The following is a 57,551-nucleotide window of genomic DNA, read 5'->3' as shown; positions in this document are numbered from 1 at the left end:
AGCACGTTGCCGCCGGCGATCAGCGTCTTGGCCAGGTGCAGACGGCCACGTTCGCCGCCGGACAGGTTGCCGACGATCTTCTGCTGGTCGCCGCCCTTGAAGTTGAAGCGGCCGATGTAGGCACGGCTCGGCATTTCGAACTTGCCCACGGTCAGGATGTCGGCGCCTTCGGCGATGGCCTCGAACACCGTCTTGTCATCGGGCAGGCCTTCACGCGACTGGTCGACCGAGGCGAGCTGCACCGTCGAGCCGATGTCGATGGCGCCGGAGTCGGGCTTGTCCAGGCCGCGGATCATCTTGATCAGCGTGGATTTACCCGCGCCGTTCGGGCCGATGATGCCGACGATGGCGCCCGGCGGAATGCTGAACGACACATCGTCCATCAGCAGCTTGTCGCCAAAGGCCTTGCTGACGCCGTTGAAGTCGATGACCTTGTCGCCGAGCCGTTCGCCCAGCGGAATGAAGATTTCCTGCGTCTCGTTGCGGCGCTGGTATTCCACCGAGGACATTTCCTCGTAGCGCGACAGACGCGCCTTGCTCTTGGCCTGGCGCGCCTTGGGGTTGGAGCGCACCCAGTCCAGTTCCTGCTTCATGGCCTTCATGTGGGCCGCTTCCTGCTTGGATTCCTGCTCCAGGCGCGCGCCTTTCTGCTCCAGCCAGGACGAATAGTTGCCCTTCCACGGAATGCCGTGGCCGCGGTCGAGTTCGAGAATCCACTCGGCGGCGTTGTCGAGGAAGTAGCGGTCGTGGGTGACGGCCACCACGGTGCCGGGGAAGCGCGTCAGGAACTGCTCCAGCCACTCCACCGATTCGGCGTCGAGGTGGTTGGTGGGCTCGTCCAGCAGCAGCATGTCGGGCTTGGAGAGCAGCAGCTTGCACAGCGCCACGCGGCGCTTCTCGCCACCGGACAGGTTGCCGACAACGGCGTCCCAGGCGGGCAGGCGCAGCGCGTCGGCGGCAATTTCCATCTGCGTTTCGGTGTCGCTGCCGGCGGCGGCGAGCACGTTCTCGTACTTCGCCTGCTCTTCGGCCAGCTTGTCGAAATCGGCGTCGGGTTCGGCGTAGGCGGCGTAGATCTCTTCGAGCTTCTGCTTGGCCTCCATGATCTCGCCCAGGCCGGCTTCGACCTCTTCTTTCACCGTCTTGGCGGGATCGAGTTCCGGTTCCTGCGGCAGATAGCCGATACGCGTGCCGGCCAGATGCTGCACCTCGCCGTCGTATTCCTTGTCTACGCCGGCCATGATGCGCAGCACGGTCGATTTGCCCGAGCCGTTCAGGCCGAGCAGGCCGATCTTGGCGCCTGGAAAGAAAGAGAGGGAAATATCCTTGATGATCGTCCGCTTGGGCGGGACAACCTTGCTCACGCGGAGCATCGACATCACGTACTGGGCCATGGAAAACGCTCGATCCTGCAGATTGCTAAGGCCCGGAGTCTACCACTGCAACTGCGGCTACGGCCCGCCCCCGGCGCTGCACCCAGTTCGCCGGGTTTGCGCCGGTTTTGAGCCGCATGCGCGCCTCAGCAACCGAAGTCGCTCGCCGTGCCGCGCTGAGCGATGGCCTCGGCGATGCGGCCAATGCCTTGCAGATAGGCCGCCGTACGGTAGTCCACGTCGTCCTTGTCGGCACGGTCCATCACGCGCTCGGCTTCACGCGCAATGCGTTCGGCCATGCGCGCGTTGACGGTGTCTTCGTCCCATTGTTCGCCGATGCGGTTTTGCATCCATTCGAGGTGGCTGACGATCACGCCACCGGTATTGGCCAGCACATCAGGCAGCACGGGAATGCCACGCTTGGCGAGGCTTGCATCTGCGTCGCTGGTGACCGGGCCATTGGCGATTTCCAGAATCAGACCGGCACGCACCTTGTCTGCGTTGTCGGCGTGGATCTGGTCTTCCAGCGCGGCGAGCACCAGCACGTCCACGTCCAGCGCGAGCAGCTCGTCCTGGCTCATCGGCGTGGCGCGCTCGCACTCGCACATCACGGATTCCTCGCAATAGACCATGCCCTTGAGCTCGCGTGATTCGTTCTTGTGACGCCAGATCGGCTCCGGGCTGAGGCCTTCGGCGTCGAAGATCGCGCCCTTGGAATCCGATACCGCGACGATGCGGTAGCCGCATGCATGCGCAAGCCGCGCAAAGTGCGCGCCTGCATTGCCAAAACCCTGCACGGCCACCGTGGTGTCTGCCGGCTTGCGGCCCTGGCGTTTCAGCCACATGTCGAGCACCTGCAACGCGCCGCGGCCGGTGGCTTCCACGCGGCCTGGCGAGCCGCCCAACGCCAGCGGTTTGCCGGTGATCACGCCGGGCTGCTGACGCCGCGTAATGGTCTGGTATTCGTCGGCCATCCAGCCCATCACTGTGGGGTTGGTGTTCACGTCGGGCGCGGGGATGTCGCGGTCCGGCCCGACCACGTCGGCCACCGAGCGCATGTAGGCGCGCGACAGGCGTTCCAGCTCCAGGCGCGAGAGCTTCTTCGGATCAACCGCCACGCCGCCCTTGCCGCCGCCGAAGGGCAGGTCGACCACCGCGCACTTGATCGCCATCCAGAACGCCAGCGTCGTGACTTCTTCGCGATTCACCGCCGGATGAAAGCGCACACCGCCCTTGGCCGGCCCGCGCGTGGTGTCGTAGTGCACACGCCAGCCGGTGAATACCTCCAGCCGCCCGTCATCCATGCGCACCGGGATGCCCACCTGCAGCGCAAGCGTCGGCTGGGCGAGGCGAGTGCGCACGTCGTCGGCCACGTTCAGTCGCGAGAAGATGTTCTCCAGGCGCGACAAGGCATCGTCGAGCAGGCTGTGCTCGGGTTCGTGTTTGCGGCTCATGGGCGTCCTCCGTCGGGTTGTTGCCCTGTCCGACATTGGCGGGCACGAAGGTTCCCGCGCAAATGCAGCCGAATGTCACAGGAGTGGAGCGCAGTAGCGTAGTGCGCAATAACCGAAGGGCATTGCGCCGCATGTGGCTATGCCGTGAATTGCAGCCGTGCCAGATGCGCGTACAGCCCGTCCTGCGCCATCAACTCGGCGTGCGTGCCGGTCTCGACAATGCGTCCGGCGTCGAGCACCACGATGCGGTCGGCGCGCTGCACGGTGGCCAGCCGATGGGCAATCACCAGCGTCGTGCGGCTCTGCATCAGGCCGTCGAGCGCGGCCTGCACCAGGCGCTCGCTCTCGGCGTCCAGCGCCGAGGTGGCTTCGTCCAGCAACAACACCGGCCGGTCGGCCAGTATTGCGCGGGCAATCGCAATGCGCTGGCGCTGCCCGCCCGAGAGCTTCACGCCGCGCTCGCCCAGATCGGTGTCGTAGCCTTGCGGCAGGCGCTGCACGAATTCGTCCGCGTGGGCGGCCTTGCAGGCGGCCAGCACCTCGGCCTGGGTGGCGTCGGGGCGGGCATAGCGCACGTTGTCGGTCACGCTGCCCGAGAAGATCACCGCTTCCTGCGGCACCAGCGCAATGTGGCCGCGCACTTCCTGCGGGTCGGCATGGTTCAGTGGCACACCATCGAGCAGGATGCGTCCTGCGTCCGGGTCATAGAAGCGCAGCAAAAGCTGGAACACCGTGGTCTTGCCGGCGCCCGACGGGCCGACCAGCGCTACCGTCTCACCCGGCGCAACGTCCAGCGTGAAATCGTCCAGCGCCGGTGTATCGGGCCGTGACGGGTAGTGGAAACCAGCGCCTTCAAAGCGCAGCTCGCCGCGCGGCGGCTGCGGCAAGGCCACTGGGTTGGCCGGCGCGCGAATGGCCGGCGTGGCGTCGAGAATTTCCATCAGCCGCTCGGTCGCGCCCGAAGCGCGCTGCAACTCGCCCCATACCTCCGACAGCGCCGCCACGCTGCCGGCCACCAGCGCCGCGTAGAACACGAAGGCCGAGAGTTCGCCGGCCGTGATGCGGCCAGCCAGCACGTCGTGCCCGCCAATCCACAGAATGAAGGCAATCGCCCCGAACACCAGCAGCATCACCGCGGCCACCAGAATGGAGCGGGTCTTCACGCGCCGCCGCGCGGTCGCAAAGCTTGCCCCGATCAACCGGCCGAATTCGTCGCGGTCATGCGGCTCGTGGCCGTAGGCCTGCACGATGCGGATCTCGTGAATCGTTTCGTCAATGCGGTTGCCCAGATCCGCAATGCGGTCCTGCGACTCACGTGCGAGTTTGCGAACCTTTCGCCCGTAAAACAGGATCGGCACGATCACCAGCGGCACGCCGATCAACGTCAGCAGCGTGAGCTTGAGGCTGGTCGTGAACAACATGATCAGCCCGCCCACCAGCATCAGCAGATTGCGCAGCGCAATCGACAGGCTGGAACCCACCACACTCTCGATCTGCGCTGTATCGGCCGTCAGCCGCGAAATCACTTCGCCCGTACGCCCGGCCTCGAACCACGACGGCGGCAAGCTCAGCAGATGGTCGAACACCTTCCGCCGCAGATCCGCCGTAATCCGCTCACCCAGCCACGACACGTTGTAAAAGCGCGTGAAGGTCGCCGCCGTCAGCACCACGATCACCCCAAACATCGCCGCCAACGTGCGATCCAGCCACTCCGGGTTGCCGGCCGAAAAGCCTTGGTCGATGACTGCGCGCAGGCCCTGGCCAACTGCGAGCATGGCCGCCGCTGCGACTATCAACGCGAGCGCTGCAACGCTGACGCGCGCCTTGTAGGGGCGCAGCATTGCAGCGAAGAAGGGAAGGGCGGAGAGGGGTTTGGACATGGTGGCCTAGGTGAGGTGAGCGGGCATTCTACGACCGGAGTGGCCGCACTCGGTTCGGAAAGCCGGAGTGGTAATTTCCGCAGGAAATTGCGCCGGATGTTAGGTCGTCTGAATTGAAGATAGACTGCAGACTGATATGTTCTGGGATAAACGTGGTCTGCCACTGCTTTTCGAAAGTTTCAGGGAGCTGGGGTAAATCGTCATGGGCAGAGTGGATTCGGAGGCGGAGATGGCTGGAAGTAAGCGTGCCGAGAAACTGGTTTCTGCTGGAGAAGTTCTTGGTCGGAAGCTGTTGAAGGCTGTGCGGGAGATGAAGACCGGTCAGTCAGCGCGGGGCAGGAAAGGCACAAGTTTTTGCGCTGAAGCGGATGAGACTCGCCGCGGCGGGAAATGCAGCAAAAGCCGGAAGGAAATGCCATGACGGATGACCCTCAGAAGATTTCGAGAGACGATAGCGTTGACTCGAAAGTCGAGAAGTTTCTTGCGGGCCTCGAAAAAAAAGGAATGAATATTCCGTCTAGAATCTCTGAAATTTCGGGGCTCCCTGTAAACGATTTCCACAATCTTAGGCAAGAATTAGATGGACGGAAGTTGGTATTGCAAAGATTTACCATCCACCGTGAAGTTTTGGTCGAAGAAGTGGTGACGGATCCGAGCGAGAAGGTGGGTTTTCTTAATTCGATTCCAATAGTGGCCATTTTGACAGCTATAGGGGTGTTATGGCTGTCATTCAGTGTGTCGGCGTGGTTCTTCTTGGGGATTATCTTCCTTCCTATTCAATTTATGGCATTCGTCAGAAAGGCCAGCGGGAAGTATGATAGAAAGGTCCTCAAAGCAGCTCTCACATCGGAGAAAGCGTTCTGCTTGCTCTATCGCTTGGGACAGATCAGTTTAGCTAATCCACAAACGAACGAGGTTTGGTACTGGAGTTCAGACAATCGATAAATTGATTCGCGGTTTGGGTGCTTTCGCGATTCGTAATCTATCCGCGGTAATAGAAAAAATACGGAACAGACCACGTTTTTCTTTGGTGAAAAAGGCGAACGAATTCTGACATTTTCAGTTCAAATGCCTCATTCAAGCCCAACAATATCCACCACCAACGCCCTCACCACCTCCCCCGAAACATTCTCCCACCAGTGCGCCACCCCCGATTTCTCAATGGCCACATCCCCCTTGTTGCGCACCACCGGCTCGGCCTGATCATTGCGATGCTCGACAATGCTGCCGCTGAGAATCAGCGCGTAACCGGGGCGTTGCTCGTGTGCGTGAATGGCAATGACGCCGCCGGGCTCGATGGTGAACACCCGTGCGCGCATCTGGCGGCCCTGCATGGCGGGGAATTCTTCGCCCAATTCGATGACGCCCAGCGTTTCGATTGACGTGACGCCGCGGGTCTTGATCGCGCCGGTGAGGCCGCCGACGGTGGCCGTGAGCGGACTGGCTGCGGCCAGTGCCGAGTCCGTTTTCGCAACCAGTTCAGCTGCCTGCGGCGGATGCGTTTCGTGACCGGGGTGGGCGAGGGCGCCATTGCCGGCGAGCAGTGAAACGAATGCAAATAGCGCGGTGAAGTTTGCGGACGCAGCGACTTGGCGCATTGGCGGAGCTCCGGCGTGGTCAGGAATGTGCAGAGGGCATTGTGCATTCTTGCTGAAGCAGGTGAAACCGCGACCCGGTGGCCTGGCGGGTACGCGTGGGGCGCAATGTGCTGCGCTATAGTCCTACGCCATGCGCATCCTCCATCTCTTCATCGCCGCCTTCATCTATTTCGCCCTCGGCACCATGTTCGAGGCGCACATCGGCCCGGCCGGCGCGGGGCTCGCGATCATGCTGGCGATTGCGTGGTTGTGGATCAGCGAGGCGCTGCATGTGAGCGTCACGGCGCTGCTGGTGCCGCTGCTGGCGGGTACCAGCGGGATTCTGGCTTTCGATCAGGCGCTGCTGCAGTTTGCCGATCCGGTGATCTTTCTCTTTCTCGGTGGTTTTGCGCTTGCGGCCGGCCTGCGGCAGCAGGGGCTGGATCGCTGGATGGCGGCGTGGGTGATCGGCAAGGCGGGCAACCGGCTGGACCGGGCGGCGCGCTATCTGTTCTGGGTCACGGCGCTGCTGTCGATGTGGATCAGCAATACGGCCACGGCAGCGATGATGTTGCCGCTGGCGCTCGGGCTGCTGTCGCCACTCGACCCGCAACGGCATCGCTCGACGTGGATTTACGTGCTGCTGGGTGTGGCCTTCTCGGCCAACATCGGCGGGTTGGGCACGATGGTGGGCAGCCCGCCGAACATTCTCGCGGCGACGTACGCCAACATTTCCTTTGCGCAGTGGATGAGCTGGGGCGTGCCGCTGGTACTGGTGATGATGCCGGCGATGGAGTGGGCGCTGCGTGCGAGCCTGCAGCCGCAACTCGATGTGGAGGTGCAGCCGCCGGAGCAGGCCGTGCAGTGGCGCCGGGCGCACTTTCTGATGCTGGGCGTGTTCGTGCTGACCGTGCTGCTGTGGATTGTCGGCGCGCCGGTTTCCAACCTGATCGGGATGCCGCGCGGTTACGAGGCGGCGGTGGCGCTGTTGGCGCTGGTGTTGCTGCACGCGCTCGGGCTCGCAAGCTGGAAGAACATCGAGAAGAGCGCCGACTGGGGCGTGCTGCTGCTGTTTGGCGGTGGCCTGACGCTGAGCCGCGTGATTGCCGAAAGCGGGGCGGGCATGTGGATGGCGGGCGAGTTGAGCATGCTGTTCGCGGCCATGCCGGTGATCGTGGTGCTGACGCTGATGATTGTCTTTGCGCTGGCGCTGACCGAGGTAACCAGCAACACGGCCAGTGCGGCGCTGTTGATTCCGGTGTTTTTCGCGCTTGCGCCGACCATCGACGTCTTGCCGATTGCGGTGAGTGTGGCGGTAGCCACGTCATGCGCCTTTCTGCTGCCGGTGGCGACGCCACCGAACGCCATTGTGTTCGGCAGTGGCCATGTGCCACAGCGAAGCATGATTGTCGCCGGGCTGTGGGTCAGTGCCGCGGTCTTGCCGGTGCTGATCGTGCTGGCCGCGGTACTGGTCTGAAGCTGCGCTGCCGGCCAAGTGCTGGCATGAATGAAAACGGCAGAGGCTTTTGCCTCTGCCGTCTGTCGCTTTATTGCAGCCTGACCGGCCGCGGATCAATCACGCAATGCAAATTCCGGAGCCGCTTCCAAGGCTTCTCGCGTCGCCTTGACGCGCAGATCCCGCTTGTCGGAGTTTTTGGGTTTCGTGATCTCGGTCCAGCCAATGGCTACGTTCTTCTCGCCGATCCCCAGGAAGCCGCCGACGCCGACGACAACCGCGACGACGTGGCCGTTTGAGTCGATGATGAGATCACTCACCGCGCCGATCTCTTCGTCGCCCAGCGTTGTGACCGTAGCGCCGATCAGTGCGCTGGCATGCGTGCCATCCTTGGGCGCAGCGCCCAGATAACCCGGATGCTTGGTATCGAGGTCACCGCGCGGGCTGACGCGATCGGTGCTTGTCGGCGGCTGCTTGCGATCCGATGCAGCGGGTGTTGAGGGCGAGCTGGAACGCTGCTTGTTCATCTCCGGTGCGGGCTTTGTCTCGCTCGGCCCTTGGCGCTCTTCGGGAGGCATGGCAACCCGCGCGTCCTGATCCTCTGAAGTGACGGTTTGCTCTTGATTGGGCGGCGGCGATTTTTCGAGTTGGGCGAACACAGGGCTTGCACCAATAGCCATCACTGACACGGCCAATACGGAATAGGCGAACGAATGCATCTTCTTCATATGGATCTCCTTTTAGCTGGCGCGTTGATCGGAAAAGTTCTTTCTGAACGGGCGCTTCACCACAGTTCATCTGCCACGGAATCATTGAGGGGAGGCGAATTGGATCGCCATGAAACGTGGGACCCAGAATGAACTGACAAGGTCCACAGTAGCAGTTGCGCATTCCATTTTCAGACACGCAAAGACGGGAATGCGCAGAGTCAGAAGTGCGCAGAAGATTGGCCGAAAAATGACGCAAGGCCGCGTCTGCAAAGGAACAGGGCGAGTTAGGCGCGTACCCGCCACTTGGAGAAAATGGCGGTAATTCGCTTTGAGATGGAGATGAAACTCTTTGTTTTCAGCAGCCGCCTGAGATCGCGTGCACTCAAACAACGTTTGCTTGAAAGCAGTGGGTTTGCGAGGCGGGTGCTACCGAAAAATGCAGAGAGCGACACATCCGCGGCGCACTTGGCGCGGACATGTCCAGCGCCGACCGCGTCGGCGGCCGGCGTGGGTGGAACGTCAGCCGATTTCCTTTTGGTAGGCGGCGGCGTCGAGCAAGCCGGACAGGTCCATTGCGTCCGGACGGATGCGGAACAGCCAGGCCTCGTACGGAGCATCGTTGACGCCTTCCGGTGCATTCGTGATGTCGTCGTTGACGGCAACTACTTCGCCCGTGAGCGGCGCGTGGATGTCCGAAGCCGTCTTGACCGACTCGACCACCGCACAGGCTTCGCCCGCTTCGACCCGGCGCCCGACCTTGGGCAGCTCCAGGAAGACGATATCGCCGAGTGCTTCCTGCGCGTGATCGGTGATGCCGACGGTAACCGTGCCGTCGGATTCCTCACGCACCCATTCATGAGTGATGGCGTAGCGCAGGTCGGTGGGGAGCTTGCTCATGGGGTTCTCCGGGTGCTCTGTTCGGGTAAAGGGGAATTGTCAGACCAGTGGTTTGCCGTCGCGCACGAAGGGCGGTTCGACGACACGCGCGGCAATGCGTTCGCCGCGCAGGGCGATTTCGACTGTTTCGCCGGCTTGCGTGCCTTGCGGCAGATGCGCAAAGGCGATGCCCGTGGCCAGCGTGGGCGACCACACCGCGCTGGTCGTGACGCCGGTGCCACGCGTGGTGATGACGGGCATTTGCGCTTCGGGCTCGGGTGCATCGAACATCAGCCCCATGGTGCAGGCGATCCAGGGCTTGTCTTCCAGCGCCTGGCGACCGACGAAATCACGTTCGGGGTCGGAGAAGTCGATGGTGCGTACCAGCCCTACATCAAGCGGCGTGTTGCGTTCGTTCATGTCCTGTCCGTACTGGCGGAAGCCGGCTTCCAGCCGCAGCGTATTGCGGGCAGTCAGGCCGCAGGGCCGCGCGCCGGCTTTGAGCAGACCTTCCCACATGGCTTCGGCACGGTAGATCGGCACGCCGATCTCCAGTCCATCCTCGCCGGTGAAGCCGGTGCGGGCAATGAACAGGTCCGAGAGGCGCACGGCCAGAAAGGGCGCGGGAATGCCGCGCGAGGTGTTCAACTCGGGAATGGCGCGCATCGCGCGATCGATGGCCTGCGGCCCCTGAATGGCGAACAGCGCAAGGTCGTTGCGCGTGCCGAGCGAGACATTGGAGCCGCTCTGCGCAATGCGCTTGCGCATCCAGCGCACGTCGCGCTCGGCATTGCCGGCGTTGGCGACGAGGCGGAATTCGCCGTCCGAGATGCGATGCACGATGAGGTCATCGAGAATCTGGCCGTCGTCGTCGAGCAGGCACGAATACAGCGTGCTGCCGGGGCGCTTGAGCGCGGCCACGTCGTTGGCCAGCAGTTCGCGCAGAAAGGGCGTGGCGCCGGCGCCGGAGATTTCCAGCGTGACCAGATGCGATACGTCGAACACGCCGGCGGCCTGGCGCACCGCGTGGTGCTCGGCAATGGCGTCACCGTAATCGGCCGGCATCTCCCAGCCCGCGAGGGCAGTCATGCGCGCGCCGACGGCGAGGTGGGCGGCATGCAGCGGAGAGGTTCTGAGCGGGACGGTCATCGGGCGTTCTCGGGTGTCTGCGTGGCGGAAACGGCCCGCCGGCAGGGCGGCGGCACGATAGCACCGGCTACGTTGCACCGCAACGTAGGGGCCGGCTCACACGGTATCATCCTTCTCATGAAGCCATTCGAGTGCCATTTTTACGAGCTGCGCGGCATTCGCGTTCATGTGCGCGAGTGGGGTCGTCGCGGCGCGCCGATGCTGGTCATGCTGCATGGCTGGTCAGACGTCGGCGCGACTTTTCAGTTCGTTATCGACGCCTTCAAGAACGACTGGCATGTGGTTGCGCCCGACTGGCGCGGCCACGGCCTGAGCGGGCGCGGGGACGACGCTTACTGGTTTGCCAATTACCTGGGCGATCTGGACGCGTTGCTGAATCTCTACAGCCCGGACGCCCCGGTGCGCATGGTCGGCCACAGCATGGGCGGCAACGTGGCGCACATCTACGCCGGTGTGCGGCCCGAGCGGGTGAGGGCGCTGGCCACGCTGGAATCGCTGGCGCGGGCGGACCGTCCCGCCGACGAAGCGCCCGAGCGTTGCGCCACCTGGCTGGATCAGCTCGCGACGCGCAAGGCGCCGCGCACCTACGACAGCGTGGAAGCACTGGCTGTGCGTCTGCGCCGCGCCAACCCGCGCCTGACCGAGGCGCGCGCGCACTTCATGGCACAGCACTACACCGAGACGGATGCAGCCGGTGGCGTGCACATTGCCGTCGAGCCGGCGCACCGCAACGTGCAGCCGGTGATGCACCGCCGTGCCGAAGCGGAAGCCTGCTGGCGCCAGATCACCGCGCCGGTGCTGTGGCTGATGCAGCCGGGCACGCACTGGCGCGAGATCCGCGGCATTGACGCAGCCGCCTATGAACACACCCGAAGCTGCTTTGCGAACCTGCGCGAAACGCCGATTGCCGATTGCGGGCACAATATGCAGCATGACCAGCCCGAACGCGTGGCGGCCGCGATCGAAGCCTTTCTGGCCGAAGTCGCGCCTTACCAGGCCGGATGAAATGAACGCATTCCCCCAAAACCCTGATCTGCACTGCCATTCCACCGCATCCGACGGTTGGCTTCCGCCCACCGATGTGGTGCGTCGTGCGCACGCCAACGGCGTGGACATGCTGGCGCTGACCGACCACGACACGCTGGGCGGGCTGGACGAAGCCGGTGCCGAAGCCGCGTTGCTGGGCCTCACGCTGGTCGCCGGCGTCGAGATTTCGGTGAGCTTTGCGACCGAAACCGTGCACATCGTCGGACTTGGCGTCGATCCGCAGGATGCGGCGCTCAAGGCCGGGCTCGCCACCCTGCGCGAAGGGCGCCAGGAGCGCGCGCGCCGCATGGGGCAGGCGCTGGCCGACATCGGCCTGCCCGGCGTGTACGAAGGCGCGCTGAAGTTCTCGAAGAATCCCGAGATGGTCGGGCGTGCCCACCTTGCGCGTCAGATCGTGGCCTGCGGACGCATGCCCGACGTCGGTACGGTGTTCCGCCACTATCTGGCCAAGGGCAAGCCGGGCTACGTCGAGCACCAGTGGGCAAAGCTGGAAGACGCCGTGAGCTGGATTCGTGGCGCGGGCGGTGTGGCGGTGATCGCCCACCCGGCGCGTTATCGGCTGGACGACATCGGCATGGAGCATCTGTTCGATCGGTTCCTCGCGTGCGGCGGGGAGGCGGTGGAGGTTGTGACGGGATCGCACTCCGACGACGAAGTGCGTCTGTACGCCGACATCGCCCGCCGTCGCGGCATGCTGGCGTCGCGCGCGTCGGATTTTCACGGTGTCGAGGAAAGTCGCATTGATCTCGGGCAGTGCCCGCCGCTGCCGGACGGGCTTGAGCCCGTGTGGTCACGTTTCTGAGTTCGCCATGTCCCAGTTTTTCAGCGTCCATCCCGAACACCCGCAAGCCCGCCTGATGAAGCAGGCAGCGGATATCGTGCGCGGCGGCGGGTTGATCGTGTTCCCGACCGATTCCGCTTACGCGCTGGGCGGGCAGATGGGCAACGCCGATCTGCTGGCGCGCATCCGCCGTGTCCGAGATGTCGATGAACGCCACCATTTCACGTTGATGTGCCGCGATCTTTCCGAGATCGGCACCTACGCCCGCGTCGACAACACGCAATACCGCCTGCTCAAGGCGACCACGCCGGGCACCTACACCTTCATTCTCGAAGGCACGCGTGAGTTGCCGCGCCGGCTGATGCATCCCAAGCGCAAGACCATCGGCCTGCGCGTGCCGGATCACCCGGTGGTGGCTGCACTGCTGGCCGAACTGGGCGAGCCCTTGCTCACCAGCACGCTGCTGTTGCCGGGTGACGACCTCCCGTTGACCGACGCCGAGGACATCCGCGACCGTCTCGGAAAGCAGGTCGATCTGGTCATCGAGGCCGGTTTCTGTGGCCCCGAGGCGACCAGCGTGATCGACCTGACCTCAGGTTCGCCCGAGCTGATTCGTGCCGGCAAGGGCGATCTCACGCCGTTCGGCCTGGACGCCGCCTGATGCCCGATGCCGGGCCGAAACCCCTCTCTCTGCTAGAATCCGGCGTTTTCAAGCCGCAGGGCTTATGGAAACGCTGATATCCACCCTCGCGATCTGGGCCTTGCCCGTGCTGCTGGCGATCACGCTGCACGAAGCGGCGCATGGCTACGTCGCTCGGTATTTTGGTGACCCGACCGCGGCGGAGGCCGGGCGCATCACGCTCAATCCGTTTCGCCACATCGATCTGGTCGGCACCATTCTCGTGCCGGCGGGCATTCTTGGCATTTCCATCCTGTTCGGCAGTTCCGGCATGTTGTTCGGCTGGGCCAAGCCGGTGCCGGTGAATTTCTCGCGCTTGCGCAACCCCAAGGCCGACATGCTGTGGGTGGCCGCAGCCGGCCCCTTCGTGAATCTGGTGATGGCCTTTGGCTGGGCGATCGTACTCAAGCTGGTGGTCAGCGCCGAGCCGGGTATGTACACCGATGCGCTGGCGCATATGTCGATCGCCGGCATCACCATCAACGCCATTCTGATGTTCCTCAATCTGCTGCCGCTGCCGCCGCTCGATGGCGGGCGCATTGCAGTGAGCCTTTTGCCGAACCGATTGGCGTGGAATTTCGCGCGCATCGAGCCCTACGGCTTCCCGATCCTGTTGATTGCATTGTTCTCGGGTATCCTCGGAGCCATTCTCTGGCCGATGATTTCCGCATTCCGCAGCCTGATTTCGACCATTTTCAGTTTCTAGACCAAGCAAAAAAGCCATGTACGCAGAACGCGTTCTCTCCGGCATGCGACCGACCGGTCGTCTGCATCTCGGCCACTATCACGGCGTGCTCAAGAACTGGGTGAAGCTGCAGGAGGAATATCCCTGTCTGTTCTTCGTTGCCGACTGGCACGCCCTGACCACCAATTACGATTCACCGCAGGTGATCGAGGAAAGCGTGTGGGACATGGTGGTGGACTGGCTTGCTGCCGGTGTCGATCCGGCGCAGGCCACGCTGTTTATCCAGTCGCGTGTGCCCGAACACGCCGAGCTGCATCTGCTGCTGTCGATGATGACCCCGCTGGGCTGGCTGGAACGCGTGCCGACCTACAAGGATCAGCAGGAAAAGCTCAGCAACAAGGACCTGTCGACCTACGGCTTCCTCGGCTATCCGCTGCTGCAATCGTCCGACATCCTGATCTATCGCGCTGACAAGGTGCCGGTGGGCGAGGACCAGGTGCCGCACGTCGAGATCACGCGCGAAGTCGCGCGCCGCTTCAACCATCTGTATGGCCGCGAACCCGGTTTTGAAGAGAAGGCGCGCGAAGCGGCACGCAAGCTCGGCACCAAGCGCTCGCGCCTGTATTTCGAGCTGCGCACGCGTTTCCAGCAGGAAGGTGATGAGGCCGCGCTGGAGCAGGCACATGCCGTGCTGGACGAAGCGCAGAACCTCAGCATGACGGACCGCGAACGCCTGTACGGCTATCTCGAAGGCAGCAGCAAGATGATCCTTGTCGAGCCCGAAGCGCTGCTGACCGAGGCCGCGCGCATGCCGGGGCTGGACGGACAGAAGATGTCCAAGAGCTACAACAACACCATCTTCCTGCGCGAAGACCCGGATTCGGTCACCAAGAAGATTCGCACCATGCAGACCGACCCGGCGCGTGTGCGCCGCACCGATCCGGGTGATCCGGCCAAGTGCCCGGTGTGGCAGTTCCACGTGGTGTATTCGGACGATCCGACTCGCGAGTGGGTGCAGCAGGGCTGCCGCAGCGCCGGCATCGGTTGCATCGAATGCAAGCAACCGGTGATCGACGCCATCGTCGCCGAGCAAAACGTGATGCGCGAACGCGCCCAGCCTTACATCGAAGATCCGAGCATGGTGCGCAACGTCATTGCCGACGGTTGTGAGCGCGCGCGCAAGCTGGCGCAAGAGACCATGCGCGACGTGCGCGAGAGCATGGGGTTGTCGTACTCGTGATCGCCCGAGCCGCATCCGGCGCTTGCGGTGGCAACGCGCGTTCGGGATAGAATGGAGCGCCCGCTCGATCTGGCGCCGGTAGAAACCGGCGCACAACTTGATGCGGTGGCGCGGCTGTATGGCGCGCCGATGCTCGAACTGCCGAAGGACCTCTACATCCCGCCCGATGCGCTGGAGGTGTTTCTCGAGGCCTTTGAAGGTCCACTGGACCTGCTGCTGTACCTGATACGCAAGGCGAATCTCGACATCCTCGACATTCCGATGGCGCCGCTGACGCGCCAGTATCTGGGCTATGTCGAGGCCATGCGGCGTCACAATCTCGAGCTTGCGGCCGACTATCTGCTGATGGCGGCGACGCTGCTGGAGATCAAGTCGCGCATGCTGTTGCCGCGCCCCAAGCGCGTCGACGACGATGACGAGCACGATCCGCGCGAAGAGCTGGTGCGCCGGCTGCTCGAGTACGAACAGACGAAACTCGCTGCATTGCGGCTGGAGGCGCTGCCGCGCATCGGGCGTGATTTCGACGCCGTCGGCGTGATGGTCGTCGAACGTATCGTCGAACGCCTGCCGGAAGTGAGCCTGCACGATCTGCAGCTTGCCTGGCTGACGCTGATGAAGAAGGCAAAGCTGACCCAGCACCACACGGTGCGGCAGGATGAACTGTCGGTGCGCGAGCACATGAGCCTGATGCTGCGCCGGCTGGCAAGCGGCGACTTTGTGGCCTTCGAGGCGGTATTCGATCTGACGCACGGTCGCGCCGGGCTGGTGGTCGGGTTTCTGGCCATGCTGGAACTGGTCAAGGAGCGGCTCGTGGTCGTAACCCAGATGGAGCCGATGGCGCCGATCTACGTGAAGCTTGCCGATGCTGCTGAACACGCCTGAGGACTACAAGCGGGTCATCGAGACCGCCTTGCTGGCAGCCAGCAACCCGCTGGCCACGAGTGATCTGCGTCGCATGTTCGAGCCCGACCCGGGGCCGGAACTGGTGCGCAAGCTGCTCGACGAATTGCGAGCCGACTGGGATGGACGCGGCGTGGAGCTGGTGCAAGCCGCTTCGGGCTGGCGTTTTCAGACGCGCATCGAGTTCCAGGTGTATCTGGACAGACTCAAGGACGAACGCGCGCCGAAGTATTCGCGTGCCGTGCTGGAAACACTGGCGATCATCGCCTACCGCCAACCGGTAACGCGCGGCGACATTGAGGATATTCGCGGCGTCGCGGTATCCCCGAACGTAATCAAGACACTGGAGTCGCGTGGCTGGGTCGATGTGGTCGGCCACCGCGATACTCCGGGCCGGCCGGCGTTGCTTGCAACCACCCGGCGTTTTCTCGACGACCTTGGCTTGCGCAGCCTCTCCGAGCTGCCGCCACTCGTCGAAATAGAAAGGATGATGGACCTTGTCGAAACCCAGGAAATCGCGCAGCCCGCTGCGCCCGTCGACCAAGAACAAGTCTGAAGACGCCCCGCAGGGCGGCAACCCCGCCATGCGGCCGGATGCCCACAAGTCGGCTCTTGGCGCCTTCAAGCGCGAAGGCCCGCCGCGTGCCCGTCCGCCGCGTCCGGGTGCTGAGCCGCAGCTCAAGCCGGCCTCGTTCGCCGAACCTGAACGCCTGCAGAAAGTGCTGGCGCAGATCGGCATCGGTTCGCGTCGTGAAATCGAGGAGTGGGTGATTGCCGGGCGCATTTCGGTCAATGGCCTGCCGGCTGCGCTGGGCCAGAAGATCGGTCCGGGCGACATCGTCAAGCACAACGGCAAGGTGATTCCGCTCAAGTTCGCCGAGCAGCGCGACTCGCGCGTGCTGATCTACCACAAGCCCGAAGGCGAAATCGTCTCGCGCGACGACCCCGAAGGCCGCCCGTCGGTGTTCGAGCGTCTGCCGATGCTCAGGCGCGGACGCTGGATCGCGATCGGTCGCTTGGACTTCAACACCTCGGGCCTGCTGCTGTTCACCAACGACGGCACGCTGGCCAACAAGATGATGCACCCGCGCTACGAGATGGAGCGCGAATACGCCGTGCGCCTGCTAGGCACGCTGACCGACGAGCAGATCACCTCGTTGACCACCGGTATCGAACTGGAAGACGGTCCGGCGCGCTTTTCTTCACTGCGCGACGAAGGTGGTGAAGGCGTTAACCACTGGTATCGCGTGGTGCTCTCCGAAGGTCGTAACCGCGAGGTGCGGCGCATGTTCGAGTCGGTCGGGCTGACCGTCAGCCGGCTGATGCGCGTGCGCTACGGCCCGGTGGAATTGCCGACGCGTATCAAGCGCGGCATGTGGATGGATATGCCGCAGGAAGAGGTGCGGGCGCTCTCCGGCGACACCACCCCGCAGCGCCAGCAGCGCCCGGAAGAGAAGACCCGGCAGCGTCGCAACGAGGGCAAGGTGCACCGCACTACCGCGCCACAGGGCACGGGCGGGCCGCGCAAGCCGAGAAGCCAGAATGCAGGCGCTCCGCGCAGCCCGAACTCACGGCAGCCAAGTGACAACGCGGCAGCGCCGGCCAGAGAGGGTGCGCCCAAGGACGGCAATCGTGCGCCGCGTAGTGCGAACGGTGGGCCGCAACGCAGCAGAAAGCCGCGCAAAATTGCCTGATTGCCGCGCTGGCGTTATACTTCCGCGCATTCGGCGCAGCCCACACCCGGGATTGCGCTGATCTTCCAGTTGAAATCAACAGGGATGGGCGTTTCGCCCATTTTTTATTTGCGGGCGCGGAAATGAACATCGAAGGTGTCGTCGAGCAGATCGTGAGCGGGCTCGGCTATGAGCTGGTGGACTTCGAAAGCACGCCGAAGGGCCGGCTGCTGCGCATCTTCATCGACATCGAGCGTGGCATCACGGTGGACGATTGCGCGACGGTAAGCAACCAGATCACGCGGGTCTTCGAAGTCGAGAATATCGATTACGACCGGCTCGAGGTTTCCTCGCCGGGGCTGGATCGCCCGCTCAAGAAAGCTGCTGATTTCGAACGCTTTGCCGGGCAGGAAGTGCAGTTGCGGCTGCGCATGCCCATGAACAATCAACGCAATTACATCGGTGTGCTGGCTGGCTTGCAGGATGGCCAGGTACGCCTGACGACGGGGAAGGGCGAAATCGCCATTCCGCTTGAAGAAATTGAAAAAGCACGCCTGGTTCCCAGGTTCTGAGTTTTCGGATGTGGAGGTTTGTTAGATGAGCCGCGAAATACTGCTGCTTGTAGATGCGCTGGCACGTGAAAAGAACGTCGATAAGGACATCGTGTTCGCCGCGCTCGAATCGGCGCTCGCATCCGCGACGAAGAAGCGTATTCACGACGATGCCGACGTGCGTGTCACGATCGACCGCGAAACGGGCGACTACGAGTCCTTCCGTCGTTGGGTGGTCATGCCCGACGAGGAAGTCACCAATGACGAAGCCGAGATGGGCATCATCGACGCACGCGACGAAGATGCCGAGATCGAGCTGGGCGACTACATCGAAGAGGCGCTTGAGCCGATCGAATTCGGTCGCGTCGGTGCCCAGGCTGCCAAACAGGTCATCCTGCAGAAGATCCGCGATGCCGAGCGTGAGCAAGTGCTCAACGACTTCCTCGAGCGCAAGGAGCACATGGTCTCCGGCACGATCAAGCGCATGGAACGTGGCAACGCGATCATCGAGATCGGCCGTCTGGAAGCCGTGATTCCGCGCGATCAGATGGTGCCGCGTGAAAACCTGCGCGTGGGCGACCGCGTCAAGGCTTTCCTGCTGCGCATCGACCGCAATGCGCGTGGCCCGCAACTGATCCTGTCGCGCACCGCGCCGGATTTCCTGGCCAAGCTGTTTGAACTGGAAGTGCCGGAAATCGAGGAAGAGCTGCTGGAGATCAAGGGCTGCGCCCGTGACCCCGGCCTGCGCGCCAAGATCGCCGTGCATTCGCACGATCCGCGCATTGATCCGATCGGCACCTGCGTGGGCCTGCGTGGCTCGCGTGTGACTGCCGTGCGTAACGAGATTGCCGGCGAGCAGATCGACATCATCGTGTGGTCTGCCGACCCGGCCCAATTCGTCATTGCTGCGCTGCAGCCTGCCGAAGTGGTGTCCATCGTGGTCGACGAAGAGAACCACAGCATGGACGTGGTGGTGGACGAGAACAACCTCGCCATCGCCATTGGTCGCAGCGGCCAGAACGTCAAGCTTGCTTCTGAGCTGACTGGCTGGACGATCAACCTGATGAGCGAAGAGGAATCGGCGCAGAAAGCCGATGCCGAGCGTGGCGAACTGCGCGACCTGTTCATCAGCAAGCTCGATGTGGACGAAGAACTGGCCGACATCCTGATCGACGAGGGTTTTGCGTCGCTCGAGGAAATCGCCTATGTGCCGCTGGCCGAAATGCTCGAGATCGAAGCCTTCGACGAAGCAACCGTGAATGAACTGCGCGATCGCGCACGCAACGTGTTGCTGACCGAAGCCATCGTCACCGAAGAGCAGCTCGAGCACGTTGCCGAAGACATGCTTTCACTCGAAGGCATGGATAAATCACTGGCCGCAAAACTGGCTCAGAACGACGTGCGAACGCGCGACGATCTGGCTGATCTGGCCGTCGACGAACTGGTGGAATTGGCCGGCATTCCGGCCGACCGCGCCGCCGCACTGATCTCGGTTGCGCGCGCGCACTGGTTCGAAGAATGAGGGGAGGGATTCAATGGATGAAATGAGCGTTACCCAGTTTGCCGGCGAGCTGAAGATGCCGGCCAACGTGCTGCTCGAGCAATTGCAGAAGGCTGGCGTCGCCAAGGGCGGGGTTGAGGATCTGCTGACCGAGCATGACAAGGCACGTCTGCTGGATTATCTGCGTCGTTCGCACGGTGAAACCCAACCCAAGGGCAAGATCACGCTGACGCGCAAGCAGACCTCCGAGATTCGCGCCACGGATTCGTCCGGTCGTGCGCGCACGGTTCAGGTCGAAGTCCGCAAGAAGCGCGTGTTCGTCAAGCGTGACGAGCTGGCCGGCGATGCTCCGGCCGTGCCCGAACCCGAGCTGGAAGTCGAAGACCTGCCCATGGTTGCGGAAGCGCCCGAGCCGATTCCGGCGCCGGTCGAAATTCCGGAACCTGTCGCGGTGGAGCCGGAAGTTGAGCCGGTTCAGGAAGCAGCTCCGGAAGAGCCTGCGCCTGCTCCCGCCCCCGCACCGGTCGAAGCTGAAGCCCCCGCGGCTGAAGAGCCTGAGGTGGTTGCCGAAGCGCCGGAAGAGGCCGCTGCGGCTCCGGCAGTACGCAAGAAGACGCGTATTTCCACCAAGGCCATTCTGTCCGCTGAAGAAATCGCCTCGCGTGAAGCCGAAGAGCAGCGCATGCGCGCCCTGCGTTCGCGCCAGGAAGCCGACATCAAGGCTCGTCAGGAGCGTGACAGCGCTGCTGCTGCCGCCCGCGCTGCAGCTGCTGCTGCGGCCGTGCTGGCCGAGCAGACGCCAGCCCCGACGGAAGAAGAACGTCGTGCGGCCAAGGGCCCCAGCGGCACCTTGCATCGCCCGGCCAAGACCGAAGAGCGCGGCGATGCCAGCAAGGATCGTCGTGGTCGTGCAGCGCCGGCCGAAGATGCGCCGAAGTCACGTCGTGGTCTGAAAACCCGTGGCGATCTCGCCGGTGGTGGTAACTGGAAGGGCGCCCGTGGTGGCGGCCGAGGTGGTCGTGGCAGCAGCAACCGCAACGACCAGACCAACTTCCAGGCACCGACCGAGCCGATGGTGCGTGAAGTGCACGTGCCGGAAACCATCACCGTGGCCGATCTGGCCCACAAGATGGCGCTCAAGGCGACCGAGCTGATCAAGGCGCTGATGAAGATGGGATCCATGGTCACCATCAACCAAGTGCTGGATCAGGAAACCGCGATGATCCTGGTCGAAGAGATGGGCCACAAGGCCTTTGCCGCAAAGCTCGACGATCCGGACGCTTTCCTCGAAGGCTCGGAAGACCTGCATGCCGATGCCGCGCTGATTGCGCGTGCGCCGGTGGTCACCGTCATGGGTCACGTCGACCACGGCAAGACCTCGCTGCTCGACTACATCCGTACCGCCAAGGTTGCGGCGGGTGAGGCCGGCGGCATCACGCAGCACATCGGCGCCTATCACGTCGAAACGCCGCGTGGCATGGTCACCTTCCTCGATACCCCGGGTCACGAGGCCTTTACGGCCATGCGTGCTCGCGGTGCCAAGGCGACCGACATCGTCATTCTGGTGGTTGCAGCCGACGACGGCGTGATGCCGCAGACGCGCGAAGCCATCCACCACGCCAAGGCAGCAGGTGTGCCGCTGGTGGTGGCGGTGAACAAGGTCGACAAGCCGGATGCAAACCCCGAGCGCGTCAAGCAGGAACTGGTCTCGGAAGGCGTTGTGCCGGAAGAGTACGGCGGCGACGCGATGTTCGTCAGCGTCTCGGCCAAGACCGGCCAGGGCATCGACGAGCTGCTCGAAGGCATTCTGCTGCAAGCCGAAGTGCTGGAACTGACCGCGGCAATCGAAACCCCGGCCAAGGGCCTGATCATCGAAGCGCGCCTCGACAAGGGCCGTGGCCCGGTCGCTTCGCTGCTGGTGCAGTCCGGCACGCTGCGTAAAGGCGACGTGTTGCTGGTCGGCGCGACCTTCGGCCGCGTACGTGCCATGCTCGATGAGAACGGCAAGCCGATCGATTCGGCGGGTCCGTCGATTCCGGTCGAAATTCTGGGTCTGTCGGATGTGCCGGCTGCCGGTGACGAAGCCATTGCGCTGGCCGACGAGAAGAAGGCGCGTGAAATCGCGCTGTTCCGTCAAGGCAAGTTCCGTGACGTCAAGCTGGCCAAGCAGCAGGCCGCCAAGCTCGAGAACATCTTTGACCAGATGGGCGAGTCCGAGGTCAAGGCACTGCCGCTGATCGTCAAGGCCGACGTGCAGGGTTCGCAGGAAGCGCTGGTGCAGTCGCTCAACAAGCTCTCGACCGACGAAGTACGTGTCAACGTCATCCACGGCGCGGTCGGCGGTATCACCGAGTCGGACGTCAACCTGGCTCAGGCCTCGGGCGCCGTCATCATCGGCTTCAACACCCGGGCCGATTCCGGTGCGCGTCGTCTGGCCGAGACTTTCGGTGTCGACATCCGCTACTACAACATCATCTACGACGCCGTCGATGACGTGAAAGCAGCGCTGTCGGGCATGCTCTCGCCGGAAAAGCGCGAGAACATCATCGGTATGGTCGAAGTGCGTCAGGTTTTCCGCGTGCCGAAGATCGGCGCGGTGGCCGGTTGTTACGTCACCGAGGGCATGGTCAAGCGTGGTTCGCTGGTGCGGGTGTTGCGCGACAACACTGTCATCCACAGCGGCGCGCTCGAATCGCTCAAGCGCTTCAAGGAAGACGCCAAGGAAGTGCGCTCGGGTTTCGAGTGCGGCCTGTCGGTTCGCAACTACAACGACATCGCGGAAGGCGACCAGCTGGAGATCTACGAGATCCAGGAAATCGCCCGTACGCTGTAATCGATGCCGAAGGACTTTTCCCGCAGTCAGCGTGTCGTCGAGCAGATCCAGCGCGAGCTGGCCGAGCTGATCCGGACCGAGGTGAAGGACCCCCGCGTGGGGTTCATCACCTTGACCGGTGTCGAGATCACGCCCGATTACGCGCACGCCAAGGTGTTCTTCACGTCGATGACGGGCGAGGACAGCGTGCCCGGAATCCTCGTCGGCTTGCGCCGTGCGAGTGGTTTCCTGCGCCGTGAGCTGGGCCGTCGCGTGCGCATCCACACCACGCCGGAGCTGCACTTCGTTTACGACAGATCGGTCGAGGAGGGCAGCCGCATGTCCCGCCTCATCGACGAAGTCGTGCGCGAAGATGAAGAGCGTTCCGGCAAGGATCCGGCCGACTGATCGTGTCTGCTCCACAACGCAGGATTCCACGCCGTCGAATTGACGGCGTGTTGTTGCTCGACAAGCCGATCGGCATGAGCTCGAACGCCGCCTTGCAGCGGGCAAAGCGCCTGCTCAATGCGGCCAAGGCGGGTCATACGGGCACGCTTGATCCGCTGGCCACCGGGCTTTTGCCGCTGACCTTCGGCGAAGCCACCAAGTTTTCGCAGATGCTTCTCGACGCCGACAAGGTGTACGAGGCGACCGTGCGTTTCGGCAGCGAAACCGATACCGGTGATGCGGAGGGGCAGGTCATTGCCACGGCACCGGTGTCGTTTTCGCCTGAAGCGCTTGAGCTTGCGCTGGACGCTCTGCGGGGCGAAATCGAGCAGATTCCGCCCATGTATTCGGCGCTCAAGCGTGACGGCAAGCCGCTGTATGAATACGCCCGCGCCGGCATCGAGATCGAACGGGCAGCGCGTCGCGTGACCATTCATGCACTGGAACTGCTGGCGCTCGACGCCGAAGAGGCAAAGCTGCGCGTGCATTGCAGCAAGGGCACCTACATTCGCACCCTGGCCATCGATCTCGGACGCGCGCTAGGTTGTGGCGCCCACCTGACGGCACTTCGACGTACGGCCATCGGCACATTCGACATTGAGCAGGCCGTCACGCCCGCTTCACTTGAGGCTGCGAGCGAGCCCGATCAGATGCTGGAGCCCGTCGACGCCTTGATCGCGGTCTATCCGCGACTGGAGCTGGACGAAGCCAGCGGAGTGGCATTGATGCTCGGGCGCGAAGTCGCCGGCGAAGGTGAGCCGGGTCTGGTGCGTCTGTACAGCGCAGAGCGTTTCATTGGCCTTGGCGAGCGACGCGCAGACGGACGCATCGTGTCCAGACGCCTGATCGCGACCGGGCAGGGCGAGTGACGGCGAGCGTCGCTGATTTCACGCAGAATGATTGAGTTTTACCCGCGGCGCGGGCTATAATCGCGCACTTGAATTTAGAAGATCGACAAGAGTAAACAACACATGGCTCTCGAAACCGCAAACAAGTCCCAGATCGTTTCCGAATACCAGCGCGCGCCGGGCGACACCGGTTCGCCGGAAGTGCAGGTCGCTCTGCTGACCGCCCGCATCAACGGCCTGACCGGCCACTTCAAGGCCAACGCGAAGGATCACCACTCGCGTCGTGGTCTGCTGAAGATGGTCAGCCAGCGTCGCAAGCTGCTCGACTACCTGAAAGGCAACAATGCCGACAGCTATCGCAGCCTGATCGAGCGTCTGGGCCTGCGCAAGTAATCTGCTCGCCTGCCGAGCCGGACTACGCCCATCGTTGTACCCGTGCGAAAAGCCGGTACGGTTTCATACACCGTTCCGGCTTTTTCGTTCTTGCGGTCCAGTCATCCCGTTTTGCGGTTGTCGTTTGCCGCGGAACACTATTGAAAGGAATTTCACAGTGCCCCAATCCATCAAGAAAACATTTACCTACGGCGCGCATACCGTCACCCTGGAAACGGGTGAAGTTGCCCGCCAGGCCGGTGGTGCCGTCATCGTCAACATGGACGACACCGTCGTCCTCGTGACCGTTGTTGCCCAGCGTGAAGCCAAGGCCGGTCAGGACTTTTTCCCGCTCACCGTTGATTACGTCGAGAAGTTCTACGCCGCGGGCCGTGTTCCCGGCGGCTTCTTCAAGCGCGAAGGTCGCCCGACCGAGAAGGAAACGCTGACCTGCCGCCTGATCGACCGCCCGATCCGTCCGCTGTTTCCGGAAGGCTTCTACAACGAAGTCCAGGTCATCGCGATGGTCATGTCGCTGAACCCGGAAGTGGATGCCGACATCCCGGCCATGCTCGGCGCCTCGGCTGCCCTGGCGATCTCCGGCGTGCCCTTCGACGGCCCGATCGGCGCTGCCCGCGTCGGTTATGTGGATGGTCAGTACATCCTCAACCCGACCCAGAGCCAGCTCAAGGAAAGCCAGCTTGACCTCGTCGTGGCCGGCACGGAAACCGCCGTGCTGATGGTCGAGTCCGAAGCCAAAGAGCTGCCGGAAGACGTCATGCTCGGTTCGGTCGTATTCGGCCACGAGCAACTGCAGGCCGCCATCACCGCCATCAACGAACTCGTTGAAGTCGCAGGCAAGCCGGAATGGGACTGGCAGCCGCCGGCCGCCAATGAGCCGCTCATCGCCCGCATTCGCCAACTGGCCGAGACCGACCTGAACCAGGCCTACAACCTGACCAACAAGCAGCAGCGCACGGTCAGCGTGAATGAAGCTCGCGCCAAGGTCATGGCCGCCATTGCCGAAGATGGCGAGAGCGCCCCGTCCTCGAACGAAGTGAAAGACATTTTCCACAATCTCGAAGCCGAGATCGTGCGTAACCGCATCCTCGGTGGCGAGCCGCGCATCGACGGTCGTGACACGCGCACCGTTCGTCCGATCGAGATCCGCGTTGGCGTGCTGCCGCGCACCCACGGTTCGGCGCTGTTCACGCGTGGCGAGACGCAAGCCATCGTGGTGGCCACGCTGGGTACCGGTCGTGACGAGCAGATCATTGACGCGATCGCCGGTGAATACCGCGAAAACTTCATGCTGCACTACAACTTCCCGCCGTTCTGCACCGGCGAGACCGGCCGTTTCGGTGGCACCAAGCGTCGCGAGATCGGCCACGGGCGTCTGGCCAAGCGCGCACTGATCGCAGCGCTGCCGAAAGCCGAAGATTTCGGCTACACGGTGCGTCTGGTGTCGGAAATCACCGAATCCAACGGTTCCAGCTCGATGGCCTCCGTGTGTGGCGGTTCGCTCGCACTGATGGATGCCGGCGTGCCGATGACCAACCACGTGGCTGGTATCGCCATGGGCCTCATCAAGGAAGGCAACCGTTTCGCCGTGCTGACCGACATCCTGGGTGACGAAGATCACCTCGGCGACATGGACTTCAAGGTGGCCGGTACCGACCAGGGCGTGACCGCGCTGCAGATGGACATCAAGATCCAGGGCATCACCAAGGAAATCATGCAGGTCGCGCTGAGCCAGGCCAAGGAAGGCCGTCTGCACATCCTCGGCATCATGAAAGAGGCGCTGTCCTCCAACCGTGGTGAAGTTTCGGCCTACGCACCGCGCATGATCTCGATGAAGATCAACCCCGAGAAAATCCGCGACGTCATCGGCAAGGGCGGTGCAGTCATCCGCGGTCTGCAGGACGAAACCGGCGCCATCATCGAGATCAATGACGACGGCACGATCACCATCTCGTGCGTCAGCTCCGAGGGCGCCGATCTGGCCAAGAGCAAGATCGAGGCGATCACGGCTGAAGCTGAAGTGGGCCGCATCTACGAAGGCACCGTCGTGCGTCTGCTCGACTTCGGCGCCATCGTGAACATCCTGCCGGGCAAGGACGGTCTGCTGCACATCTCGCAGATCGCCAACGAGCGCGTCAATGCCGTGACCGACTTCCTGTCCGAAGGCCAGGCTGTTCGCGTCAAGGTGCTCGAGACCGACGAGCGCGGCAAGATCCGTCTGAGCATGAAGGCGCTGCTGGAAGAGCAGGCAGCGACCAGCGAAGAGTGATCTCTTCGCCGCAATGAAGAAAGGGACGCCGAAAGGCGTCCCTTTTTATTTGTGCTGCAGCCGCAATCAGGTCATTTGGCGACCTGACGTTCGCGGATCTCCTCCAGGGTCTTGCAGTCAATGCACAGCGTGGCGGTAGGGCGCGCCTCCAGGCGTTTGAGCCCGATCTCCACCCCGCAGCTGTCGCAGTAGCCGTAGTCCCCGTCACGGATGCGTGAGAGGGCTTCATTGACCTTCTTGATCAGTCGGCGTTCGCGGTCGCGGTTGCGTAACTCGAGCGCAATGTCCGATTCCTGGCTGGCACGATCATTCGGGTCGGCATACGAGGTAGCTTCATCCTGCATGGTGTGCACAGTGCGGTCGATGTCTTCCATCATCGTCTTCCTGGCACTTTCGAGCATCACCCTGAAATGGGCGAGCTGGGCTTCGTTCATGTAGTCCTCGCCGTCCGCAGGAAGGTACGGCGTGAAGCCTTTGTTCAACGATTCTTCCGACATGCGCTGGATCCGGTAATCGAAGGAAGCGCACTAATAGCAGAATCGCCAGCGCCAGACAAGCGCAAATCGCGCTGAATTCCGCTCTGGACGCGGCTTGGCCAATGTTCGATTGTGGTTTGACGCCCCCCGTGCCGGTGTGTAGAATGCGCGGCTCTCGGGGTGTAGCGCAGTCCGGTAGCGCGCTTGCTTTGGGAGCAAGATGTCGGGGGTTCGAATCCCTCCACCCCGACCAGCTCACCCCGGAAAGCCCGGCCGGATCTGCCCGTAGCTCAACTGGATAGAGCACCGGCCTTCTAAGCCGGGGGTTGCAGGTTCGATTCCTGCCGGGCAGGCCAGAAAACAGGTTTCCGGCGTAGCGGTCAATGATCGATGCGCATGAAAGTGGCGGCATTAGCTCAGTTGGTAGAGCACTGGATTGTGGCTCCAGTTGTCACGGGTTCGATTCCCGTATGTCGCCCCAGCAACAAAGAAAAACGGCACCCCTCGGGGTGCCGTTTTTCGTTCCGCCCGCCAATACTTCAATCGAGAATCGGGTAGGCGCCGGTAGCGTCGTGCTGCTCGCGGCCGGTGAGCGGCGGATTGAACACGCACACCATGCGCATGTGGGTGCCACGATTGGCGCGCAGGATGTGATGGTCATGCTTGTTCAGGGCGTACAGCGTGCCAGCGCGAATGGCATGGACTTCTCCGGTGCCGAGATCTTCGATCTCGCCTTCGCCCTCGATGCAATACACGGTCTCGAGGTGGTTGCGGTACTCCATGTCCAGTTCGGCGCCGGACTTGATGATGGTGTCGTTCACCGAATAGCCCATGCCGTCACTCTTGAGGATGAAGCGGCGGCTGTTCCAGCCCTCGGAATCGACATCGGCATCGGTTCCGATGATGTTGTCCAGATGTTTGACGATCATGAAATCTCCAGATGGGTGCGTGGGTAAGCCGCCCGAAGGCGGCTCAGGATTCAGGCCGCGTCTTTGGCCGGTGTGTCGCGATTCGACTTGAGCACGGCAACCAGGCTGCGCTCGATGGTGTCCAGGCCGCGCACCAGCTCTTCTTCGCTGATCGTGAGGCTGGGCAGCAGCTTGAGCACTTCGTCGCTGATCCCGGCGGTCTCGATGATCATGCCGTTGTCGAAACACTCGGCCGACACCTTGCCGGCAATCTCGACGTCCTCGAATGCCACGCCCCAGATCATGCCGCGACCGCGCACGGTGGCGGTGACGCCTGTGTTGTCGACGATGCGCTGCAGACGCTCCGAAATGAGCCGCTCCTTAGTCGCGATCGATTTGACCAGCCAGCCATCCTCCCAGAAGCCCAAGGCCGCAGAGGCGGTCACGAAGGCCGGGCAGTGGCCGCGGAAGGTGCCGTTGTGCTCACCGGGTGCCCACAGATCGTGTTCCGGCTTCATCAGCACGAGTGCAAGCGGCAGGCCATAGCCCGAGAGCGACTTGGACAGCGTAATGATGTCCGGCTGGATGCCGGCTTCCTCAAAGCTGAAGAAGCCGCCGGCACGACCGCAGCCGACCTGGATGTCGTCGATGATCATCAGCACGCCATGGCGCTCGGTGACTTCGCGCAGGCGCTTGAGCCATTCCATGCTGGCCACATTGACGCCGCCTTCGGCCTGCACGGTTTCGAGAATCACCGCCGCCGGCGTATCCAGCCCGCTGCCGTCGTCGGCCAGCATGCGGTCGAGGTAGTCCAGGGTGTCGATGTCGTCGCCCAGATAACCCTCGAACGGCACGGACAGCGTGTTGTTCAGCGGCACGCCAGCACCGGCACGCTTGAAGCCATTGCCGGTCACCGCCAGGGCACCCAGCGTCATGCCGTGAAAGGCGTTGGTGAAGTTGACGATGCGCTCACGCCCGGTGACCTTGCGCGCCAGCTTCAGTGCGGATTCCACTGCATTGGTGCCGGTGGGGCCGGGGAACTGCATCTTGTAGTTCATGCCGCGCGGCTTGAGGATGATGTCCTGGAAGCGCTCGATGAAGCGCTGCTTGGCCACCGTGTACATGTCCAGCGAGTGCGTAATGCCGTCTTCGCTCAGGTATTCGATCAGGGCCGTCTTGATGCGGTCGGGGTTGTGTCCGTAGTTCAGCACGCCGGCGCCGGCAAAGAAGTCGAGATAGCTCTTGCCGTCCACGTCGGTCATCCAGGCGCCCTTGGCGCTCTTGAAGACGGTCGGGAAATTGCGGCAGTAGCTGCGGACTTCGGATTCGTACTGTTCAAAGATATTCATGGCGTTTTCTCCTCTGGATTTTCTTGTCGGTCTGGAAATCAGGCCGCGTCGGCTTGCACCTCGTCGCGGAATCCGGACAGCGGGCCGATGCGATAGATCGGTTCTGCCGGGTGATCAATGGGAAACAGGTCTTCCGTGAAATGCGGTACGACGTTGCAGCCAACCTCAAGGTCGCGCGCCGTGGCCTGGAAAAGGCGTCGCGAGGCTTCGTTGTCGTCGCTGATGGTGGCGGTCATCCAGTGCGCATCACGCACTGCCGGCAGTTCCAGCCAGCGCTTGAGCAAGGTTCTGCCCAGCCCCTGACCGCGCATCGAAGGCGCGACGCCGATCTGCCACACAAAAGCCGCTTCGGGCTCGCGTGGCGGGCGATAGCCGACCACGGCGCCCACGACTTCGGCGTTGTGTTCGGCGATCAGGCAGGTGCCACCAAAGTCACTGGCGAACACCAGATAGAAGTACGCAGAGTTCAGCTCCAGCGTGCCTGCGTCGCGCACCAGCTTCCAGATGGCGGCGCCGTCCTGTGCCGTGGCACTGCGGAAGCGGATGTCGGTAGTTTGTCGGGCGGATTCGGTCATGGTCGTTCCTGTAATGAAGGTGTCATTTTCTCGGGCGAACTGAAACCCGATGCGCAATCTGCGCGAAACCATCGATGGATCAGGGAGGCGGCCAGCCGTGGATGCAGCTGAAAGGGGAGCCGTGGGGTGCGTGGGGTACCGTCGTCGGGATCGGAAACTTCCGATGCATCGACGATCTGGAAATGCGGTGAATGAAGAGGCGGGTGGTGGTTTCGGTACGGGTTCCGTGCATTGATCCGCAAACTGCATTCCGCACCAGGCGAAATCGTTTGCTGCTGTAAACGTGGCGGGCATTTTAACATGTTTGCACGAACACATCCCGCCGAGAGGCATGGACGTACAGCGCGGGCGCCAGGGCTTACAATCCGGAGCGCAGTCAACAGGAGAACAGCAATGTCCCGAGGCAGGATCATCGTCGCGCAGGTGAGCGAAGCAGAAATGCATGCAGCAGATCGTATTCTGGGCGCGCTTGCCTCGTCATCCGGTCTGGATCGGGAATGCACTGGTGTCGCCGAAATCAGCCCGGCCGGCACCGCCGACAACGACGACGAAACGCTCCGTTCCGATGACATTCTGCTGCTGGTCTGCGGAACAGACTGGGCAGAACGCTCGATCGAGCAGCCAAGCGCGGCGCTGCTCTCCACGGCCCGCCACCACGGTTGCAGCGTTCATCTCGTTTTGCTGGACGATGCGCCTGAGCCCGACGCCGTCACGCTGCAGCCCGACTTGCAGTGGCTGGAAACAGCACAGTGGCACGTCGTGCGCCACACACATTGGACGGACGACATCGCCGATCTGGCCCAGGCGCTGGCGCCTCCCGCGCCAATGGAAGCCGGCCCCTTGCGTGTCCCGCCGACCCGCCAGATGCTGCTGGCCGCTGGCCTGGTCGGGACGCTGGTGCTACTCGGCGCAATCCTGATGATGAGCCGGATGTGGACGGAGACGCCCGAGGCGGTCGGAAGCTGGGTCGCGCAAGTCGATTACGGTCGCTCGGTCGTGCATACGGAAAAGTTCGCATTCCGAGTAGCCGGCGGGCAGATCACGGGCACTGCAACCTGGCAGGGTTCGCGTCGCATCATCGAGGCTGCGGTGCAGGACGGCGAGCGCCTGAGCTTCCATACCCGCAGTCACGTCAATCGCAGCACGGAACAGCGCGAGCTGCGTCACGACTATGTCGGCATCGTCTCCGGCGACACCATGCGCTTCAGCCTGCGCACCAGTGGCGGCTTCGAAGAGCGTGACGTAGTCGAGTTCGAGGCGCGCCGCGTCCCCTGAACGGAAGCCCCGCTTGAATCCCGCGAATCGTCCCCGCGCATGGGCCACGCTGTTCCTGCCGTTTGCGCTGGGCTACTTCCTGTCCTACCTGCTGCGCACCGTCAACGCGGTCATCTCGCCTGACCTGACGCAGGAGCTTGCGCTGTCGGCGTCCGATCTCGGACTGCTCACCAGCGCCTATTTCCTGGCCTTCGGGCTGGCCCAGATTCCGCTCGGTATCGCGCTGGACCGTTATGGTCCGCGGCGCATCAATGCGTTTCTGTTGCTGCTCGCCGGCGCAGGTGCCGTGGTCTTCGCCTTGGGTGAGAGCATGCTCGAGCTGAGCCTCGGGCGCGGCCTGATCGGCCTTGGCGTGTCGGCCTGCCTGATGTCCGGCCTGAAGGCGTTTTCCATGTGGTATCCGGCCGAGCGACAAAGCTCGATGACCGGCTTCATCATGGCAGCCGGCGCACTCGGCGCGCTGACGGCGGCAACGCCGGTCGAACTCATGCTGCCTGTGATCGGCTGGCGCGGCGTGTTCTGGATACTGGCGGTGGTGGCGGTGGTGGCGGCGGCCCACGTCTGGCTGTGCATTCCCGATACGCCCACCAACAATGCCGGCCAGAGCCTGCGCGAGGCGGTCGGTTCGCTAGGCCACATTTTCCGTTCGCTCGATTTCCTGCGTTTTGCGGGCGCCGCGATGTTCTTCACCGGCGGCTTCATGGCCTTGCAGAGCCTGTGGGCCGTACCGTGGCTGATGACCGTCGATGCGCTCTCACGCAGCCAGGCCGCCGGCTATCTGGTGCTGCTGAACCTCGGCATGTTCTGCGGTCAGATGTCGATCGGTTTTTTCGGCACGCGGCTCACGCGCCGTGGCGTGCGCCCGGTCAATCTGCTGCAGACGGGTTATTGCTGTGTGCTCGCGGTCGAGGTCTTGATCATCAGCGGGGCGTTTCCGTCTGCGCCGCTGTGGTTCCTGCTGGGGCTGCTCGCGGCGGTCAATGCCCAGGCCTATGTCGCCGCCGCATCGTGCTTCCCGCGTGAAGCCTTTGGTCGTGTCAGCACCGCCATCAACCTGATGGCCTTCGCCGGCGCTTTCGTCGTGCAATGGGGCATGGGCATCGTGCTCGACGCGCTGGACGTGGCCGGACATGCCGGCGCCACCGCGCTGACTGCCGCATTTGCGATGCTCATCGGGGTACAGGCGCTGGTCATCGTCCCGCTGTTCTGGGGGCGAAACCGCTCTCAGACGAACTGAGCCGCAGCGTGGCCTGATGACCACGCCCACTGGAAGTTGAAGCCGCCCAGATGGCCGGTGACGTCCATCACCTCGCCCACAAAGTACAAACCCGGCACCTCGCGCGCCTCCATGGTCTTGGACGACAGCGCCGCAGTATCAACACCGCCCAGTGTGACCTCAGCCTTGGCATAGCCTTGCGTGCCGGAGGGCACGATGTGCCAGTTCGTCAGCGCCTCGGCAATGTCGCCCAGTTCGCGGCTGGAAAACTGATTGAGCGGGCGCTCGTAGCCATTGAGCGCGCACCAGGCTTGGGCGAAGCGGCGCGGCAGATGCTCGGCCAGCAGATTGGCAAGCAGGCTGCGGCTGGATGCGTGCTCGCCAAGCCAGGCCGCGGCGTCGATGCCCGGCAGCAGATCCACCGCGACGGGCTCCCACGCATCATCCTCGTACGCCTGCTGCTGCCAGTAGCTCGAAACCTGCAGGACGACCGGGCCGGACAGCCCCCGGTGCGTGATCAGCATGGCTTCGCGGAAGCGGCCGCCATCGCAGCGCGCCATGACATCGAGCGATGCGCCCGACAGCGGCGCGAACAGTTCCAGGGTTTCCGGCGGCAGCGTCAGCGGCACCAGCGCAGGGCGGGGCGGCACGACAGCGATGCCGAACTGCTCGGCGATGCGGTAACCGAAGGGCGTCGCTCCGATCTTGGGGATCGACAGCCCGCCGGTCGCGATTACCAGACTCTCGCAGCGCAGCGTGCCGCGTGCGCTAACCAGTTCGAAGCGCGCGCCGGCCTCGTCGATGCGGCGCACCGCTTCCACCGCGCACGGCATGGCCCATTCGACATTGCCCCATTCGCACTCGGTGCGCAGCATCGCGATGATGTCCTGCGCCGATTCGTCGCAGAACAGCTGGCCGTGCTCGCGTTCGTGGAAATCGATGGCGTGGCGCTCGACCATTTCGATGAAGTCAGTCGAGCTGAATCGCGCCAGCGCAGAGCGCGCGAAATGCGGGTTGCGCGACAGGAAGTTGGCGGGCTCGACGCGGCGATTGGTGAAGTTGCAGCGTCCGCCGCCCGAGATACGAATCTTCTCGGCAAGCTTGGTGGCGTGGTCGAGCAGCAGCACGCGGCGGCCACGCAGGCCGGCCTGGGCGGCACACATCATGCCGGCCGCGCCAGCGCCGATCACGATCACATCGAAAGTTTGGATCTCGGGCAAGGCGTTGGCCACAATTCGGGGAACGGCGCAGGATACGCGCTCACCCCTTACCCGGCAAACGGAGGCCCCATGACCATCAAGCTCGATGCCACTGCCCGCCGCGAGGCGCTTTCCAGCCTGCCTGACTGGCGCGAAGCCGAAGGCCGCGACGCAATCACGCGCAGTCTGCGCTTCGACGATTTCAACGCTGCATTCGGCTTCATGGCGAGGGTTGCGCTGAAAGCCGAGCAGATGAATCACCACCCGGAGTGGTTCAACGTCTACAACCGCGTAGAGGTCACGCTGTCCACGCACGACGCGGGCGGCTTGAGCGCACTGGACGTGGAGCTGGCACGCTTCATCGACAAGCTTGCATAGAAAAAAACGGCGCCCGCGGGCGCCGTTTTCTCGTCAGGCCTGGGCCAATGCCTGATCCAGATCTGTAATCAGGTCATCGACATGCTCGATGCCGATCGACAGCCGGATCATGTCTTCCGATACACCGGCTTTTTTCAGTTCGTCCGGGCCGAGCTGACGGTGTGTGGTCGAAGCCGGATGGCAGGCCAGGGTCTTGCAGTCGCCAATGTTCACCAGGCGCGTGACGAGCTGCAGCGCATCCTGGAAGCGCGCACCAGCTGCCGCGCCGCCCTTGACGCCGAAGTTGAGAATGCCCGAGGCGCGGCCACCCATGTACTTCTGCACCAGCGCATGGTCTGCGTGGTCGAGCAGTCCAGCGTAGTTCACCCAGCTCACCCTGGCATGCGACTGCAGATACTGCGCGATCTTCAGCGCGTTGTCGCAGATGCGGTCCATGCGCAGCGCCAGCGTCTCGATGCCCTGCAGAATCAGGAAAGAGTTGAACGGTGAAATTGCCGCGCCCATGTTGCGCAGCGGCACCACGCGCGCACGGCCGATGTAGGCCGCCGGCCCCAGCGCTTCGGTGTAGACCACGCCGTGATAGGACACGTCGGGCTCGTTCAAGCGCTTGAACTTCTGCTTGTGCTCGGCCCACGGAAACTTGCCCGAATCAACGATGACGCCACCGATGGAATTGCCGTGGCCGCCCAGATATTTGGTGAGCGCATGCACAACGATATCCGCACCATGTTCGAAGGGGCGGCACAGGTAGGGCGATGGCACCGTGTTGTCGACAATCACCGGCACACCGTGGCGATGCGCGATTTCGGCAAGCGCCGCGAAGTCGGTAATGTTGCCCAGCGGGTTGCCGACCGACTCGCAGAACACCGCCTTGGTGTTGGCGTCGATCAGGCGTTCGAAGCTGGCCGGATCGCGATAATCGGCAAAGCGCGCCTCGATGCCGTATTGCGGCAGCGTGTGGGCGAACAGGTTGTAGGTGCCACCGTACAAGGTGCTTGAGGTGATGATGTTGTCGCCGGCTTCCGCAATGGTCTGGATTGCTGCGGTGATCGCCGCCATGCCGGAGGCCATCGCCAGGCCCGCTATGCCGCCTTCAAGCTCGGCCACGCGCTTTTCGAGCACATCGGTGGTCGGATTCATGATGCGGGTGTAGATGTTGCCCTGCACCTTGAGGTCGAACAGATCGGCGCCGTGTTGCGTGTCGTCGAAGGCGTAGGACGTCGTCTGGTAGATCGGCACCGCAACGGCGCGAGTGGTTGGATCGGGCGAGTAGCCGCCGTGCACGGCAATGGTTTCAAGCTTCATTGGGGGTCTCCTCGGGTACTTGCAGCTGCTGCGGCGAGTATAGACGCGGCGCTCAGGGCGCGCGCAACACCGCCGGCAGCAAGCCGCGCAGGGCGTTGCCGACATACAGCGCGCTGGCGGATTCGAGGGTTTCAAGCGTGAGGACGGCTTCACGGGCGCGCCCTGCGGCGAGCAGTTCGCGTCGCAGCACGCCGTCGAGCGCACCACAAGCGAGCGGGGGCGTCAGCAGCACGCCGTTGCCAACATCGACAAACACCGTGCTGCGCGCGCCTTCCGCCACCTCGTCGCGTTCGTTGAGGAAGATCAGGTCGAACAGTCCGGCCGCCTCGGCCGTGCGCGCGGCTTCGTCGTACAGCGCGCGGGCGGTGGTCTTGTGGCGCAACAGCGGGTCGCACGAGCTCACGCGTTGCGCCGCGAGGGCAACCTGCATCGGCCCGCTGTGGTCGCTGAGCGCGCCGCCGGAAATCTCGAACCGGCCGTCGCCGCGCAGTTCCAGCCGCACGCGATGCAGGCCGGACAATGTGCCGGCGTGCTGCAGCAGCGCGGCACGTACCGCCTGCGTGTCGCAGCGCAGCCCCAACTCGGCCGCGGAGGCGGACAGCCGCGCCAGATGGCGTTCAAGCCGGGGGTAGGGGAGGGGCGTGCCGGCTTCACAACGCAGCGTCTCGATCAGGCCGAAGGGCGGCTCCATGCCGGTCAGGAAGCGGCCCTTGAGCAGGCATTCCTCCCATTCCTGCGTGGGGTCGGAATCGGCCACGATGCCACTGCCGATTCCGCAGCGGAACTGGCCGTCCGTTTCGATCTCCAGCGTGCGGATCGGTACGCTGAAACGGAAATCGCCATCCGGCGCAATCCAGCCCAGCGCACCGCAATACAGGCCGCGCCGGACGCCTTCGAGTTCGTCGATGATCTGCATCGCACGGATCTTCGGCGCACCGGTGATCGAGCCGCAGGGGAACAGCGCGCGGAAGATGGTCTGCAGGTCGGCGTCCACCGGCTCGGCCGACACCGACGAGGTCATCTGCCACAGGCTGGGGTAGGCCTCGATGTCGAACAGGCTGTCCACGCGAACGCCGCCGGGTGCAGCGAGGCGGCCCAGATCGTTGCGGATGAGGTCGACGATCATGACGTTTTCGGCGCGGTTCTTGTCCGAGCCCAGAACCAGCTCGGGGTCGGCCTCGCGAGGTGCCGTGCCTTTCATCGGGCGGCAGTTCAGGCGCTGGCCCTCGCGCTCTACAAACAGTTCCGGCGAACGCGACAGGATGGCGCCGTGGGTGTGCTGCACGAACGCGCCGTACCGCACCGGCTGACGTTCGCGCAAGGCGGCGTAGAGCGCCAGCGGGTCGCCCAGGACCTGGCCGTGCAGCGGAAAAGTGAAATTGACCTGGTAACAGTCGCCTGCCGCGATCCACCCCCGGATGCGCTCGACCTGCGCGAGGTAGTCGGCCTGCTCGATATCGATGCGTGCGCTGCCGACTGCGGCAAGCGAGCGATGCTCGCTCAGGCACGCAAGTCGGGCGGCAATGCATTCGTCGGTGTCCGCCGGCTGCATCCGCCGGGCGCGTTCGAATACCCACGCCGTCAGCAGCGGCCCGGCCGTTGGCGGAAGGTGCTGCTCCAGCGCCGCGCCCAGTTCATAGGTCGCGGCCAACGCAACCCAGTGCCCGTCACGGCGCGCCTGTTCGATCTGCTCGAAGGCCTGCTCGACGTCCGCTGCACAGTCGCAATGGATAACCCGCTGCAGCGTGTCGAGCAACAGATCACCGTTCCCGGCAAGGTTGTCGTCAAACAGCGCGAACGGATCTGAGACTGCCGGCATGTGTGGAAAGGAAACAACGGTTGGCGGACGCGCATGTTAGCTGATCGCCCCGAGGCCGGCACAACGCTGGACAGCCGTGGCGACCGCAAACACAATGCCACGGCGATATCCCGACCGAATGCCGTTTTTGCGGAGACCCGATGGATCGGACTCAAGGCGTCAGACCTCCTGGTGTGCCGACCCTGCTCATCAACATCCTGGCGGTAGCGGCGCTATGCGCCCTGATCGCTTTTCAGGCCGTGGTGGATCGCCGGCACGTCGTGGAGCACGCCTTTGAAGAAGCCACCAATCTGAGCGACGCGCTTGCAGCGCACGTCGGGCAGACCTTGGCTGCGCTAGACCCCAGCCTGGTCGCCCTGGTCAGTGAAGTGGGGCAAAGGGGAGGCCTTGAGCAGATCTCGCCGCAGGCCCTGAATGATCTGCTGGTGCAGCGTCAGGCTGCGTCGGCTGCAATCCAGACCCTCTACGTGCTGGATGCGCAGGGGAAGCTGGTAACCACTTCTGGCCCCACCGATGTCGACCCGACCGCGTTGGGGGACATGGCCAGCCACCATCATCACCGCGATCGCCCCGACACGCTTCTGTTGGCTTCAGCGCCGCATACCGGCTGGCCCGGTGGGATCGAGGGCGACTGGATCATCAGCGTGTCGCGGCGCGTCGAGTCGCCCGAGGGGCGCTTCGAGGGCACGGTCGGAGCCGCGATTTCACTCAATGAACTGTTTGAGTTCTACCACTCCCTGCGCATTGGAGAAGACGCCTTCTTCGGGCTGCTCTCCGGTGACGGCAGGCTGGTTGCCAGCAGCCCCGTGATCGAAGACCGGGCAGGGCACGCGCTGCTGGCCGGCGACGATTTCAAGCGAATCACTCAAGCCACGCACGGTCAGGGCCTGATCGCCTTTCCCCATGACGGTCTGGCACGCCTGGCCGGCCATCGTTTCGTCGGAGATCGCCAGGCTTTGGTGCTGGTCGGCCTCGGGCTGGATGAAGTGCTCGCGCCGTGGCGTCAGCGACTGGTGTTGAATCTCATCATTGCCGGCTTGGTAATTGGGTTGTTCCTGACGGCCAGCGCCATGCTCTCGCGACATCTTGCCCGCCGACGCATGTGGGAAGACGAGCGGGTGCGCCGCTTGGGCACGCTGGCCGCAGCTTCCTCCGAACTTGCGCGGGCGCGCGACGAACATCAACTGCTCGACCGTGCCACAACGCTGGCCCGGGAACTGATACAGGCCCATCAGGCCGTCACCAGCATCACCGTGGGCGAGGAACTTGCCCAGAGCCTGCACTCGATCTCGCTGTCCGATCGCTACGCCGCCTGGCGCAACTATGACGAGGCGCCTGACGGAAGTGGCATTTACAAGCTGGTGTGCGCACACAATCAGCCGATGTGCCTGACGCAGGCCGAACTTGAAGCGCATCCCGCATGGCGCGGCTTTGGCGCGTCCAGCGGGCGTCATCCGCCCCTGCGCGGTTGGCTGGCCGTGCCCATTGTTGGCCAGAGCGGCCACAACCTCGGCATGATCCAGCTCTCCGACAAGGAGGAGGGTGATTTTGCTGCGGCCGATCAGGCGGAACTGACCCAACTCGCCAATTTCACCGCCGTCGCGCTGGAAAACCTGCGTTCCATGCAAGGGCGCGAAGAAGCGCTGGCGCAGATCGAAACCATCTTCAACTCGATTTCCGACGGCGTGGCAGCGGTTGATACCGAGTGGCGCTTCACCTATCTGAATGCCGAGGCTGAGCGGCTGCTGCAGCGACCGCGTTCGGAATTGCTCGGGCGCAACATGTGGGAGGCTTTTCCCGAAGGAACCGACTCACCGGCCTTCGAGGCCTACCGCAAGGCGCGTGAGGAGAACCGGCTGGTCACGGCCGAGTTCTTCTATCCGCCGCTCAAGACCTGGTTTGCCGTGCGCGCATTCCCGCACGAAAGCGGCTTGACAATATACTTTCAAGATGTGTCTCAACGCATTGAAACAGAAGAAAAACTACGCCAGTCTCAAAAGATGGATGCGATCGGCAAGCTGACCGGCGGCGTGGCCCATGATTTCAATAATCTGCTCACCGTGATCCTTGGCAACGCAGACGCGATTCTCGACATGACCGACCCGCAAAGCCTGCCCGCTCACGTCAGAAAGCAGGTCGATCTGATCCGCGTCGCGGGTGAGCGGGCGGCGGAACTGACCCACCGACTGCTCGCCTTTGCCCGCAGACAGCCTCTTGATCCGGTCGAGACGGACATCAACGCGCTGCTCGCAGGGGTAGATGAGTTGCTGCGTCGTACGCTTGGTGACGGCATCGACGTGAGGCTGCAAACCCATGCCGCTCTGTGGACGGCGGTGGTCGACCCGAGCGAGCTGAACAACGCGATCCTGAATCTGGCCATCAATGCACGCGATGCCATGCCCGGCGGCGGGCTGCTGACGATCACCACCGACAACGCCCAACTGGATGCCCGTCAGGCCAGCTCGCTCGAACTGGATGCGGGTGACTATGTCGTGGTAGCCGTGTCGGATACCGGCGAAGGCATGACGGACGAAGTCGCTGAACGAGCCTTTGAACCCTTTTTCACAACCAAGCCCGCCGGAAAAGGGTCCGGGCTCGGCCTCTCGATGGTCTTCGGCTTTGCCAAGCAATCGGGCGGGCAGGTCCGCATCCTCAGCGAACGCGGGGTCGGCACCTGCGTGCGCATCTATCTGCCGCGGGCAGGCCAGGCAGAAACGGGGCCCGAGGCAGAGACCCCGGCAATCGCAAGGGTCAGCGCGCGCGGCGGCGACGAACGCATCCTGCTCGTCGAGGATGAGGATCTGGTGCGCGAGCACACCATGACCTGCCTTCAGCAACTCGGCTACGTAGTGACCGCCTGTGCCGACGGGCCCGCGGCGCTGGCACGCCTCGACGACGGTTGCTTCTACGATTTGCTGCTGACCGATGTGAAGCTGGCTGGCGGCATGAGCGGGCGTGAGGTGGCTGAACAGGCCCTGCGCCGGTGCTCACACATGAAGGTGCTGTATGTTTCGGGATATACCGACGAGGCCTTCAGCGTGAGTGGTGGCGTAGACCCCGGGGTTTGCCTGCTGGGAAAACCCTTCCGCATTGAAGAGCTTGCGCACAAGTTGCGCGAAATGCTCGATCACTGACCGATCCAGGAGAGCACGGGAACAGGATGTCCGAACCCAGACTCATCATTCTCGACGACGAACCCATGGTCGGTCACACCATGGAAGGGATCGCCGAGACAGCCGGTTACCGCGTGCGTCTCACGGTTGATGCGGATGAATTTTTCCGCGCACTCCGCGAGTTCAGCCCCGACTGCATTGCCATTGATCTGGTCATGCCAGGCATGGACGGCGTGCAGGTCATGGAATCGCTGGCCAAAACCGGTTGCCGCGCCGGCATCATCATCACCAGCGGTTCCGGTCAGCGCGTGCTGGATGCAGCCAGCCGGGCCGCCAGCGAGAACGGTCTGCGTATTCTCGGCGTGCTCCACAAGCCGTTTCGTCCGGCGCAGATGCGTTCGCTGCTGTTGCGGCAGATCGGGGACGTCACCCCGCCGGTTGCACAAACCGGACCTGGCCGCGAAGTGCCGCTGGGAGCCGGTGATCTGATTGAGGCCTTGCACCTTCACCAGTTCTTTCCGGTCTATCAGCCACGCATCGATTGTCGCTCCGGCGCGATCGCCGGCTTTGAGGCTCTGGCGCGGTGGCAGCATCCCTGCCACGGGCTGGTGCTTCCCGACGAGTTCATCGCGCTGGCCGAATCCAACCACTACATCGACGCCCTGACCGAGCAGATATCGCACAAGGCGCTCAACTGGTTTGCCAGCCTGCTCGCCGGCCGGGGGTTGACGCCTGAGGCCGTGGTGTCGCGCCACTGGCTTGAGCGCCTGCGTCTGTCGATCAACATTTCTCCCTTGTCGCTGACCAACGAAGGGTTGTTCGAACGCATGCTCGAGCACATGCGCGCGCTCGATGTGTCGCCCGAACGCATCGTGCTGGAACTGACTGAGTCCAGCGCCATGGCCAACCAGGCTGCTTCGCTGGGTTTCCTGACGCGTCTGCGCATCAAGGGTTTCCAGCTCGCCATCGACGATTTCGGCACTGGCTACTCGTCGATGCTGCAACTCGTGCGTCTGCCGTTTTCCGAGATCAAGGTAGACAAGTCTTTCGTGATGACCTGCGGTACCTCGCAGGAGTCTCGCTCCGTGACGCGATCCGTCGTCGACCTCGGGCGCAGCCTGGGGCTGGAATCGACCGCCGAAGGCGTGGAAACCGAAGACACGCTGCGCTTTCTGGGTGAGATCGGCTGCGATCTGGTGCAGGGCTTCCTGATCAGCCCACCGCTGGACGGCGAGGGCATGCTGAACTGGGTGGCCGAACGCTGTCGCATGGATGAGCAGGCCAGGCTGCGCAGCCTGCACGGTCTGGGTGTGCTGGACACACCGGCGGAAGAACGTTTCGACCGCATCACCCGGCTGGCGCGGCGTCTGCTCGATATGCCGATGGCGCTGGTCGGCCTGATCGACTCCGAGCGCGAATGGATCAAATCGGCGCAGGGCTTGGAGCTGTCGGAGGTGCCGCGTGAGCACACCTTCTGCACCCACGCCATCCAGGACGATGCGGTGTTCTTGGTGTCCGATGCGCGTGAAGACGAGGTGTTCCGCGACAACCCGCTGGTCGCGAAGGAAGACGGTTTGCGCTTTTATGCCGGCTGCCCGCTGGTCATGCCGGACGGCGCCAGGGTGGGTACGCTGTGCGTGATGGACCGCATGCGGCGGAGCTTTGGCGAGCGCGATGAAGAAATCCTGCGCGACCTCGCGAGCATGGTCGAGGGCGAACTGCAGGTGGACGCCCGCAGCGTCACCGATCCGCTTACCGGCTTGCTCAATCGTGATGCTTTCGAGTCGCGCGCCGGCGAGTTGCTGGCGCTTTGCGGCAAGTACCGGCGCAACGCGACGCTGATGCTGTTCGATCTTGACGGCTTCTGGGACATCGACAACATCGCGGGGGAAGGCGAGCGCATGTTGCTGGCGTTTGCACAGATCCTGCGCGATGCCCTGCGCGGCTCCGATCTGGTCGGGCGTTTCGGCGGTGACGAGTTTGTAGCCCTGCTCAGCGATACCGATGCAGCGGGCGGCGAGGCCCTGTTGGCCCGCCTGCGCACTCGCGTGGGGGATCACGCACGCGCCCATCCCGATGGCTTCACGCTGAGTTTCAGCTGCGGCATTACGGCCTGTGCAGCCGGAGACCATTACAGTTACCCGCGCATGCTGAGTCGCGCCGACGAGATCATCTATGAGGTGCGCAAGCAGCGCAGCTGAAGCGTATCAGTGGAAGTTCCGGCTGCGTGCCGCCAGATTGCCGAGCAGGGCAGAGTGGTCAAGCACCCGCCCGGCAATCAGATGCACGACCTTGCCCTCACGCCGGATCTGGCCATACACCCCCAGCAAGCGCGCTCCGAGCAGTTCGCGGCGCTGCCGCTCCAGCAGTTCGACGCTGACGATCACGTTCACCACCCCGGTTTCATCTTCCAGCGTGACGAACATCGTGCCCTTTGCGGTGCCGGGGCGCTGCCGGCAGGTCACGATGCCGGCGGCCCGGGCAAGCTGCCGGTCAGCGCAGTTCATGATGTCGGTGGCCGTCACGAAACGCATCGCGGCCAGCCGTTCGCGCAGCAGCGCCAGCGGATGCCGCCCGAGCGTGAAACCGAGCCGGGCGTAATCGGCAATCAGCGCTTCGCCTTCGCTCGGCGGCGCCAGCTCGGCGCTCTGTTCATGCACCGGCGCTTGCGCCAGCACCCCTTCGCCGTGCTGCAGGGCGGCGGCCTGCCACAGCGCCTGACGGCGATGGCCGGCGAGCGAAGCCAGCGCACCGGCACTCGCCAGCTTGCCAAGTTCGGCGGGTTCCAGCCTGGCGCGCACGGCCAGATCGTCCACCGAAGCGAAGGGCCGCTCGCTGCGTGCGGCAAGCAGGCGCTTCACCGCTGCGTGCGACAGCCCTTTTACCAGCCGCAAGCCTAGTCGCGATGCGGGATCGGGGCGGACGGGCAGGGCATGTGTCGGGACGGTGTTATCCACCGCTTCGAGCATGCAATCCCAGGCGCTGACGCAGACATCCGGCCCGCGCACCACCACGCCGTGGCGCTGCGCGTCCTGGATCAGCTGCGAAGGCGCATAGAAACCCATCGGCTGGCTGTTGAGCAGGCCGCACAGAAAGGCGGCGGGGTGGAAGCGCTTGAGCCACGAAGAGAAATACACCAGCAGCGCAAAGCTCGCGGCGTGCGACTCGGGAAAACCGTAGCTGCCGAAACCCTCGATCTGGTCGCACAGGCGCTGTGCGAATTCCGGCGCGAAGCCGCGCTCGGCCATGCCGTCGAGCAACTGAGCGCGATAGCGCTCCAGTTCGCCCTTGCGCCGCCAGGCGCCCATCGAACGGCGCAGGTTGTCGGCGTCGCCGGGCGTGAAGCCGGCCGCCACCACCGCCAGCTGCATCACCTGCTCCTGGAAGATCGGAATGCCGAGCGTGCGCTCCAGCACTTTGCGCACGTCTGCATCCACGCGGGGATCGGCGGAGTTGGGGTAGTCGATCGGCTGCTTCCGGACTTCACGCTCGCGCGCCTTCAGATACGGATGCACCATGCCGCCCTGGATGGGGCCGGGCCGCACGATGGCCACTTCCACCACCAGATCGTAGAAACGCCGGGGCTTGAGGCGCGGCAACATGGTCATCTGCGCACGTGACTCGACCTGGAAGACGCCAACCGAATCGGCGTCCGACAGCATTTCGTACACGCCTGCCACCTCGCGCGGAATGGTGCCCAGATCAAGCTGCCAGCCGCGCCAGTCCGACACCAGCGCCATCGTGCGGCGCAGACAACTGAGCATGCCCAGCGCCAGCACGTCGATCTTGAGCAGGCCGACCGCGTCCAGATCGTCCTTGTCCCACTGGATCACGGTGCGGTCGACCATCGCCGCGTTCTCGACCGGCACCAGTTCGTCGAGCCGCCCACGCGCGATCACGAAACCGCCGACGTGCTGTGACAGATGGCGTGGGAATCCGATCAGCTCGGAGGTGAGTTCGAGCAGCAGGCGCACGTTGGGCGCGTCCGGATCGAGACCGGCGGCGCGGATGCGCTCCGGGTTGGCCTGTCGACCGTCGAACCACTGGTGTTCGCTCGACAGGCGGTCGAGCAGATGCAGCGGAAAGCCCAGCGCACGCCCGACATCACGCAGCGCGCCGCGCACCTGATAGCGGATCACGGTGGCGGCCAGCGCCGCACGTTCGCGGCCGTATTTTCCGTAGATGTACTGGATGACTTCTTCGCGCCGCTCGTGCTCGAAATCCACATCGATGTCCGGCGGCTCGCCACGCTCGCGCGAGATGAAGCGCTCGAACAGCATGATGCCCAGCTCCGGATCGACCTCGGTGATGCCCAGCGCCCAGCACACCGCCGAATTCGCCGCCGAACCGCGGCCTTGGCACAGGATTTTCTGCTCGCGTGCGCAGCGCACGATGTCGTGCACGGTGAGGAAATAGGCCTCGTAGCGAAGCTCGATGATCAGCGCCAATTCGTACTCGATCAGGCCGCGGATGCGCGCCTGCGCCGCCTCGGAGCGCGGAGCAATGCCATAACGCCAGCCGAGGCCGTCTTCGACCAGCTTGCGCAGCCAGCTCGCAGTCGTGTAGCCCTGTGGTGCAAGCCCGTCGGGGTATTCGTAGCGCAGCTCGTCGAGGCTGAAGCTGCAGCACGCCGCAACGGCGCAGGCCCCGTCGAGCAGCGCCTGTGGATAGCGCCGACGCAGGGCTTCCGCGCTGTGCAGATGGCGACTGGCGTTCGGCGCCAGCGCCAGCCCGGCTTCGTCGAGCGGGCAGCGCAGCCGTGTGGCGGTGAGCACGTCGGCCAGCCGGCGGCGCGCGGGGTCGTGCATCAGCGTGCCGGTCGCAGCCAATGCCGGTACACCGGCAGCGTCCGCGGCGTGAAGCAGGGCGTGCAGCCGCGCGGCGTCATTCGGCCCGTCGGCCAGTTCAATGGCCAGTCGTGCGTCAGTGCCGAATGCGCTGCGCAGCCAGATCGCGTCGGCTTCGGCGGAGGCTGCATCCTCCGCCACAAGCAGCGCAAAGCAACCGGGCAGGCCGTGGGTCAGGTCTTCGCGGGCCAGCCGGTATTCGCCCTTGGCGGCGGCACGTCGGGCCTGAGTGATGAGCCGTGAGAGCGCGGCATAACCGCTGCGGTCGCGTACCAGCAGCACCAGCAGAGGCCCGTCGACGAGCCGCATCTCGGCGCCGACAATGAGCCGGGTTGGCAGCTCCAGCCGTTTGATTTCGCGATGCGCCCGCACGATGCCGGCAAACGAGCACTCGTCGGTCAGCGCCAGCGCCGCATAACCCAGCTGTGCCGCGCATTGCACCAGCTCCTCGGGGTGCGAGGCACCGCGCAGGAAGCTGAAATTGCTCAGACAGTGGAGTTCGACAGGACGGGACATGAACAATGTTTCGATAACTGTTTTTATATACAGTATATCGAACGAACCCAGGCACGCGCCAACGTGGCGAGGTTCCTTGCCGGAGCCAAAATTCAGGCGGAATACAGCACTGCTGCCGCTATGCTTCCTCTTCGGGCATCTCCAGCAACACCACCAGAAGCCTCTTCCGGGAATTCTTCATGTCGGGATCGCACACCGCAGCGTCAAGCGTGACTGCCTCGCAGTCGCTGCGCCGCGCCGTGGTCGAAGACCCCGCCATGCAGGCTGCGCTGCAGCCGTGGATTCCGATGGAGTGCTATCAGCTCGGCCACGGGCGCCAGCTGGCCCAGGTCGACACGCTCGATTTCGGCGCGCAGCAGATTGTGCGAGAGCGTCAGGCCACGGCGGTGCAGAAGCTTGGCGTCACACCGGCCGACATATGCACGCTGTCGTATTGCACGCCGGACCCACGCTTCCGCTTCTCCGAACTGCGCGCTGAAAGCGCTGGCACGGTGTTCTTCATGCCGGCCGACACCGAGTTCGATCTGTATGTGCCCGCGGGCGCCGAAACGGCCTACATCAGCTTCAGCCAGCAGGACTTCCTCGCGGCCGCGCGCACGCTCGATCCGGCGGCGTGGGAAAAGGCGCCACAACACATCCAGCCACTGCAGGGCGCACAGCAGTCCGCGTTGCGGGAAGCAGTCGAGCATCAACTGCATAGGCCCGATTCACCCCTTGCCACGGATCTGATGCATGTCGTGCTGCAAGCGGCCGAGGGCAGCAGCGCCGAAGTTTCGCCGGTCGAGCGCGAGCGCGCCTTTCACGTCTGTCGCAAGGCGCGGGAGTGGGTCGATGAGTGTCTGGCGGGCGATGTGATTCCCGGCGTCGTCGAGTTGTGCGCCGCGCTGGGCGTATCCGAGCGCGCCCTGCAGTACGCCTTCAGGGCCTATGTGGACATGTCGCCGCTGACCTATCTGCGCCTGTGCCGGCTGAACCGCGTGCGCGCCGCGCTGCGCGCGGCCGATCCAGCCACCACGCGCGTCACAGAGGTTGCGATGCGCTTCGGCTTCCTGCACCTCGGGCGCTTTGCGCAGGAATACCGTCGCCTGTTCGCCGAAAGCCCGTCGGCTACGCTCGCAGCCTGATGTTCAGAAGCGGTACTGCAGGCTCAGCTGGCCGCTGAAGGCGTTTTCATCGCCGCTCAGACGGGCGTGCTCGACATCGAGAACCAGCTCCAGGCTTTCGTTCAGTTCAATTCTCGCTCCTACGCCCACAAAGCCTCCGCTCACGCGGCTGTCCGACGCCGCGCCGTAGCGGAAGTTGCTGCCAGCCAGACTGGCCTTCACGTCGCCGGCGTTGCCGCGGCGGGAGAGGGCGCCTGCACGGGCGGTGAGTTCGCCACTGTCGATCTGCCATGCGCCTTCGACTTGCACGCGGGTAGCCAGCGTCTGCAGGCTGCGGCGGCGCACGTCGAGGTTGGCGTTGGTGGTGCCGCGCTCAGAGTACGCGTCGTAGCGTGCGGCGGTGTAGCTGAGCGTGGCCGACGGGCGCAGTTCGAAACCAGGCCGCACGACAAAAGCGCTGCCGACCGTCAGCGACGGGCTGATGAAGTAGCTGTCGGTGTTGCTGCGGGCGGTCTCCAGCCCTTCGATATTGTCGAGCACGGCACGCTTGCCGTCGTGCTCCTCGCGCCCGGCCAGCAGCGATGCCGTCAGCTGCACCGCGCCCAGATCGAAGTGGCCATACACGCCGACAAACAGGCTGTCGCTGTCGCGCTTGTGCGCATCACTGTCGGTCTTGCTGCGCGCCACGCCACCCACGAAACCGACGCGGGTGTCGCCAAAGCTTTGCTCATGGCCGGCCATGAAGCCGCGGTAGTCATGGTCGTAGCCCTGAACCTGCGCTTCCGCACCACGCTCGCCGCTATAGCCGAACACCTGGCCCCACACGCTCGGCCCCTGTTCCTGATGCAGCGCACCCGGCGCGAGTTCCGTGGCTGCGACCTGCACCGGCTTGAAGGCGGGCGTGCGTCCGCTGCGCTGGCTGATGCTGCGGTGGGCTCCGCTGGTCAAGGCCGAGAGGGTATGGCCCAGCACGGATTCACCTGTCGGATCAACCACCACCACGCTGTCACCGATGCGCACGGCGTTGTCCATGTGCAGATTGATGTTCTCTGTGTTGGCAAAGGTGAGCACTGCCGAGCCAGCACCGCCATGGATATTGGCCGTATCCACGCCGTCGCCCAGATCAATCGCACCCTCGATTCGAGAGCCCGCCAGAACGTTCACGGTCTGGGTGCCGAAGCCGCCCAGAATGGCGAAGGACCCGCTGCCGCCAGCCGAGATCAGGCCCGCGTTGTCGAGCGTGGCATCGTCGCCATCCAGAAAAGCGGCATGGGCTTCATTGCCTGAGGTACGCACGCTGCCGCGGTTGCTGATCATGGCGTTGGTATTCAGCACGTTGATGGCGTGCGACTCGTCGCCGGTGGTAGCGATGTGCCCGTTGTTGTCGATGACGACGTTGATGTTGCCCGAGCGAATGCCGTCTGCCTCGTCGCCCGAGGTGATGATGCTGCCGCTGTTGGTGATCCGGGAGTTGGCCCCTTCGGAGCGGATGCCATAGGCCTGCGCTCCGAAGGTGCGAATGCTGCCGCTCGTGTTGATCGTGGCGTCATCGCCCGAGGAGTTGATTGCGTGGGCCGCGCCGCCAGTGGTTGTGATGTGGCCGCTGGTGGTGATGCGGGCCTCCACCCCTGCGGAGTTGATGCCGTTTGCGAACGGCCCGGCGGTGCTGATGCGCCCGCTGTTGTCGACGATGGCGGCGATATTCTCGGATGTCGAGTAGATACCGTGCGCATCCCCGCCAAGCGTGATGATGTCACCACTGTTGAGGATGTCGATACCCGCATGCGGGTAGGTGGTGATAATCCCGTACGCACGCTCGCCTTCGGTACGAATGCTGCCGCTGTTGCGGATGATCTGGTTCGCACCCTGGGTACGGATACCGTAGTTTTGATAGCCGGTGGTATGAATCTGCCCGCTATTGTCGATAAGGACGTTGTCGCCTTCCGAGGCGATGCCATACGAGTTGTCGCCTGCAGTGTCGATGCTGCCGCTGTTGCGGATGCTGGCACCGTCGGCGAGACTGGAAATGCCATACGACGAGCCCGTTGTCACGCTGATACTGCCGCCGTTATGGATGTTGGCATCGGCGCCCTGCGAAGCAATGCCCCGGGAGCCGCCCCCTGTCATGGTGATGCTGCCAAGGTTGGTGACCGTGGCGCGCACGCCGCTCGACCAGATGCCGCTGATCGTGGTTCCCTCCGTGCGGATACTGCCGTTGTTGAGGATCGTGGCGTCATCACCGGTGGAGCGGATACCGTCTGCGCGCGTGGCGGTGGTGTGGATATCCCCATCGTTGCGGATGTCCGCGTTGAGGCCGCTGCTCTGAATGGCATCAGCGCTCCCTCCGGTCGTGCTGATGCTGCCGTAGTTGCGCACGACGAGATCGTCGCCCGACGCTTGAATGGCATATCCATTCGCTCCCACCGTCGAGATGCTGCCGGTGCTGGTATTCGTGATGGTGGCGTTCGCGCCGAAAACGCGAATGCCGCGCGAATCCTCGGCGGTCGCACGAACAACGCCGCTGTTCTCGATCGTGCCGTTCGCACCGCTGACGCTCACCGCGGGCCGCACATCGACTCCGCTAGTGACGCTGCCGCCGTCCTCGATGATGCCGGTCTCGTTGTCCCCGTCGAGCTCCTGCAGGCTCGTCACGTCCTGGCCATTGGTGATCACGAATGAATCCGCCAGTGCGTGCGGCGCATGGGCAAACAACGCGCAGGCGGCGGTCAAGGACACGGTCGCACGGCGCGCCTTGTGCCCCATGGGGCTGCCGATGTTGCGGATGGCCCTGGCAAGCACGCTTTCGCTTGCGAAGTCAGTCGTTGCTGCTGTCACCATCTTGGCCTTGTCCTGAAATCGGTAAAGGGGACCAATCTAGGGAGGCAGGCAAGGCGCCGCTATCCGCTTTCCGCAAAAGTGCAGTGGCGTGTGCGGCTTTACGGGCGCCGGATTCAAAAGCAAACAACGGAGTGCCGGCGCGCAGAGACTGTGGAAACATCTGCCCCGAGACCCCCCGTGGAGCATCCGATGAAGGCAAACAGCCGCCGCAGCGCCAAAGACACCGCCAGCGATCCGCGCTGGGCAGCCGTGTTGGCGCGCGACGCAGCTGCCGACGGGCGCTTCTGGTACTCGGTGGCGAGCACCGGCGTGTACTGCCGCCCGAGTTGCGGTGCACGCACGCCGCGCCCGGAAAACGTGCGCTTTCACGCCAGCACGGCGGAGGCCGAACAGGCCGGGTTTCGCCCCTGCCAGCGCTGCCGGCCGGATCTGCCGCCGCGTGCCGAGCGTGATGCCGCGCGGGTCGCTGCCCTGTGCCGGCACATCGACGCCGCCGAATCCACACCGACGCTGACCGAGCTTGCGCAGCTATCCGGCTGGAGCCCGTCGCACCTGCAGCGTGTGTTCAAGGCCGTCACCGGCCTCTCGCCACGTGAATACGCCCGCGCGCTCAAGGCGGGCAGGGTGCGCGAGGCGCTGGCCAGTGCGGTTTCGGTGACCGATGCCTTTGTGGATGCCGGCTACGGCTCCAGCGGGCGCTTCTACGAGCAGGCCGGGGCCTTGCTGGGCATGACGCCGAGCGCTTATCGCGCGGGTGGGGCGGATGCGGACATCCGCTTTGCACTCGGGCAATGCTCGCTCGGTGCAATCCTGGTGGCCGAGAGCGAGCGGGGCATCTGCGCCATCTCGCTGGGTGACGATGCCGAGACACTGCTGCGCGAACTGCAGCAGCGCTTTCCGCAGGCCCGGCTGATCGGTGCCGATGCGGCTTTCGAGCAGCGCGTGGCGCAGATCGTCGGCTTGATCGAGACACCCAGCCGGGGCACCCATCTCCCGCTCGACATCCGCGGCACGGCCTTTCAGCAGCGCGTGTGGCAGGCCCTGCGCGACATCCCGGCCGGCACGACCTTGAGCTACGCCGAGATCGCACGCCGCATCGGCGCACCCGAAGCCGTGCGGGCGGTGGGCAGTGCCTGCGCGGCCAACGTGCTGGCCGTGGCGATACCGTGTCATCGCGTGGTGCGCAGTGACGGCGGTCTGTCGGGCTATCGCTGGGGCGTGGCGCGCAAGCAGACCCTGCTTGAACGCGAACGGGCCGATGCGCTTCGCTACAATGAGCCACCCAAGGATCCACCCGCAGGAAGCTCATGACGCCGCACATCCGCTACACGATCACGCCGCATCACCCCGAAGCCCACCTGTTCCGCGTCACCTGCACGGTCGCGCAGCCCGATCCCGCCGGCCAGCAGTTCAGCCTGCCGGCGTGGATTCCCGGCAGCTACATGATCCGCGAGTTCGCCCGCAACATCGTCACGCTGGAAGCCGAGGCGGGCGGCAAGCCGGTGCGCCTCACCAAGCTCGACAAGCACACCTGGCGCGCGGCGAAAGTGCCGGCCGGACAAACGCTCAACGTCACCTACGACGTCTACGCCTGGGACCTGTCGGTGCGCGCCGCGCATCTGGACCAGACCCACGCCTTCTTCAACGGCACCAGCGTGTTCCTGTGCGTGGCCGGGCAGGAGGATCAACCCTGCCTCGTCGACATCCGCCCGCCCAAGGGCAAAGCCTATGCGAAGTGGCGTGTGGCCACCGCGCTGAGCACGGCCAAAGGCGAGAAGGGCGCGGCCAAGGAATTCGGTTTCGGGCTGTACCGCGCGGAAAACTACGACGAGCTGGTGGATCACCCGGTCGAGATGGGCGCGTTCACACACACCCGCTTCAAGGCCGGCGGCGCCAAGCACGATTTCGTCATCACCGGCCGTCACGACTGCGACCTCAAGCGCCTGACCACCGACCTCGAAAAGATCTGCGCCTGGCAGATCGAGCTCTTCGGCAAGCCCGCGCCGGTGGACCGCTACGTGTTCCTGACCATGATCGTCGGCGACGGCTACGGCGGCCTCGAACACCGCGCCTCCACCGCTCTGCTGGCCAGCCGCAAGGATCTGCCGTATCCCGGCATGGTCGGCCAGAGCAAGGATTACCGGACCTTTCTCGGCCTGTGCAGCCACGAGTATTTCCACACCTGGAACATCAAGCGCATCAAGCCGGCGGCCTTCACGCCGTATGACCTCACGCAGGAGAACTACACGCAGCTGCTGTGGGCCTTCGAGGGCATCACCTCGTACTACGACGACCTCGCGCTGGTACGCAGCGGCGTCATCACGCCGGCCGACTACCTGGAACTCATCTCCGCCACCATCTCGCGCGTGCTGCGCGGCAGCGGCCGCCTCAAGCAGAGCGTGGCCGAATCCTCCTTCGACGCCTGGACCAAGTTCTACCGCCAGGACGAAAACGCCCCCAACGCCGTAGTCAGCTACTACGCCAAGGGCTCGCTGATCGCGCTCGCGCTGGACCTGCAACTGCGCGAAGCCAGCGGCGGCAAGACCAGCCTCGACGACGTCATGCGCCTGCTGTGGAAGAAGCACGGCCAAACCGGCGTTGGCGTAGCAGAAGACGGCCTGTTCGACGCCGTCGCCGAAGTCGCCTCCGGCATTTCCCCCGAAGCCGCCAAGCGCATCACCGACAACCTCAAACGCAGCGTCAACGGCACGGCCGACCTGCCGCTGGCGCGCCTGCTCAAGCCTTTCGGTGTGGACTACAAGGCCACGGCGGCGTCGGCCACCCCGACGCTGGGCGTGCGCATGGGCTCGGGCAAGGAAGCGAAGATCTCAGCCGTGTTCGACGACGGCCCGGCGCAGGTGGCGGGCCTGTCAGCCGGTGACGTGCTGGTGGCGCTCGACGGCCTCAAGGTCACGGGTAGCGACCTGGATGCGATGCTGTCGCGCCGCAAGGCGGGCGACAAGCTGCGAGTCCACGCCTTCCGGCGTGATGAGCTGAGGGAGTTCGATGTGAGGCTGGCTGAAGCGCCGGCGGACGCCGTTAAGCTCACGCTGCACGGCAAACCGCCGGCCGCTGCGCGCAAACTACGGCAGGGTTGGCTCGACAGTTAGGAAGGTCGTTACTTCGGCGGCCCCATCACATCGGTGACGAGTGCGGCTGTAGGGAAAGTACACTAAGATGTGGAACGCATAATTTTGTTCGATCTTCTGAGGGAAGTGCGGATATGCATGCGCTCGTATTGTTCAAGCAACAGCCGGGATCGCTGCATGGAAGCTGCAGGACGATGGCCTGCATGGCGGCTTATGACTCTAGATACCTATACGATCACACCTGAAACCAGCGAAAAAAAGCGCTTTTTAGGCAGTCGGAGCCGCCAGCGTATGGAGATAAACGACCAAGTTATCGGCATGAATCAAAGTTAGCCACGAGGCCACAATGAATCGTTTCTTCCCTGAAGGCGCCGCGAACTGGAGCAGGCTCCAGGATCTACCGAATCAGTCCTTTGTATGCGGTTTTTGCAATACGAAGGTGTCGTCAATCAAAGGTTACAAGCTTGGCCATCACGACGATGCCAGTGGACGACAAGTGGGTGGTTTGTACGTTTGCCCCAATTGCGGTGGCCCCAGTTTCTTTAGCCCAGATGGAAACCGATACCCAACTCCGGCGCTCGGAAATCCAGTTCAGCACGTTCCGCCTGACCTATATGCGCTCTATGAAGAAGCGCGGCGCTCATCTAGCAAGAACTGTTTTACAGGCGCGGTACTCTTGTGCCGCAAGATGTTGATGAACATCGCCGTCCAACAGGGCGCAACCGAAGGGCTGAAGTTCATTGAGTACGTTAACTATCTTGCAGACCAAGGGTTTGTACCGCCCAATGGAAAACACTGGGTCGATCACATCCGAAAGAAAGGAAACGAGGCAACTCATGAAATCGCGGTCATGGGGGAACAAGACGCCCGTGACCTGATCTCGTTTATCGAGATGCTTCTTCGATTTATCTATGAGTTCCCAAGCATGGTGCCTACGCAACCATGATTGGTCTAACCAATCATTCCATCGGACTTGCGCGAAACGCCGCGCGGGCCGCTCAGTTCAAATTTTAGCCCTCGTGCGCAACTATGGACCTATTGCATCAGATCAAGACAAAGATCAGTGCGAATCCCTCTTGGAAGGGAGCGCGGGGCATCGAATCAGTTTTAACTCATATCGAACTTGCAGAGCGGCATCATCAACGTGCAACGGCAACTCGGGATGAGCATCTTTTCACAGATTCTATTTATCGCACAAATCATGCGTTTGAAGGCATTCTCAAGGAGGCTTACATCCTGCTGGCTGGCGAATCTGCAGACAGGCGAACACCGAACGAAATTGAAGAGTACCTGTTGAATTGCAATGCGCTTCGACCCCGTGTCATTGACCAGCTGACTAACTATCGCAAGAACTGGCGCAATCCCTCCACTCACGACTACCAGCTCTTCTTTACTGAGCAAGAGAGCTTTCTGGCGATAGTCAACGTTTGTGCATTCGTCAGTATCTTGCTGGATCAGATGCTTGAGCGAGTCGCCTATCTGGAGAAGCTTCGCTCACTTGAACGGGCTGCCGTTCTAGCACGGGAACGCATCAAGGACTTCGATGCCATGCCGCCAATTGAGAAGGTTTGGCGACTTCTTGCCTCGTTCGCAGACCACTACATTGCCAACTTCAAAGACATGTCGATGCACCCGCGTCAGGTAACGAATGCGCAGATCGTCGCATTCTTGGAGCGGGTTGCTCCTGAACTGACGGTTCAGCAAGACTTCTCGTTGGTCGGGGATCCAGAGCCAGCTGTGTTTGATCTGGTTATTGGCGCAGACGGCACGTCTGTCGCTATCGAAACGAGAGAACCGCTCGTCCACGACGGAGAAGAGGAAGTCCTTAAGGAGGCTGCTACCTCCCAGCTCGAAGCAAGTCTTCGCACAGCGGGACTAACCGATGGAGTCGTCTTCTTCCTACCTGCCGGAGCCAATGAAGTTCCAATCGCAACCACAGCAAGCTCCTCGTGGCCGAAGGACCTTAGGTTACGTGTTGTCTACGGAGAGGACAGCGAGGAGGTAGAGAGCTGGGCAGCTGAATACGAAGCTATCAGCCTTGTGAATGAAGAGGGCTAACTCTTCGACAAAAAGAGACGCTCCGCCGAAAAGCTGGCTCCGAGCCCCTTTTCAGCATCGTTAGATATAAAAATAAAAATGTGTTTTGAACCTCGGTAGCAGCCCCCAACGGAATTGGAGGCAGGTCTTCATTTTATTCTGGTCTAAACCATAGACCCGATCTGGAACGTACGGTCCAGAGCTTCGCTTTGGGTTCCCGTCGCCAGCGGCTCCGGCCGCCCCTCAAGTCAAACGTTAACCTGGAATATGGGCCATGAAAGACTCCTCGGACAACGAGTCCAGAGAACCAAGCGATAGTAGAGATGCTGCTCTGACATTTTCAGAGGTCCTCGAGAGCGTTCCCCCAAACCAAGTCAAGTCGGTCGTAGATATCTCGGTACCCAATACGAGGATGCGATCAGGAGGTTACTCGACCGCAATAGCAACGCCTCAGCTTCAAATGCACTGCTCGAATGATTCCTGCAACGGCCCTAGGTTCTATCGTTGCATTAGTGAGCCGCAGTCGATTTCAACGCAGTGGACCAATCTTTATATCCGATATAGATGTTCGAACTGCCAAGAGAGCATCAAGATATTTTCTTTGCGTGCTCACCATCATGATGGTGCTGTAACTGGGCAGGTTGTAAAGTTTGGTGAGGTCCCAGCATTCGGCCCTCCGACTCCAGCACGTTTAATAAGCATGATCGGGCCTGATCGCGAACTTTTCTTGCAAGGGCGGCGCTGTGAGAACCAAGGCTTAGGGCTTGGAGCGTTTGTCTACTACCGACGGGTCGTTGAAGATCAAAAAGGCCGAATTATCTCAAAGATAATTGAAGTTGCGGAGAAGCTTGGCGTCGATGAAGAGGCGCGCCGTGAGCTCGAAGCTGCAAGAGATGAAACGCAATTTAGCAAAGCGCTGGCCAGCGTAAAGCACGGCATTCCACAGGCTCTGCTGATCAACGGCCATAACCCGCTCTTATTGCTACACAATGCGCTCAGTGACGGTGTACATGCGCGCAGTGACGCCGAATGTCTGGAAATCGCAGGTTATGTTCGCCTAGTCCTGGTTGAATTAGCTGAGAGACTGTCACAGTCTCTGAAAGACGAGGCAGAGTTGAATCATGCGGTATCTCGCTTGGCCTTTATCAAGCAGAAGGTCTAACCATCAGCTCAAGCCGACGAACCCCTCGCTGAGCAGGCGGCGCGCGCCTGAGCCGGACCGGGGCGTTACGGTTGTCATCACGTCACGCTCGTGATGGACTGCGATTAAGCCCCGTCGCGCGCCGCAAACTTGCGCCGCCAGTATTGCCAAGCCGGATACGCCACACAAACGGCGACGATGAGAATGAAGCCCATGCTCTGCCAGAAGGCGATGGGGTCGGTCGCCAGCACGTACTCGCGCGCCGGGCGGCGGAAAGCGATGCTGCCGGTGGCGATGGCGCGCGCCGCCATGCCGAGCAGTCCGACCGCCGGGGCAAACCACACCAGCAGACCCAGGGCGATGATCAGCCGGTCGAGCAGCGGCGTTGCGCGACTGCGGGGCCGCTCGATGCTTTCAACACCGTGCCATACGGCCAGCACACCCGCCACCGCGGTGATCAACGGCGAACCGGCCAGCACTGCGCCGAGCAGGGTGGTGGTGAGCTGCAGCCAGAAGCCTTCCAGTGGCTCGATGAACGCCCACACCGGGCCGATGTTGCGAAAGGCTGCGAGGGTGAGCGGCAGGGCGATCAGAAAGATGATCAGGGCACGAAAAGCCTGACGTCGACGGAAATCACCTTCGATTTCGTCGGGGCGGCGCTGCGGGAAGGGGAACATGGTGTGGCCGTGCTGGAATGTGCCGGCAGTCTATCCAAAATAGCCGTGCACGTACCAACCGCCATCACCCCGCAACTCGCGGAACACCCACCACAGCGCGTTTTCGCGGCTGCGGGCGACAAAGTATTCGCGGCACACGTCGTCGCCATCCCACCAGCCGGATTCGATGCGCTCCGGCCCGGCCACGAGTTGCAGGCCATGCAGTGAAATCAGAGGTTTCGGCGTTTCCAACAGCCAGGCCGGGCGATTGCCGGCCGGGCAAGCCTGCGCTGTCGGCCGACCCATTGCCGGTGACTTTCGGCAGGCCCGTTCCGGCCGGTGATCAGGCCACGGCGCGGGACGGAACAGCGCCTCGTCACCAAGGCGGGCGCGCAGGCGGTCGAGCAGCAGGGTGACGTTCTCGCGCACCTGGCCGGCGTCACCGAACAAGTCTGGCGTGTGGCCGGGGCGGGCCACCGGTGCATCGGCGAACAGGCGCACGGCTTCGACGGGGCCGAGCAGATTCAGCACGGACAGATGCTCGCGCGCCAGCAGCATCAGCCGGCTGGCGTCGCGCGAAGGCGAGCCGCTGACAATGTCGAGGCGGGTGGTGGCGCCGTCTTCGTGATCGAGCAGCAACTCAAAGCGGTCGCAACCGGCCTGCAGCCCATCGAGCCAGGCGGTCAGGCCGGCGATGAGGCGCCCCGTGACGAACAGCAACGGTTCAACCGTGTCCGCCGGCACCGGCAGCGGAATGCAGGCCGTGTGCTGCGCGGGCGGCACATGGCGCGGCCGCGGGTCGGGCGTTTCGCCACGCGCCAGCGCCAGGGCGCGCATCAGCGCCGTGCCCTGGCGCCGCGCCAGGCCTTCACGCGGCAGACGGCGGGCTTCACCCAGCTTGCGCAAGCCGATGCCGCTGAGCAGTTCCAGTGTGGCGTTTGAAACCTCGCTGCCGGCGCACACGACCTCCAGCGGCAGGGCATCGAGCGCGCTCTGCCAGCCGGGGTTGTCTGCAAGCAGCGTGTCGGGGCGTGCCAGCGCCAGCCAATGCGCGGCCAGCGGTGTGGGTGCCGCGGCAATGTTTGCGTGCAGGCCAAGTTCGGCCAGGCTGTGGCGCAATTCGCCCAGCAGCGGATCGAGCCCGCCAAACAGGCGCAGGCTAGCCGCAACCTCCAGCAACAGCGTGTGCGGTGGAGCGAGGCTGACGGCTGGCGTAAAGCGCCCGGCCCAGGCTGCAAGCTCGTGCAGCGTGGCGGCTTCAAGCGCGGCATTACGCTCACGCAGCAGCATGTCAGGCGCCAGGGCACGTGCGGCGGAAAGGCGTTCGCCCGCAGCTACGCCGAGATCCTGCGCGGCGGTGTTGGCCGCGACGATGCGCGCCGGCGGGCCGTAGTCGACCACTGCCAGCGC

46 protein-coding genes and 3 tRNA genes (2 of these 49 cut by a window edge) are annotated in these 57,551 nt (G+C 63.5%); 31 read left to right on the top strand and 18 right to left on the bottom strand.

Annotated features, from left to right (window positions below; translation table 11 throughout):
- The 3 genes from ettA to AC6H0N_RS07390 all read right to left on the bottom strand — a co-directional run.
- Window positions 1-1,394, bottom strand: the 5' portion of a protein-coding gene (ettA, locus tag AC6H0N_RS07400; protein WP_497573454.1) for an energy-dependent translational throttle protein EttA. Its footprint begins 271 nt before the window's first position; 1,394 of the gene's 1,665 nt are visible here — the first part of the coding sequence; the start codon lies at window positions 1,392-1,394; its stop codon lies beyond the left edge, outside the window.
- Window positions 1,395-1,519: 125 nt separating this feature from the next.
- Window positions 1,520-2,827, bottom strand: a complete 1,308-nt coding sequence (locus AC6H0N_RS07395) for a Glu/Leu/Phe/Val family dehydrogenase (RefSeq protein ID WP_497573453.1) — start codon at window positions 2,825-2,827, stop codon at window positions 1,520-1,522.
- A gap of 137 nt (window positions 2,828-2,964) precedes the next feature.
- Window positions 2,965-4,707: an ABC transporter transmembrane domain-containing protein gene (locus tag AC6H0N_RS07390; protein ID WP_497573452.1), complete on the bottom strand. Its 1,743-nt coding sequence runs from the start codon at window positions 4,705-4,707 to the stop codon at window positions 2,965-2,967.
- Window positions 4,708-5,124: 417 nt separating this feature from the next.
- Between AC6H0N_RS07390 and AC6H0N_RS07385 the strand changes: the two genes are divergently transcribed.
- Complete coding sequence (locus tag AC6H0N_RS07385; RefSeq protein ID WP_497573451.1) at window positions 5,125-5,652, top strand: hypothetical protein; 528 nt, start codon at window positions 5,125-5,127, stop codon at window positions 5,650-5,652.
- 128 nt (window positions 5,653-5,780) lie between these two features.
- Here the strand turns inward: AC6H0N_RS07385 and AC6H0N_RS07380 are convergent, their stop codons facing one another.
- On the bottom strand, window positions 5,781-6,305 hold the full coding sequence (locus AC6H0N_RS07380; protein WP_497573450.1) for a cupin domain-containing protein: 525 nt from the start codon (window positions 6,303-6,305) through the stop codon (window positions 5,781-5,783).
- A gap of 130 nt (window positions 6,306-6,435) precedes the next feature.
- On the opposite strand from AC6H0N_RS07380, the gene AC6H0N_RS07375 reads away from it, so the two are divergent.
- A complete protein-coding gene (locus AC6H0N_RS07375; protein ID WP_497573449.1) occupies window positions 6,436-7,761 on the top strand; it encodes an SLC13 family permease in 1,326 nt (441 codons plus the stop codon).
- Between the two features lie 95 nt (window positions 7,762-7,856).
- Here the strand turns inward: AC6H0N_RS07375 and AC6H0N_RS07370 are convergent, their stop codons facing one another.
- From AC6H0N_RS07370 to gcvT, 3 genes are all read right to left on the bottom strand, one after another.
- Window positions 7,857-8,468, bottom strand: a complete 612-nt coding sequence (locus tag AC6H0N_RS07370) for a PRC-barrel domain-containing protein (protein ID WP_497573448.1) — start codon at window positions 8,466-8,468, stop codon at window positions 7,857-7,859.
- A 501-nt stretch (window positions 8,469-8,969) separates the two neighbouring features.
- Window positions 8,970-9,347 carry a glycine cleavage system protein GcvH gene (gene gcvH, locus AC6H0N_RS07365; RefSeq protein WP_497573447.1) on the bottom strand — a complete coding sequence of 126 codons (378 nt, stop codon included), beginning with the start codon at window positions 9,345-9,347 and terminating at the stop codon, window positions 8,970-8,972.
- Between the two features lie 39 nt (window positions 9,348-9,386).
- The gene (gene gcvT / locus AC6H0N_RS07360; protein WP_497573446.1) at window positions 9,387-10,475 is read right to left on the bottom strand and encodes a glycine cleavage system aminomethyltransferase GcvT; all 1,089 of its coding nucleotides are present in this window, start codon (window positions 10,473-10,475) and stop codon (window positions 9,387-9,389) included.
- Window positions 10,476-10,592: 117 nt separating this feature from the next.
- On the opposite strand from gcvT, the gene AC6H0N_RS07355 reads away from it, so the two are divergent.
- The 15 genes from AC6H0N_RS07355 to pnp all read left to right on the top strand — a co-directional run bounded on the left by AC6H0N_RS07355 (window position 10,593) and on the right by pnp (window position 26,301).
- Window positions 10,593-11,480 (top strand): alpha/beta fold hydrolase, encoded by an 888-nt coding sequence (locus AC6H0N_RS07355; protein ID WP_497573445.1) that lies wholly within the window; start codon window positions 10,593-10,595, stop codon window positions 11,478-11,480.
- A gap of 1 nt (window position 11,481) precedes the next feature.
- Window positions 11,482-12,324: a 3',5'-nucleoside bisphosphate phosphatase gene (locus tag AC6H0N_RS07350; RefSeq protein WP_497573444.1), complete on the top strand. Its 843-nt coding sequence runs from the start codon at window positions 11,482-11,484 to the stop codon at window positions 12,322-12,324.
- Window positions 12,325-12,331: 7 nt separating this feature from the next.
- Window positions 12,332-12,964, top strand: coding sequence for an L-threonylcarbamoyladenylate synthase (locus AC6H0N_RS07345; protein ID WP_497573443.1), 633 nt, complete (start codon window positions 12,332-12,334; stop codon window positions 12,962-12,964).
- A gap of 64 nt (window positions 12,965-13,028) precedes the next feature.
- Complete coding sequence (locus AC6H0N_RS07340) at window positions 13,029-13,688, top strand: site-2 protease family protein (protein ID WP_497573442.1); 660 nt, start codon at window positions 13,029-13,031, stop codon at window positions 13,686-13,688.
- A gap of 16 nt (window positions 13,689-13,704) precedes the next feature.
- Entirely contained in the window at window positions 13,705-14,907 is a 1,203-nt protein-coding gene (locus tag AC6H0N_RS07335) for a tryptophan--tRNA ligase (RefSeq protein ID WP_497573441.1), read from the top strand.
- A gap of 51 nt (window positions 14,908-14,958) precedes the next feature.
- Window positions 14,959-15,789, top strand: coding sequence for a segregation and condensation protein A (locus AC6H0N_RS07330; protein ID WP_497573440.1), 831 nt, complete (start codon window positions 14,959-14,961; stop codon window positions 15,787-15,789).
- Window positions 15,770-16,363, top strand: coding sequence for an SMC-Scp complex subunit ScpB (scpB, locus tag AC6H0N_RS07325; protein WP_497573439.1), 594 nt, complete (start codon window positions 15,770-15,772; stop codon window positions 16,361-16,363). The genes AC6H0N_RS07330 and scpB overlap by 20 nt, the downstream gene beginning before the upstream one ends.
- Window positions 16,305-17,501, top strand: a complete 1,197-nt coding sequence (gene rluB / locus AC6H0N_RS07320; RefSeq protein WP_497573438.1) for a 23S rRNA pseudouridine(2605) synthase RluB — start codon at window positions 16,305-16,307, stop codon at window positions 17,499-17,501. Before scpB ends, rluB begins: the two co-directional genes overlap by 59 nt.
- 122 nt (window positions 17,502-17,623) lie before the next feature.
- The gene (gene rimP, locus AC6H0N_RS07315; RefSeq protein WP_497573437.1) at window positions 17,624-18,052 is read left to right on the top strand and encodes a ribosome maturation factor RimP; all 429 of its coding nucleotides are present in this window, start codon (window positions 17,624-17,626) and stop codon (window positions 18,050-18,052) included.
- Between the two features lie 25 nt (window positions 18,053-18,077).
- A complete protein-coding gene (gene nusA, locus AC6H0N_RS07310; RefSeq protein WP_497573436.1) occupies window positions 18,078-19,553 on the top strand; it encodes a transcription termination factor NusA in 1,476 nt (491 codons plus the stop codon).
- 13 nt (window positions 19,554-19,566) lie between these two features.
- Entirely contained in the window at window positions 19,567-22,365 is a 2,799-nt protein-coding gene (gene infB, locus AC6H0N_RS07305) for a translation initiation factor IF-2 (protein WP_497573435.1), read from the top strand.
- A gap of 3 nt (window positions 22,366-22,368) precedes the next feature.
- Window positions 22,369-22,752, top strand: coding sequence for a 30S ribosome-binding factor RbfA (gene rbfA, locus AC6H0N_RS07300; RefSeq protein WP_497573434.1), 384 nt, complete (start codon window positions 22,369-22,371; stop codon window positions 22,750-22,752).
- A complete protein-coding gene (gene truB, locus AC6H0N_RS07295; RefSeq protein WP_497573977.1) occupies window positions 22,752-23,660 on the top strand; it encodes a tRNA pseudouridine(55) synthase TruB in 909 nt (302 codons plus the stop codon). The genes rbfA and truB overlap by 1 nt, the downstream gene beginning before the upstream one ends.
- Window positions 23,661-23,762: 102 nt before the next feature.
- A complete protein-coding gene (rpsO, locus tag AC6H0N_RS07290; RefSeq protein ID WP_497573433.1) occupies window positions 23,763-24,032 on the top strand; it encodes a 30S ribosomal protein S15 in 270 nt (89 codons plus the stop codon).
- A gap of 157 nt (window positions 24,033-24,189) precedes the next feature.
- On the top strand, window positions 24,190-26,301 hold the full coding sequence (gene pnp, locus AC6H0N_RS07285; RefSeq protein ID WP_497573432.1) for a polyribonucleotide nucleotidyltransferase: 2,112 nt from the start codon (window positions 24,190-24,192) through the stop codon (window positions 26,299-26,301).
- A gap of 71 nt (window positions 26,302-26,372) precedes the next feature.
- On the opposite strand, the gene dksA is transcribed toward pnp, so the two are convergent.
- The gene (dksA, locus tag AC6H0N_RS07280) at window positions 26,373-26,798 is read right to left on the bottom strand and encodes an RNA polymerase-binding protein DksA (protein ID WP_497573431.1); all 426 of its coding nucleotides are present in this window, start codon (window positions 26,796-26,798) and stop codon (window positions 26,373-26,375) included.
- A gap of 155 nt (window positions 26,799-26,953) precedes the next feature.
- On the opposite strand from dksA, the gene AC6H0N_RS07275 reads away from it, so the two are divergent.
- From AC6H0N_RS07275 to AC6H0N_RS07265, 3 genes are all read left to right on the top strand, one after another.
- Window positions 26,954-27,030 (top strand) — tRNA-Pro (locus tag AC6H0N_RS07275).
- A 26-nt stretch (window positions 27,031-27,056) separates the two neighbouring features.
- A tRNA-Arg gene (locus tag AC6H0N_RS07270) sits at window positions 27,057-27,133 on the top strand.
- A gap of 49 nt (window positions 27,134-27,182) precedes the next feature.
- A tRNA-His gene (locus tag AC6H0N_RS07265) sits at window positions 27,183-27,258 on the top strand.
- A 58-nt stretch (window positions 27,259-27,316) separates the two neighbouring features.
- On the opposite strand, the gene AC6H0N_RS07260 is transcribed toward AC6H0N_RS07265, so the two are convergent.
- Genes AC6H0N_RS07260 through ectA form a run of 3 tightly spaced genes read right to left on the bottom strand, consistent with a single transcriptional unit; the run spans window position 27,317 to window position 29,609 of the window.
- Window positions 27,317-27,706: an ectoine synthase gene (locus AC6H0N_RS07260; protein ID WP_497573430.1), complete on the bottom strand. Its 390-nt coding sequence runs from the start codon at window positions 27,704-27,706 to the stop codon at window positions 27,317-27,319.
- 50 nt (window positions 27,707-27,756) lie between these two features.
- Entirely contained in the window at window positions 27,757-29,034 is a 1,278-nt protein-coding gene (gene ectB / locus AC6H0N_RS07255) for a diaminobutyrate--2-oxoglutarate transaminase (protein WP_497573429.1), read from the bottom strand.
- A gap of 38 nt (window positions 29,035-29,072) precedes the next feature.
- The gene (ectA, locus tag AC6H0N_RS07250; protein WP_497573428.1) at window positions 29,073-29,609 is read right to left on the bottom strand and encodes a diaminobutyrate acetyltransferase; all 537 of its coding nucleotides are present in this window, start codon (window positions 29,607-29,609) and stop codon (window positions 29,073-29,075) included.
- Window positions 29,610-30,002: 393 nt separating this feature from the next.
- Between ectA and AC6H0N_RS07245 the strand changes: the two genes are divergently transcribed.
- Both AC6H0N_RS07245 and AC6H0N_RS07240 read left to right on the top strand, forming a co-directional pair.
- Window positions 30,003-30,884: a hypothetical protein gene (locus tag AC6H0N_RS07245; protein ID WP_497573427.1), complete on the top strand. Its 882-nt coding sequence runs from the start codon at window positions 30,003-30,005 to the stop codon at window positions 30,882-30,884.
- Window positions 30,885-30,897: 13 nt separating this feature from the next.
- Window positions 30,898-32,121, top strand: a complete 1,224-nt coding sequence (locus tag AC6H0N_RS07240) for an MFS transporter (RefSeq protein ID WP_497573426.1) — start codon at window positions 30,898-30,900, stop codon at window positions 32,119-32,121.
- Here the strand turns inward: AC6H0N_RS07240 and AC6H0N_RS07235 are convergent.
- Window positions 32,109-33,266: a BaiN/RdsA family NAD(P)/FAD-dependent oxidoreductase gene (locus AC6H0N_RS07235; RefSeq protein WP_497573976.1), complete on the bottom strand. Its 1,158-nt coding sequence runs from the start codon at window positions 33,264-33,266 to the stop codon at window positions 32,109-32,111. The two genes, AC6H0N_RS07240 and AC6H0N_RS07235, sit on opposite strands and share 13 nt — an antisense overlap.
- Before the next feature lie 123 nt (window positions 33,267-33,389).
- On the opposite strand from AC6H0N_RS07235, the gene AC6H0N_RS07230 reads away from it, so the two are divergent.
- The gene (locus tag AC6H0N_RS07230) at window positions 33,390-33,677 is read left to right on the top strand and encodes a 4a-hydroxytetrahydrobiopterin dehydratase (RefSeq protein ID WP_497573425.1); all 288 of its coding nucleotides are present in this window, start codon (window positions 33,390-33,392) and stop codon (window positions 33,675-33,677) included.
- A 33-nt stretch (window positions 33,678-33,710) separates the two neighbouring features.
- Here the strand turns inward: AC6H0N_RS07230 and AC6H0N_RS07225 are convergent, their stop codons facing one another.
- Together AC6H0N_RS07225 and pabB are read right to left on the bottom strand one after the other, a co-directional pair.
- Window positions 33,711-34,982 (bottom strand): bifunctional O-acetylhomoserine aminocarboxypropyltransferase/cysteine synthase, encoded by a 1,272-nt coding sequence (locus AC6H0N_RS07225; RefSeq protein ID WP_497573424.1) that lies wholly within the window; start codon window positions 34,980-34,982, stop codon window positions 33,711-33,713.
- A gap of 52 nt (window positions 34,983-35,034) precedes the next feature.
- Window positions 35,035-36,801 carry an aminodeoxychorismate synthase component I gene (gene pabB / locus AC6H0N_RS07220; protein WP_497573423.1) on the bottom strand — a complete coding sequence of 589 codons (1,767 nt, stop codon included), beginning with the start codon at window positions 36,799-36,801 and terminating at the stop codon, window positions 35,035-35,037.
- Between the two features lie 140 nt (window positions 36,802-36,941).
- On the opposite strand from pabB, the gene AC6H0N_RS07215 reads away from it, so the two are divergent.
- Both AC6H0N_RS07215 and AC6H0N_RS07210 read left to right on the top strand, forming a co-directional pair.
- Window positions 36,942-39,935 carry an ATP-binding protein gene (locus tag AC6H0N_RS07215; protein ID WP_497573422.1) on the top strand — a complete coding sequence of 998 codons (2,994 nt, stop codon included), beginning with the start codon at window positions 36,942-36,944 and terminating at the stop codon, window positions 39,933-39,935.
- Between the two features lie 26 nt (window positions 39,936-39,961).
- Entirely contained in the window at window positions 39,962-42,115 is a 2,154-nt protein-coding gene (locus tag AC6H0N_RS07210; RefSeq protein WP_497573421.1) for an EAL domain-containing protein, read from the top strand.
- Between the two features lie 6 nt (window positions 42,116-42,121).
- On the opposite strand, the gene AC6H0N_RS07205 is transcribed toward AC6H0N_RS07210, so the two are convergent.
- Window positions 42,122-45,277, bottom strand: coding sequence for an error-prone DNA polymerase (locus tag AC6H0N_RS07205; RefSeq protein ID WP_497573420.1), 3,156 nt, complete (start codon window positions 45,275-45,277; stop codon window positions 42,122-42,124).
- Window positions 45,278-45,456: 179 nt separating this feature from the next.
- Here AC6H0N_RS07205 and AC6H0N_RS07200 point away from each other — a divergent pair, with 179 nt between their 5' ends.
- The gene (locus AC6H0N_RS07200; protein ID WP_497573419.1) at window positions 45,457-46,401 is read left to right on the top strand and encodes a helix-turn-helix domain-containing protein; all 945 of its coding nucleotides are present in this window, start codon (window positions 45,457-45,459) and stop codon (window positions 46,399-46,401) included.
- 3 nt (window positions 46,402-46,404) lie between these two features.
- On the opposite strand, the gene AC6H0N_RS07195 is transcribed toward AC6H0N_RS07200, so the two are convergent.
- On the bottom strand, window positions 46,405-49,218 hold the full coding sequence (locus AC6H0N_RS07195; RefSeq protein WP_497573418.1) for an autotransporter family protein: 2,814 nt from the start codon (window positions 49,216-49,218) through the stop codon (window positions 46,405-46,407).
- A 189-nt stretch (window positions 49,219-49,407) separates the two neighbouring features.
- On the opposite strand from AC6H0N_RS07195, the gene ada reads away from it, so the two are divergent.
- From ada to AC6H0N_RS07170, 5 genes are all read left to right on the top strand, one after another.
- Window positions 49,408-50,529 carry a bifunctional DNA-binding transcriptional regulator/O6-methylguanine-DNA methyltransferase Ada gene (gene ada, locus AC6H0N_RS07190; RefSeq protein WP_497573417.1) on the top strand — a complete coding sequence of 374 codons (1,122 nt, stop codon included), beginning with the start codon at window positions 49,408-49,410 and terminating at the stop codon, window positions 50,527-50,529.
- Window positions 50,526-52,328, top strand: a complete 1,803-nt coding sequence (locus AC6H0N_RS07185) for a M61 family metallopeptidase (protein WP_497573416.1) — start codon at window positions 50,526-50,528, stop codon at window positions 52,326-52,328. Before ada ends, AC6H0N_RS07185 begins: the two co-directional genes overlap by 4 nt.
- Before the next feature lie 325 nt (window positions 52,329-52,653).
- Window positions 52,654-53,253 (top strand): DUF4145 domain-containing protein, encoded by a 600-nt coding sequence (locus AC6H0N_RS07180; protein ID WP_497573415.1) that lies wholly within the window; start codon window positions 52,654-52,656, stop codon window positions 53,251-53,253.
- A gap of 83 nt (window positions 53,254-53,336) precedes the next feature.
- Entirely contained in the window at window positions 53,337-54,365 is a 1,029-nt protein-coding gene (locus AC6H0N_RS07175; protein ID WP_497573414.1) for a hypothetical protein, read from the top strand.
- Between the two features lie 679 nt (window positions 54,366-55,044).
- A complete protein-coding gene (locus tag AC6H0N_RS07170) occupies window positions 55,045-55,506 on the top strand; it encodes a hypothetical protein (protein ID WP_497573413.1) in 462 nt (153 codons plus the stop codon).
- 104 nt (window positions 55,507-55,610) lie between these two features.
- Here the strand turns inward: AC6H0N_RS07170 and AC6H0N_RS07165 are convergent, their stop codons facing one another.
- The gene (locus AC6H0N_RS07165) at window positions 55,611-56,162 is read right to left on the bottom strand and encodes a hypothetical protein (protein ID WP_497573412.1); all 552 of its coding nucleotides are present in this window, start codon (window positions 56,160-56,162) and stop codon (window positions 55,611-55,613) included.
- Window positions 56,163-56,192: 30 nt separating this feature from the next.
- A protein-coding gene (locus tag AC6H0N_RS07160) for a Y-family DNA polymerase (protein ID WP_497573411.1) crosses the window boundary here: on the bottom strand, window positions 56,193-57,551 show its 3' portion. Its footprint extends 72 nt past the window's final position; 1,359 of the gene's 1,431 nt are visible here — the last part of the coding sequence; its start codon lies beyond the right edge, outside the window; the stop codon is at window positions 56,193-56,195.

This window comes from Pseudazoarcus sp. NS34 (genome assembly GCF_059703725.1).
The sequence above is the reverse complement of the archived record's forward strand: the minus strand, read 5'-3'. Positions and strand labels throughout refer to the sequence as shown.

Bases quoted from the DNA above. Each gene is read 5' to 3' on its own strand.
- AC6H0N_RS07380 (WP_497573450.1), bottom strand. From the start codon at position 6,305: ATGCGCCAAGTCGCTGCGTCCGCAAACTTCACCGCGCTATTTGCATTC.
- dksA (WP_497573431.1), bottom strand. From the start codon at position 26,798: ATGTCGGAAGAATCGTTGAACAAAGGCTTCACGCCGTACCTTCCTGCG.
- AC6H0N_RS07200 (WP_497573419.1), top strand. From the start codon at position 45,457: ATGTCGGGATCGCACACCGCAGCGTCAAGCGTGACTGCCTCGCAGTCG.
- AC6H0N_RS07245 (WP_497573427.1), top strand. From the start codon at position 30,003: ATGTCCCGAGGCAGGATCATCGTCGCGCAGGTGAGCGAAGCAGAAATG.
- AC6H0N_RS07385 (WP_497573451.1), top strand. From the start codon at position 5,125: ATGACGGATGACCCTCAGAAGATTTCGAGAGACGATAGCGTTGACTCG.
- AC6H0N_RS07335 (WP_497573441.1), top strand. From the start codon at position 13,705: ATGTACGCAGAACGCGTTCTCTCCGGCATGCGACCGACCGGTCGTCTG.
- rbfA (WP_497573434.1), top strand. From the start codon at position 22,369: ATGCCGAAGGACTTTTCCCGCAGTCAGCGTGTCGTCGAGCAGATCCAG.
- AC6H0N_RS07210 (WP_497573421.1), top strand. From the start codon at position 39,962: ATGTCCGAACCCAGACTCATCATTCTCGACGACGAACCCATGGTCGGT.
- AC6H0N_RS07355 (WP_497573445.1), top strand. From the start codon at position 10,593: ATGAAGCCATTCGAGTGCCATTTTTACGAGCTGCGCGGCATTCGCGTT.
- AC6H0N_RS07395 (WP_497573453.1), bottom strand. From the start codon at position 2,827: ATGAGCCGCAAACACGAACCCGAGCACAGCCTGCTCGACGATGCCTTG.
- pabB (WP_497573423.1), bottom strand. From the start codon at position 36,801: ATGCCGGCAGTCTCAGATCCGTTCGCGCTGTTTGACGACAACCTTGCC.
- ada (WP_497573417.1), top strand. From the start codon at position 49,408: ATGAAGGCAAACAGCCGCCGCAGCGCCAAAGACACCGCCAGCGATCCG.
- rimP (WP_497573437.1), top strand. From the start codon at position 17,624: ATGAACATCGAAGGTGTCGTCGAGCAGATCGTGAGCGGGCTCGGCTAT.
- infB (WP_497573435.1), top strand. From the start codon at position 19,567: ATGGATGAAATGAGCGTTACCCAGTTTGCCGGCGAGCTGAAGATGCCG.
- AC6H0N_RS07330 (WP_497573440.1), top strand. From the start codon at position 14,959: ATGGAGCGCCCGCTCGATCTGGCGCCGGTAGAAACCGGCGCACAACTT.
- AC6H0N_RS07235 (WP_497573976.1), bottom strand. From the start codon at position 33,266: ATGATGTGTGCCGCCCAGGCCGGCCTGCGTGGCCGCCGCGTGCTGCTG.
- AC6H0N_RS07225 (WP_497573424.1), bottom strand. From the start codon at position 34,982: ATGAAGCTTGAAACCATTGCCGTGCACGGCGGCTACTCGCCCGATCCA.
- AC6H0N_RS07205 (WP_497573420.1), bottom strand. From the start codon at position 45,277: ATGTCCCGTCCTGTCGAACTCCACTGTCTGAGCAATTTCAGCTTCCTG.
- AC6H0N_RS07345 (WP_497573443.1), top strand. From the start codon at position 12,332: ATGTCCCAGTTTTTCAGCGTCCATCCCGAACACCCGCAAGCCCGCCTG.
- nusA (WP_497573436.1), top strand. From the start codon at position 18,078: ATGAGCCGCGAAATACTGCTGCTTGTAGATGCGCTGGCACGTGAAAAG.
- ectA (WP_497573428.1), bottom strand. From the start codon at position 29,609: ATGACCGAATCCGCCCGACAAACTACCGACATCCGCTTCCGCAGTGCC.
- AC6H0N_RS07195 (WP_497573418.1), bottom strand. From the start codon at position 49,218: ATGGTGACAGCAGCAACGACTGACTTCGCAAGCGAAAGCGTGCTTGCC.
- AC6H0N_RS07165 (WP_497573412.1), bottom strand. From the start codon at position 56,162: ATGTTCCCCTTCCCGCAGCGCCGCCCCGACGAAATCGAAGGTGATTTC.
- AC6H0N_RS07175 (WP_497573414.1), top strand. From the start codon at position 53,337: ATGGACCTATTGCATCAGATCAAGACAAAGATCAGTGCGAATCCCTCT.
- AC6H0N_RS07260 (WP_497573430.1), bottom strand. From the start codon at position 27,706: ATGATCGTCAAACATCTGGACAACATCATCGGAACCGATGCCGATGTC.
- AC6H0N_RS07180 (WP_497573415.1), top strand. From the start codon at position 52,654: ATGAATCGTTTCTTCCCTGAAGGCGCCGCGAACTGGAGCAGGCTCCAG.
- AC6H0N_RS07340 (WP_497573442.1), top strand. From the start codon at position 13,029: ATGGAAACGCTGATATCCACCCTCGCGATCTGGGCCTTGCCCGTGCTG.
- scpB (WP_497573439.1), top strand. From the start codon at position 15,770: ATGCTGCTGAACACGCCTGAGGACTACAAGCGGGTCATCGAGACCGCC.
- gcvH (WP_497573447.1), bottom strand. From the start codon at position 9,347: ATGAGCAAGCTCCCCACCGACCTGCGCTACGCCATCACTCATGAATGG.
- AC6H0N_RS07350 (WP_497573444.1), top strand. From the start codon at position 11,482: ATGAACGCATTCCCCCAAAACCCTGATCTGCACTGCCATTCCACCGCA.
- rpsO (WP_497573433.1), top strand. From the start codon at position 23,763: ATGGCTCTCGAAACCGCAAACAAGTCCCAGATCGTTTCCGAATACCAG.
- AC6H0N_RS07370 (WP_497573448.1), bottom strand. From the start codon at position 8,468: ATGAAGAAGATGCATTCGTTCGCCTATTCCGTATTGGCCGTGTCAGTG.
- AC6H0N_RS07390 (WP_497573452.1), bottom strand. From the start codon at position 4,707: ATGTCCAAACCCCTCTCCGCCCTTCCCTTCTTCGCTGCAATGCTGCGC.
- ectB (WP_497573429.1), bottom strand. From the start codon at position 29,034: ATGAATATCTTTGAACAGTACGAATCCGAAGTCCGCAGCTACTGCCGC.
- AC6H0N_RS07215 (WP_497573422.1), top strand. From the start codon at position 36,942: ATGGATCGGACTCAAGGCGTCAGACCTCCTGGTGTGCCGACCCTGCTC.
- AC6H0N_RS07170 (WP_497573413.1), top strand. From the start codon at position 55,045: ATGATCGGGCCTGATCGCGAACTTTTCTTGCAAGGGCGGCGCTGTGAG.
- AC6H0N_RS07230 (WP_497573425.1), top strand. From the start codon at position 33,390: ATGACCATCAAGCTCGATGCCACTGCCCGCCGCGAGGCGCTTTCCAGC.
- AC6H0N_RS07185 (WP_497573416.1), top strand. From the start codon at position 50,526: ATGACGCCGCACATCCGCTACACGATCACGCCGCATCACCCCGAAGCC.
- AC6H0N_RS07375 (WP_497573449.1), top strand. From the start codon at position 6,436: ATGCGCATCCTCCATCTCTTCATCGCCGCCTTCATCTATTTCGCCCTC.
- gcvT (WP_497573446.1), bottom strand. From the start codon at position 10,475: ATGACCGTCCCGCTCAGAACCTCTCCGCTGCATGCCGCCCACCTCGCC.